A 56,593-nucleotide genomic window follows, 5' to 3' on the forward strand; every position below is an offset into this window, starting at 1 on the left:
GGCGCGGCGGGCGACGGCGGCCTGCCGGCCGAGCGGTTTGAGCTGCCGCCGCAGTTCGTCGGTGAGGTCCTGGACGCGGGCGAGGTTGGCGCGCATCGCGTCGAGCTTGCGCAGCGCCTTCTCCTTGCGCTTGCGGTGCTTCAGGACGCCGGCGGCCTCCTCGATGAACGCGCGGCGGCCCATCGGGTCGGCGTGCAGGACGGAGTCGAGCCGGCCCTGGCCGACGATCACGTGCATCTCGCGGCCGATCCCGGAATCGCTCAGCAGTTCCTGGATGTCGAGGAGCCGGCAGGTGTCGCCGTTGATCTGGTATTCGCTGCCGCCGTTGCGGAACATGATCCGCGTGATGGTGACTTCGGCGTAGTCGATGGGGAGCGCGCCGTCGGAGTTGTCGATCGTGAGGGAGACCTCGGCGCGTCCCAGGGGCGGTCGGCCGGTCGTCCCGGCGAAGATCACGTCTTCCATCTTGCCGCCGCGCAGGGTTTTCGCCCCCTGCTCGCCCATGACCCAGGAAAGGGCGTCCACGACGTTCGACTTGCCGGATCCGTTCGGGCCGACGACGCAGGTGATGCCCGGTTCGAACCGCAGGGTGGTGGCGGAGGCGAACGACTTGAATCCGCGGAGGGTCAGGGCCTTGAGGTGCACGGTCCGGGACTCTACCCGGCGCGTTTCGTTTGGCCCGGGAACGAGCAGGGCAGATCAGTCGGTAAGCGAGGGGGTACGGCTGTCGACACTCCGGTGAAGAAACCGGTGTGACGTCCGAGGACTTCTGGTGAAGTGGGGGCGGGAAAAGAAAGAAGGGACGCCGAAGCGTCCCTTGCATATCTGTTCGCGAGAGTGATTCTCACCTTCCCCGAGCTTCAGGCCTGCCTCGGGTGTCCCTGCCGGGTCAGGTGAGCGCAGGCTCGCCCTTGGGAACGTCCATGTCGATGCCGTCGAGCAACGGCTCGCGGTGAGCGGCGGCAGCGGCGAGCGCGTCCTTCTCGGACTGGATCCGTACCAGCTCGGATTCCAGGTCCTGGACGCGCTGCTGAAGCCGTCGCATCTCGGCGAGCAGTCGCGGGTCGGTACCGCCGACGTAACCGAGAAGCGCCTTTGCCATGATGGATGGTCCTCCACACTGAGTGACCGACCGAAGCGGTTGGGTCGTCGAGGGAAATCGCACCCGCGGTGCTCGGCGGTACTGGTGCCGCTGCGGTTCTCACCGCCGAACAGCCAGGGTGCGCGGGGCTTCCAGAGTCTCACCAAAAAGTTTGACGGTCAACACGATCACGCCCTGCATCGACGGGCAACCGGGGGGTCTCAGGCCGCCGAACGTACGGCGGCGCCTCGCGCGCGGTGCCCGGAGGGGCGTGGAGATCATCCTTGCGCGCCGGGACGGCCATCACAACCCCTTCTCGGCAATCACCTGCCCATTTCTCTTTCCCGGGGCCACGTGCGCGCTCCCCCGGACACCCTCCGGAAGTGATCCGCACCCCTCGGTACGGAAAGCCGCGACCCTCGTCTAGCGGATCGCGAATCCCTCGTATCCGCCGCGCGGCGTGTCCCAGATCTCAGTGACTCCGTCGACGCGGCCGGGTGTGTCGTCGGAGCGCAGCCATTCCAGGAGACGGTGGCAATTCTCACTCGGTCCTTCGGCGACGACCTGGACCCGGCCGTCCTCGAGGTTCAGGGCGAAGCCGGTCAGCCCACCGATCTCCAGGGCGTTCGCCCTGGTGAACCAGCGGAACCCCACTCCCTGCACCCGTCCGCGCACCCATGCCGTGAGCCTTGCCTCGTCGTTCATGGCTGCACGCTAACCGGCCGCCGCCGGCCGGAGCACCTCCCTGCCGCGTGCCGGTGGCGTACAGTCCCGACCCAGCGAGCCTCACCCGTTCGGCCGTGCCCCACCGGCACCTCCGGGCCTCCGGGGCCGCAGGACGACCGCAGGACCAGCAGCTGAACGCAGGAGGCAGAGCAGATGGGACGCCATCGACGCTCCGGCGCCGCGCCCGCACCCGACGGGCGGGAGGCGTACGGCCCGACCCCGTCCGGCGCCGACGGCCCGACCCCCGGACACCGGGGCGCCCGACGGCGCAAGCGCGCCCTGCCCGTGCGCGGCGGGCTGCTCGGCGCCTCGGCCGCCATGGCGGTGGGCGCCGTCGCCGTGGCGTCGGGGCTGCTGCCCGGCGGCGAGACGTTCACCCTCGGCAGCGGCACCGGCGGCACGCCCGGCGGGCACATACGCTCCAGCAGCGCCCCCGACCTGGGCACCCAGGGCAGCACCTCCCCCGCGCCCGCCGCCACCGCGGCCCCCGCCTCCCGTACGCCGGCGCCCCAGGCGGCGCCCAGCGCGCCACGCCCCTCGGCGACCCGGTCGCGGACGGCCGCGCCGAAGCCCCCCGCCCCCTCGCCGACGCCGCCCGCGAAGCCGTCCCGCACGAAGACCCCGCCGCCGGCGCCCGAGCGCACCACTCCCCCACCGGCCCCGCGCCCCACGCCGAGCGCGCCCGCCCCGCAGCGCACGAGCGCACCGCCCGCCCCGCAGTCACCGACCAGCCGGGCCATGGCCGCCGAGGCGGCGGTCCTCGCCCTGGTCAACCAGGAGCGGGCGACGTTCGGCTGCGGCCCGGTGCGCGCCTCGACCGACCTCGGCGACCTGGCGCGGGCCTACAGCCAGGACATGGCGGAGCGGGGCTTCTTCGCCCACACCGACCCCGACGGCGACGACCCGTGGGCCCGCGCGGCCCAGGCGGGCGTCGAGGGCCTGGCCGCCGAGAACATCGCCCGCGGCCAGGCGGACGCGAAGGCCGTCATGGACGCGTGGATGAACAGCGAGGGCCACCGCGCCAACATCCTCAACTGCGACCTGAAGCGCCTGGGCGTCGGAGTCCACTTCGGCCCGGGCGGGCCCTGGTGGACGCAGAACTTCGGCTTCTGAGGTCCCCGCAGGTCAAGCGACGTACGACTCTTCGCGGGCCGTCTTCGGGCCGTCATCGGTGGCGGAGGCGGCCCGGACCGCGTCCACGGCGGCGCGCGTACGGGCCTGGCCCGACGGCGTCGGGTGGATGCGTCCGCGGGGTGTAGCCCGGGTCAGGGGACCGAGGCACTCGCCCAGGGCCTTGCCCTTTCCCCCGCCTCCGGCAGCACGTGGCCCGGCCAGGGCGGAGCCGACGGGCTCGGGCAGGGGAACGTCCCTTTCCCGGCTGCACTCCCGGGTCAGTCACCGGCGGACGATCGACCCGCACGCCTCGGTGCGAGGTGGAATCACCTCCCAGCCGTGCCCCAGGCATGACGACGCCGGAGACGCGGTGAAGCCGCCAGGTCAGTAGTCGTACGGCTGTTCGTTTGGTTTGCCGTTGCAGTGTGCCCACGTGCAGACGCCGTGCCAGTACTCGGTGCGCGAGGAGGTGTAAAGGTCCGCGGTCAGGTCGGCCACCTGGGAGCGGGTCGGGCCGGGGGTTCCGTCGCGCTTCTGCCGAGGGTCGGCGACGGCCACGGCGGCCACGATGCTGTGGTCGGCCAGGACGCAGATGGGCACCCGCATCGCCGGGGCGGAGCGTGGTCTCACCGAGCCCATGCGCTTGAGATCGGCGTCCTGGCACTCGATCAGAACGCCGTGGAGGCCGGCAGGGGCGAACCGCACGCGGGAGCCGACCAGCTCGCCGCGGAAGGCCTGCTCCCCGTCGGCGATCGCCTCGAAGAACCTGTCGAGCGCGGTGGCCGGGTCGGCGATCGTCCCCCAGAGGCCGTCGACCAGCAGCGTTCTGGGCCCGTACCGGTACTGGGCCCGCGCGACGGCGGGGTCCTTGACGCCGATCGCCTCCTCCCTGACCGGACGCCCCACCTCGGTGCGTGCGATGTAGCAGTCCGCGTTCGACGGCGCCCCCTCGCACTCCCTGGTGGAAAGGTCCTTCAGGTACTCCGAGAACTTCCGGTAGTGACCGACCGAATCGGCCGGGGTCAGCATGTAGCCCTTCGTCACCGGGTCCACGCTCTGCTGCGCCGGCGCCGAGGGCGACAGAACGCAGCCGCCGCCTGCGAGCGCCATGCCGGCAACCGCCAGGGCGACAGCCGCCAGGGCCTTGAGTCTTCTGACGCGATGGCCGCGCACGACCGTGCCCCCTTGGTTCGCCGTCTTGCCGATCATGTGTTTTCGACCAGGGGAAGGGGTGAAAGGTTGCCTTGACTTCCGGAACGGACGGCACAGGTGGGCCTCTCGCCAGGCCGATCCTCATCCGTGTACGTCCCCGGACCGAGACGGCTCGGCGCAGGGACGGAGGGCAGGCCGCTCCTGCCCTCCGGGCCGTCCGGCCGGTCGGAGGGGGCCGGCGAGACGCCACACACGGCCACCGACGACTGAGTCGCCGATCGCGGCGTTCATCGATCCCACGGCCGCGGGTCAAGGCCTCGGGCCTTGGCTTCTCGGCGGCCCCCGCCGTTCCGCGGGCGGACGACCCCCGTCATCTGCGGCACGCGCCCCACCCTGGCATCGCCTGTCGTCCGGCCGGAGGCGCCGCCGTCACGCCGAGGCCGCCCAGCCATGGTGCAGCGGCGGGTGGGAGGGCCGCGTCAGGTGGTGCGGGCGGTGCGGCCGGCGGTGAAGGTGGCGGCTGTGGTGGCCACGCGGCGGCCGAGGTGTTCGGCCGTGGCGATGTCCGCCTTGTGGACCGCCTCGGGGCCCTGGTCGTTGTTGGTCTGGGCGCTCGCGCCGGCGAAGATGCCGAGGCGGTTGAGGTCGTTCTCGGAGCCGGTGCTGGAGTTCCAGCCCGGCTTGAGGCCGAGGTTGATCCAGTGCATTCCGTGCTGGGCGGCGAGAGTCTGGAAGTAGTGCAGGGTGTGCGGCTTGTCGCCGCTCTTGGAGGCGGAGTTGGTGAACCCGGCCGCCAGCTTGTCCTGCCAGGCCCCGGTGAACCAGCGTCCGGACGTGGCCTCGGCGAAGGCGTGGAAGGCGCCGGAGGCCGTGCCCATGTACGTGGGCGAGCCGAAGACGATCGCGTCCGAGGCGTCCAGCAGCGCCCAGTCGGCCTCGGTCAGCTCGTCGACCCGCAGGAGCCGGGCGGTGGCGCCGGCGTCGGCGACGCCGTCCCGGACGGCCTCGGCGAGGACGGTGGTGTGGCCGTAGCCGGAGTGGTAGGCGATGGAAACGACGGGCGTGCTCATACGGTCTCCTCGTTCGGCGTGGTGCGCGCCGCGCGCCGTGTGCCGACGGTGCTGCGGTGGCGGCTCTCCCCGTCTTCAACGAGCCACGGCGGCGTGCGGCGACGTCAGCGAGTAGGCGTTCCCGTACGTACGTGTGCCCCGGGCCGCGTCCGGTAGTGGCGCCGGGCGGGGGCGGTCAGAGGTGCGGGGCCGGGCGCGGGGCGCGCTGGCAGCGCGGGCAGAAGTAGCTGGACCGGTTCATCCACGGGCGGCGGCGGATCGGTGTGCCGCACCGCCGGCAGGGCTCGTCCTCGCGCCCGTAGGCGTCGAGCGACCGGTCGAAGTAGCCCGACTCGCCGTTGACGTTGACGTACAGGCTGTCGAAGCTGGTGCCGCCGACCGCCAGCGCGGCGTTCATGACGTCCCGGACGTGGCCGAGCAGTTCGTACGAGCGCGGCCGGGTGAGGGCGGCGGTGGGGCGGTCGTAGTGGATCCGGCTGCGCCACAGGGCCTCGTCGGCGTAGATGTTGCCGACGCCGCTGATGAGGCTCTGGTCGAGCAGGGCCCGCTTGACGGTGGTGCGGCGCAGTCGCAGGGCGGCGTGGAAGGCGGCGTCGTCGAAGGCCGGGTCCAGGGGGTCGCGGGCGATGTGCGCGATGACGTCGGGCAGCCCCTGCGGGTCGGTCTCGTGGAGGGAGAGCCCGCCGAAGGTGCGCTGGTCGACGAAGCGCAGCTCGGTGCCGAGGGCGTCGTCGAAGCGTATGCGGACGCGCAGGTGCCGCTCGTCGGGGGCGTCCTCCGGCTGGACGAGGAGCTGGCCGCTCATGCCGAGGTGGCCGAGGACCGCGGCGTCCGCGTCGTCCAGCGGCAGCCACAGGTACTTGCCGCGCCGCCGGGCCGCGCCGACGCGGTGGCCGGCGAGGCGGGCCGCGAAGTCCTCGCCGCCCCCGACGTGCCGCCGGACGGCGCGCGGGTGCAGCACCTCCACGGCGGCGACGGTACGGCCGCTCACCCACCGTTCGAGGCCCCGCCGGACGACTTCGACCTCGGGCAGCTCGGGCACGGCGCTCCTGGTGGGGGGAGGGGAAGGGCGGGAACGGGGGAAGCCCCGCCGTACCGGGGATCCGGTGCGACGGGGCGGAAGCGGGTCGGGCGGCCGCCCGGCCCCCGAGGGGACCGGGCCGCCGCCTCAGGCCGAGGCCGGGTCGGCCGCGGCCGCCGCGTCGGGCGCGCCGGCGGGGCCCGCCGGCTCGGGAACGGGCGAGGGAGAGGGGTCGGCGACCTCTCCGGCCTCGGCCGCGGCCTTCGCCGCGGCTTCCCGCTCGTCCGCGGCGGCACGGATGGCCCGCCAGGCGGACTCCGCGGCCTGCTGCTCCGCTTCCTTCTTGCTGCGGCCGGTGCCGGTGCCGTACGAGACACCACCGACGCGGGCGGCAGCAGTGAAGGTCTTCTCGTGGTCCGGACCCGTCTCGGTGACCAGGTACTCCGGAACGCCGAGGCCCTCGGCCGCGGTCAGCTCCTGGAGGCTGGTCTTCCAGTCCAGGCCGGCGCCGAGGTTCGAGGACTTCTCGATCAGCGGGTCGAAGAGCCGGTGCACCAGCTCGGACGCCGCGTCGAGGCCCTGGTCGAGGTAGACCGCGCCGATCACCGCTTCGAGGGTGTCGGCGAGGATGGACGCCTTGTCCCGGCCGCCCGTGCCCTCTTCACCGCGGCCGAGCCGGATGAAGGAGCCCAGGTCGAGGCCGCGGCCGACCTCCGCCAGCGCACGCGAGTTGACCACCGCGGCCCGCAACTTGGCCAGCTGGCCTTCGGGCAGGTCGGGGTGGGTGCGGTACAGCGTGTCCGTGACCACCAGGCCGAGCACGGAGTCCCCGAGGAACTCCAGCCGCTCGTTGGTGGGCAGACCGCCGTTCTCGTACGCGTACGAACGGTGGGTCAGCGCACGCACCAGAAGGGCGGACTCGAGCTGGTACCCGAGCCGCCCTTCCAGAAGCGTGTGGGACGAGGCCGTGTTGTCCGCCTGCTTCTTGGCGTCATCCGCCGTTGTGTGGCTAGACACGGTGCCTCTCACCAGCCCGCTCAGACCGAGAGGACCTGGCGCTTGTTGTACGTGCCGCAGCTGGGGCACGCGATGTGCTGCAGCTTCGGCTCCTGGCAACGCTCGCACGAAACCAGGGTGGGGACCGCAGCCTTCCACTGCGACCGGCGGTGGCGCGTGTTGCTGCGCGACATCTTCCGCTTCGGAACAGCCACGGCTACTTCTCCTGCTTCTCGTCGACGCCCGCTTCGGCGCCGCTCATGTCGTCCTTCTCGTCGGTTCCGAGTGAACCGGCGAGTCCCTGCAGTGCCGCCCAACGGATGTCGACGGCGTCATGGTGGTGGTCCGGGTTCTCGTTCAGGTCGACGCCGCATTCGGCGCACAGCCCGGCACAGTCCTCCCGGCACACCGGCTGCATCGGCAGTGCGAGCACCACCGCATCACGCAGCACGGGCTCGAGGTCGAACATGCCGTCCTCGAGGGGGGTGATGTCCTCGTCGTCCTCGACGTCGTCGTCCGCGGCCGCCTTGCGGTGGCCCCGGGCATCGCCGCCGTCGGGGTCGGGATACGAGAACATCTCCTGGTAGTCCGCGGCGACCTCTCGGCGCAGCGGCTCCAGACACCTTACGCACTCCCCCTGAGCCGTGGCACGGGCGGTGCCCGTGACGAGCACCCCTTCCATGACCGACTCGAGGCGGAGGTCGAGCTCGACGGGCGAGCCCTCCGGTACGCCGATGACTCCGTCGATGCCGAGGTCGGCGGGGGCCGCCACCTCGCGGGTGATCCGCTGGAGGGCACCAGGACGCCGCCCCAGCTCGTGCGTGTCGAACACGAGGGGGTTGCGGTGGTCGAGGCGCGTACTCAGGGCTCTTCCTGCTTTCGGAATCTTTCGGAATCGGGAGGGGCCGCCTCACTCGTGCGCCCGTCGTCGCGACGGGGGCCGGGTGGGCAGCCGGGACCGCGGACGTACTCGCGACCGAAGAGCCAGGATACTGGACGCTTCGCCCAGGGCCCAATCGGGGCGGTCGCGGGCGGGAGGGGCGACCGGGGTCAGCGGCCCTGGCCGTGGCCCTGCTCGTAGCGGCGCAGCTGCTCCAGGTCGATCATGCCGGTGTCGAAGAAGCTCGTCTCGTCCAGTGCGCCGCCCTGCTGCGCCGGCGGGAGCGGGGGCGCCGGGGGCTGCTGCTGGTAGGCGTACGGGTCGGGGTCGCCGCCGTAGCCCTGGGGCTGGGCGTAACCGGCCTGGTCGTAGCCCTGGGTGCCGCCGTGGTCGTAGCCCTGGGGAGCGGGGGCCTGGGCGTACCCCTGGGGGTCCTGGGCGGCGTAGCCCTGGGGCGTCTGGTCGTACCCCTGCTGCTGGTAGGCGTACGCGTCCTGCCGGTACGCGTAGGCGTCCTGCGGCTGCGGGTCCGCGTAGCCGTACGGGTCGGGCTGCCGGGCGGGCGGCGGCGGGGCCTGCGGCGGTACGGGGACGGCTGGGGGCACGGCGGGCGCCGCGGCCGGCTGGGGGTCGGCGAGCTCGGCGAGGCCTGCCAGGTAGTCGGCGTCGCTGGTGTGCGGCTGGAGCGGGCCCGCGGCGTCCTGGGCGGCCATGTGCTCGCCGAGGGCGTCGGCCTCGGACCGGCCGTGGAGCTTCTGGCGGCCGCGGCCGACCGCTTCGAGGGTCTTGCTGAGGACGGCCTCGAAGGCGCTCAGCTTGGCGTCGACGTAGGCGTCGGCCCGCTGGACGAGGGTCTGCGGGTCGGAGCTGTGCTCGGGGGCGTCCTCGTCGGCGTACCCCTGCTCGTCCAGGCCCGGGCCGCGGCCGAGGAGCTTCTCGCGCCCGCGGTCGACGGAGCCGATGGTCTTGGTGAGGACGACCTCGAAGTTGGCGAGCTTGGAGTCGACGTAGTCGTCGGCCTCGGCGCGGATCTCCTCGGCCTCGCGGCGGGCGTCGGCGAGGATGCGGTCGGCCTCCTCCTGCGACCTGCGGGCCACCTGGCTGTCGGAGACGAGGGAGCCGCGCTCGGCGTGGGCCGCCTCGATGATCCGCTCGGCCTCGCGGCGGGCCTGCTCGACCAGCTGCTCGCGGCCGCCGATGAGCTGTTCGGCCTGGGCGAGGGAGCCCGGCAGGGCCTGGCGCACCTCGTCCAGCATCGCGAGCAGTTCCGCTCGGTTCACCACGCAGGAGGCCGACATGGGCATGGAGCGGGCGTTCCCGACCGCCTCGACGATGTCGTCGAGCTTCTTCTGCACGTCCACCGTGTGCTCGCCACTCTCTACAGCCGGATGGGAAGACGGACGCCACGACTGTACGGCCAGCGGGCGTCCGCCGGAGACCATCTGACGTTTCGTCAGACGATCACCCGGGGGTCACTTCTCGCGCAGCCGGGCCACCAGCGCCTCGTGGACGGCCGGCGGCAGCAGGTGCGAGACGTCGCCGCCCCACGCCGCCACCTCCTTGACCAGGGAGGAGGAGAGGAAGCTGTAGGTGGGATTGGTCGGGACGAAGAGGGTCTCGACACCGGTGAGGCCGTTGTTCATCTGGGCCATCTGCAACTCGTAGTCGAAGTCGCTGACCGCGCGCAGCCCCTTGACGATGGCGGGGATGCCGCGGTCCTTGCAGAAGTCGACCAGCAGCCCGTGGTGGGCCTCGACCTCGACGTTGTCGTAGGCGCCGGTGACCTCGCGGATCAGGTCCATGCGCTCCTCGACGGTGAACAGGCCCTGCTTCGACTTGTTGATCATCACGGCCACGTGCACGACGTCGTACAGCTTGGAGGCGCGGGCGATGATGTCGAGATGTCCGTTGGTGATGGGGTCGAACGACCCCGGACAGACTGCTCGGCGCAACTGAAGTCCCTCGCTCTCCGGTCCGGTCATGGTGCGTCTTCGCACGTAGAGGCGGCGCGACCGTACCAAAACGTTCCCTCGCCGTAGCGACGGGCCCGTAGCGGCTCGAACCCTTCCGGCCAGCCGAATTCCCCACCCCTGGTGCTGCGCTCCACGGTGACGAGCGCGTCCTGCGCGAGCCACCCCTGGGCGCGGAGTGTGAGGAGTATCTCGCGAAGATCGTCGTCCGGGACGGCGTACGGCGGGTCCAGGAAGACCGCGTCGTACGGCTCGGCCGGCGCGGGGCCCGCGGTGGCCTGCTCGGCCCGGCCGGTGCGGACCTCGGCGCCCGGCAGGCCGAGGGCCCGGACGTTCTCCCGGACGGTGCGGGCGGCCCGGGCGTCGGCCTCGACGAGCAGGACGTGCGAGGCGCCGCGGGAGAGGGCCTCCAGCCCCACGGCGCCCGAACCGGCGTACAGGTCGGCGACGCGGATGCCGTCGAGGGTGCCGAGCAGCGACTCCCAGGTGGAGAACAGGCCCTCGCGCGCCCGGTCCGAGGTGGGTCGGGTGCCGTTGCCCGGCGGTACGGCCAGGCGGCGTCCGCCGGCCGCGCCGGCGATCACGCGGGTCATGTCGGTCCTTGTCTCGGTCGTCCCCGGGCGTCGGTCGTCCGCCGGCGGGGTCGGGGTCGGGCTCGGGCTCGGGCTGAGGCTCGGGCCCGGGCCGTCGGCGGGCGTCGGTCGTCCGCGGGCGTCGGTCGGCTCCCGCGGTCTCGGTTCCACGATATGGGCAGAGCGGTCCGGGCGTGCGTCAGCCCTTCTCCAGGTACTGCTCCCGCTCCTCGTCGAGGAGGGCGGCCAGCGCGGTGCGCAGCTCCGGGAGGTGCTCCAGCCCGGGGTCGGCGGCGACGACGGCCACCGCCTCCTCGCGGGCGGCGGCGATGACCTCCTCGTCCTCGATGACGGCCAGCACGCGCAGGGAGGAGCGGACGCCCGACTGGGCCTGGCCGAGCACGTCGCCCTCGCGGCGCTGCTCCAGGTCGATGCGGGACAGCTCGAAGCCGTCGAGGGTGGCGGCGACGGCGGCGAGGCGCCCGCGGGCCGGGCTCGCCTCGGGCATCTCGGTGACCAGGAGGCAGAGCCCCGGGGCGGAGCCGCGACCCACCCGGCCGCGCAGCTGGTGCAGCTGGGAGACGCCGAACCGGTCCGCGTCCATGATCACCATGGCGGTGGCGTTGGGGACGTTCACGCCGACCTCGATGACGGTCGTCGCGACCAGGACGTCGACGTCGCCCGCGGCGAAGCGGCGCATCACGGCGTCCTTGTCGTCGGGGGCCATCCTGCCGTGCAGGGCCTCGACGCGCAGGCCCGCCAGCGGGCCCTTCGCGAGCTGGTCGGCGACGTCCAGGACGGCGAGCGGCGGCCGCTTGTCGGCCCCGTCCTCGGCGGCCTTCCTCTTCTCGTCCTTCCTCTCGTCCTCCTCGTCGCCGATGCGGGGGCAGACCACGTACGCCTGGTGGCCGCCCTCCACCTCCTCGCGGACCCGCTCCCAGGCGCGGGCCAGGAAGTGCGGCTTGTCGGCGGCGGGCACGACGTGGCTGGCGATCGGGGAGCGGCCGGCGGGCAGCTGGTCCAGGACGGAGGTCTCCAGGTCGCCGAAGACGGTCATGGCGACCGTGCGCGGGATGGGCGTGGCCGTCATGACCAGCAGGTGCGGCGGCTGCTTGCCCTTGCCGCGCAGAGCGTCGCGCTGCTCGACGCCGAAGCGGTGCTGCTCGTCCACGACCACCAGGCCCAGGTCGTGGAACTTGACCTTGTCCTCGATCAGCGCGTGGGTGCCGATGACGATGCCCGCCTCGCCGGTGACGAGGTCGAGCAGGGCCTGGCGGCGCGCGGCGGTGCTCATGGAGCCGGTGAGCAGCACGACCTTGGTGGCGTGCTCGGCACCGCCGAGCATGCCGCCCTGGGCGAGCTCGCCCATCATCTCGGTGACGGAGCGGTGGTGCTGCTGGGCGAGGACCTCGGTCGGCGCGAGCATCGCGGCCTGCCCGCCCGCGTCGACGACGGCGAGCATCGCCCGCAGCGCGACCATCGTCTTGCCGCTGCCGACCTCGCCCTGGAGGAGGCGGTGCATGGGGTGCTCGGTGGCCAGGTCGTCGAAGATCTCCTTCGACACCTTCTGCTGGCCCTCGGTGAGGGTGAACGGCAGCCGGGCGTCGAAGGCGTCCAGCAGTCCGCCCGGGACCGGCCTGCGCGCCACCGCGGGCAGTTGGGCGTCGGCGTACCGCCGGCGGGCGAGGGCGACCTGGAGGACGAACGCCTCGTCCCACTTGAGCCGTTCGCGGGCCTCGGCGACGTCGGCCCTGGTGCGGGGGCGGTGGATCCTGCGCAGGGCGTCGGGGAGGTCGGTGAGGCCGCGGCCCTCGCGCAGCGCGGGCGGCAGCGGGTCGAGCGCGTCCGCCGCGCGGGGCAGCACCGCGTCGACCGCCTTGGCGATCTTCCAGGACTCCAGCTTGGTCGTGGCGGGGTAGATCGGGATGAGCGCCCCGGCCCAGCTGTCGACGGCGCCCTCGCCCTCCTCGCCGCGCAGCAGCTCGTACGCGGGGTGGGCGAGCTGCGTCTTGCGGTTGAAGACGGAGACCTTGCCGGAGAACATCGCGCGCGTGCCGGGCAGGAGGTCCTTGTGCGGCTTGTGGACGCCCTTGCCGAAGAAGACCAGTTGCAGCCGGCCGCTCCCGTCGGTGATGGTCACCTCCAGGCGCTGGCCGCGCCCCCTGGCGCCGTTGAACGTCAGCACGCGCGCGTCGGCGACGCGGGCCACCACCGTGACGTGCTCGTCGAGCGGCAGGTCGGCGAGCGTGGTCAGCTCGCCGCGCTCGGCGTACCGCCGCGGGTAGTGGTGCAGGAGGTCGCCGACCGTGTGCAGGTCGAGGGCCTCGGCCATCACCTTGGCCGTGGCCGGGCCGAGCACCTTCTTCAGCGGCTCACCGAGCACAGCGTCCCTCCCTCGTGGTCGCAACGCCTCCATTCCACACCACGCCGCCGACAGCGGGCGGCAGCCCCGCGGCCGGGGCCCGTCAGCGCGGGGCGGGCGCGGGGGTCACTCGACCCCGATGAGCAGCGGCGCGTGCAACCGGCCGCCGTGGTGGACGCAGGTGTCGACAGCGAGGTGCCGGCCGCGTACGTGCGCCTCCAGACGGGACGCGAGGGTCGGCGGGGCGTCCGCGGCCAGGACCAGGGTGACCAGTTCGCCGCCGCCCGACAGCATCCGGTCCAGGACGTCCTCGGCCGTCCGCGCCAGGTCGTCGCCGATCACGGCGACGTCGCCGTCGATGAGCCCGAGGACGTCGCCGGCCTGGCACACGCCGGCGGAGGTGAACGACTGGTGCTCGGCGCAGGCCACTTCGCCGTACCGGGTGGCGCCGGCCGCCGCGGTCATGGCGACGACGTCCTCGTCGAAGCGGCGCCCCGGCTCGTGGACGGCGAGCGCGGCGATGCCCTGGACGGCGGCCCGGGTGGGGATGAGGGCTACGCGGACGCCCTCGGTCCGGGCCTGCTCGGCGGCCGCGGCGGCGGTGTGGCGCAGCTCGGTCGCGTTCGGCAGGAGGACCACCTCCCGCGCGTGGGCCCGGCGGATCGCGTCGACCAGCTCGCCGCTGGCCGGGGGTTCGCCGGGGCGGGCGAGCACGGTGGTGGCGCCCGCGTGCGCGCACAGCTCGGCGAGTCCCTCACCGGGTACGACGGCGACGACGGCGCGCTGCGCCGGCTCGGCCGGTCCCGCGGCGGCCCTGGCGGCGTCGCCGGCGAAGTGGGTGACGCGGATGCGGTGCGGGCGGCCCGCCTCGATGCCGGCCTCCAGGGCGGCGCCCGCGTCGTCGACGTGGACGTGGACGTTCCACAGCCCGTCCCCGCCGACGACGACCAGGGAGTCGCCGAGGGTGTCGAGGCGGTCGCGCAGCCGGGCCACCGCGTCGTCGTCCGCCTCCAGCAGGTAGATCACCTCGTACGCGGGCCCGTCCGCCGCGCAGGGCTCCCCCGGGGCCGGCGCGGCGGGGCGCGGCGTGTCGGCGCCGCGGCGGGGGCGGCGCGTACGGGCGGGTGACTCGCCCGAGACGGCCTCCAGGAGGGCGCCCAGCACGGTGACGAGGCCGCGGCCGCCGGCGTCCACGACCCCGGCGCGGGCGAGCACGGCGAGCTGGGCCGGCGTCTCCTCCAGGGCGGCGCGGGCACCCTCGTACGCGGCGCGGGCCACGGCCTCCGGCGAGGGGCCGCCGGCCGCGGCGGCCGCCGGGTCACCGGCCGACGCGCCACCGCCCGTGGAAGCAGCGTCCGGGGAGGGAGCCTCCGGGGAAGCAGCGTCCGGGGAGGCAGCCTCCGTGGAGGCAGCGCCCACCGAGGCGTCGGCCGCGCGGGCGGCCGCCGCGGCGACGCTCAGGATCGTGCCCTCGACGGGGTGCGCCACGGCCTGACGGGCGGCGGCGGAGGCGGTGCGCAGCGCCTGTGCGAGGTGGGGTCCGTCACAGCCGCGGGACAGGACGCCGGCCATGCCGCGCAGCAGCTGCGCCAGGATGGTGCCGGAGTTGCCGCGGGCGCCGATCAGCGCGCCGTGGGCCATCGCGCGCACGGCGTCGGCGGGGCCCGGGGTGGTGCCGCCCGCGGCGTGCGCCGTGAAGACGGCCTCCACGGCCTGGGCGGCGGCCTCGACGGTCAGGTAGAGGTTGGTGCCGGTGTCCCCGTCGGCGACCGGGTAGACGTTGATCGCGTCGATCTCCTCGCGCTCCCGGCCGAGGGCGTCCAGGGCCAGTGCGCACCAGGCACGGATCGCTGCGGGGTCGAGGTCCCGCCCCAACTTGTCCGGCACCTGGTGATCCTCCTCGGGGGTCCCCCACGACCCGGGCGCCGGGTGTGGGCTGCACCGCAGGGTAGACCCCGGTCGGGGCGGGGGGCCGGGTCGGGTGCCCGCCCGTCCGTGGTAGTTTCGTTCTACCGAAGTGGCCGTTGTATGCTGCTCCGGTTGCCCGATGAAAGTCGGGACATCCCCCGGCAACGCCACTTCAGTCACCGACCTGCAAACGTCACCGACCTGATTCCGGCTCGCCGGATTTCACTGTAAGTGCATCTGAAGTCTTTGGAGTGACCCGTGGCTGCCAACTGCGACGTCTGCGGCAAGGGGCCGGGCTTCGGCAACAACATTTCGCACTCGCACCGCCGTACGTCCCGTCGCTGGAACCCGAACATCCAGCGCGTGCGTGCCGTGGTCGGTCGGACGCCGAAGCGGCTCAACGTCTGCACCTCGTGCATCAAGGCCGGCAAGGTCTCGCGCTAATCACGGTTCCCCGCGTAAGCGGGGGTGATCGCGGCGACGTTTCGTCGTAGCGCAGCCTCTGCGGTTGCCTTGGAAGCCGGTCCACCTTCGGGTGGGCCGGCTTCTTGCTGTACCCGGGCGCCGGCCGACCGCACGCCCCCTCCCACGGCGGGCGGGAGCGTGCGGTCGGAGCGGTCAGGGGGAGCGGAACCGCCAGCCGTGGTCGACCGGGCCGATCCCGCCGCCCAGGGCGAAGCCGGCCGCGATGGCCCCGGTGACGTACTCCTTCGCGCCGCGCACCGCGTCCGGCACGCTCCGGCCCCGCGCCAGGCCCGCGGCGACCGCGGAGGCGAGGGTGCAGCCCGTGCCGTGGGTGTGCCGGTTGTCGTGGCGCGGCGCCCGCAGCCAGTACTCCTCGCGGCCGTCGGTGAGCAGGTCGACCGCCTCGGCGCCGTCGGGCAGGTGCCCGCCCTTGATCAGCGCCCAGCGGGGCCCGAACTCCAGCACGGCGCCGGCGGCCCGCCGCAGGTCGCGCTCCGTCGCCACGCGCACCCCGGTGAGCTGGGTCACCTCGTCGAGGTTCGGCGTCGCCACCGTCGCCACCGGCAGCAGCCGCTCCCGTACGGAGTCGAGGGCGGACTCGGCGAGCAGGGAGTCACCGTGCTTGGAGACGCCGACCGGGTCGACGACCGCCGGGGCGTCCGTCCCGGCCAGCAGCTCGGCCACCGTCTCGACGAGCGGGGCCGACGCGAGCATGCCGGTCTTCACGGCCTGTACGCCGATGTCGTCGACGACGCTGCGGTACTGCGCCCGTACCGCCTCCTCCGGCAGCTCCCAGGCGCCCTGGACGCCCAGCGAGTTCTGCGCGGTGACGGCGGTGAGCACGCTCATGCCGTGGACGCCGAGGGCCAGCATCGTCTTCAGGTCCGCCTGGACGCCGGCGCCGCCGCCGGAGTCGGACCCGGCGACGGTCAGCACCCGCGGCGGGGCCGGGCGGCGGCTCACTCCCCGGCCCCGTACGGGCCGCCGAAGTGGTCCCAGCCGCCCGCGGTGTGCCAGGGGGCGCCGTCGACGGTGACCTGGGGCAGCGCCGAGGGGTTGAGGACGCCGCCGATGACCTTCCAGCGGGCGGGCAGCTTCACGTCCGGCGGGAAGGTCGCCACGATGGCGTGGTCCTCGCCCCCGGTGAGGACCCACTGGAGCGGGTCGACACCGACGGCCTGGCCGATGTCGTTCATCTGCGTGGGGATGTCGATGGCCGCCGAGCGCAGGTCGATGCGGACCTTGCTGGCCTCGGCGATGTGCCCGAGGTCGGCGATCAGGCCGTCGCTGACGTCGCACATCGCGGTGGCGCCCAGGGAGGCCGCCGCGGGACCCGCGTGGTACGGCGGCTCCGGGCGCCGGTGCGCCTCGACGAAGGCGCGGGGCGAGCGGAAGCCGCGGGAGAGGACCGCGTAGCCGGCGGCGGACCAGCCGAGCCAGCCGGTGTAGGCGACGACGTCGCCGGGCTGGGCGCCGCCCCGGGTGACCGGCTCGTGGTTGCGCAGGTCGCCGAGGGCGGTGATGGAGACGGTGATGGTCTCGCCGCGCACGACGTCGCCGCCGACCACGGCCGCCCCCGCGACCTGGCACTCGTCGCGCAGCCCGTCCATCAGCTCGGTGGGCCAGGTGGCGGGGAGTTCGGCGGGGACGACCAGGCCGAGGAGGAGCGCGGTGGGGACGGCGCCCATGGCGGCGATGTCGGCGAGGTTCTGCGCGGCGGCCTTCCGTCCGACGTCGTACGCGGTGGACCAGTCGCGCCGGAAGTGGCGGCCCTCCAGCAGGATGTCCGTGCTGGCGACCACGCGCCGGTCGGGTGCGGCCACGACGGCGGCGTCGTCCCCCGGCCCGATCCGTACCGCCGGGGTGGTGGTGAGCCGGGAGGTGAGCTCCCTGATGAGCCCGAACTCCCCGAGCTCGCCGACAGTGCCCTTCACCGAGGTCCACCTCTCCATGTCGTCGTGGGCTCACCGTACGACCGACTGGTCATCGTGCGGTTGCGGTCGCGAGCCGTCACTGCTGTGGTTACGGTCATTGAGACGGCCCCAGCCGTCAACTTCTGCCTGTCACGCGCCACACCGCGGGCGCGTCCGGACCCGGGGGTCTCCCCGCGGCGCGCGGCGACGCGGTACCGTGGCGTCCCTTTCTCCCCTGGGTCCTCGCAGCCCAGGATGATCCCCGCGGCCGCCCTGGAGGTTTCGTGGTACAGGCGTACATCCTGATTCAGACCGAGGTGGGGAAGGCGTCGCTGGTCGCCGACACCATCGGGAAGATCCCCGGCGTGCTCCAGGCCGAGGACGTCACCGGTCCGTACGACGTGATCGTGCGCGCCCAGGCCGACACGGTCGACGAGCTCGGCCGCATGGTCGTCGCCAAGGTCCAGCAGGTGGAAGGCATCACCCGTACGCTGACCTGCCCGGTCGTCCACCTGTAGCCCCCGTCTACGCTGAGCCGGTGAAGTCCTCCCACCGGTACCTCCGCCCGTCCGCCGCGGCCGGCGCCGCCGCCGTGCTGCTGGCGACGGCCGCGGGCTGTTCCACGGGCGCCGGGGCGCCGGTCCCGGTCCCCTCCCCGCCCGGGGAGGCGGCCGCCGCCTGCCGGGCGCTGCACGCGGAGCTTCCGGACACGGTCGCGGGCCTGGAACGGACCGGCACAAAGCCGCGTTCCGAACTGACCGCCGCCTGGGGGGACGGGGCGATCGTACTGCGCTGCGGGGTCCCCCGGCCCGCCAGGATGAGCGATCCGCAGGCCGAGGCGATCGAGGCGGACGGCGTGGCCTGGCTGGTCGAGCAGCGCGAGGGCGACGGTCCGCGCTTCACCTCCACGTACCGCAAGGCGTACGTGGAGGTGTCGCTGGACGAGCGGTTCGCGCACGACACGGGCCCGCTCGTGGCGTTCGCCGGCCCCGTGAGCAGGACCGTCCCGCCGAGCCTGTGACGCCGGGCCCGCGGCGCGGTGTCCGGCGGTGCCGGGCGCGTCGCGGACCGGGCGGGGCCGCCCGGGCAGGGCGGCGGTGGCGGCGGTGGCGCTAGCGCAGGCCGGTCGGGCGGCGCAGGGCCGCCTGGACGAGGCGGTCGACCAGCTCGGGGTAGTCCACTCCGCTCGCCTCCCACATGCGCGGGTACATCGAGATCGGGGTGAAGCCCGGCATGGTGTTGATCTCGTTGATGACGAACTCGCCCCCGTCAGTGAGGAAGAAGTCCGCGCGGACCAGCCCCTCGCAGGACGCCGCCTCGAACGCGGCGACGGCCAGCCGCTGCACCTCTGCGGTCTGCTCCGCCGTGATGGGGGCGGGTACGACGCCGGACGCCGAGTCGATGTACTTGGCGTCGAAGTCGTAGAAGTCGTGGTCGCCGACGGGCGGGATCCAGGCCGGGGCGCTGGCGCGCGGCCCGTCCTCGAACTCCAGGACGCCGCACTCGATCTCACGGCCGGTGAGCAGCGACTCGACGACGACCTTCGGGTCGTGGCGGCGGGCCTCGGCGACGGCGGCGTCCAGCCCGGACTCGTCCACGACCTTGGTGATGCCGATGGAGGAGCCGGCGCGGGCGGGCTTCACGAAGAGCGGCCAGCCGTGCTCGGCGGCGAAGTCGACGATCCGCCGGCGGGCGCCGGCCGGGTCGTTCTCCCACTCGCGGGGGCGGACCACGGTGTACGGGCCGACGGGCAGGCCGAAGGAGGTGAAGACGCGCTTCATGTACTCCTTGTCCTGGCCGACCGCCGAGGCGAGGACGCCGGCGCCGACGTAGGGCACGCCGGCGAGCTCCAGCAGGCCCTGGAGGGTGCCGTCCTCGCCGTACGGGCCGTGCAGCACGGGGAAGACCACGTCGACCTCGCCGAGGGCCTTCGGCACGGAGCTGGGCTCCGTGTAGACGATCTCCCGGCTGGTGGGGTCGGCGGAGAGCACGACGCTGCCCTCGGTGGACTCGGCCAGGTCGTCGACGCTGGGCAGCGCGCGGTCGGCGATGGCCATCCGCTCCGGGGCGTCGGCGGTCAGCGCCCAGCGGCCGTCGGTGGTGATGCCGATGGGCAGCACGTCGTACTTCGTCCGGTCGATGGCGCGCAGGACGGCGCCGGCCGTGACGACGGAGATGGCGTGCTCGGAGCTGCGTCCGCCGAAGACGACGGCCACGCGCGGCTTACGCCCGGGGCTGGTGGGGAGGTTCTCGCTGCTCATATCGCGTTGAGCGTACCCGCTCGTAGGGGCGGCGTCAGCGCCGCTCGGGCTTGGCGCTGCGCGACATCAGCTCCTTGAGGGCCACCATCGGCGGCTTTCCCTCGTGGACGATGCCGACGACGGTCTCGGTGATCGGCATGTCGACACCGTGCCGGTGCGCCAGGTCCAGGACGGACTGGCAGGACTTGACCCCTTCGGCGGTCTGGCGGGTGACCGCGATGGTCTCCTGGAGCGTCATGCCCTTGCCGAGGTTGGTGCCGAAGGTGTGGTTCCGGGAGAGCGGCGAGGAGCAGGTGGCGACGAGGTCGCCGAGGCCGGCCAGACCGGAGAAGGTGAGCGGGTCGGCGCCCATGGCGAGGCCCAGGCGGGTGGTCTCGGCGAGGCCGCGGGTGATGAGGGAGCCCTTGGCGTTGTCCCCGAGGCCCATGCCGTCCGCGATGCCGACGGCGAGGCCGATGACGTTCTTGACGGCGCCGCCCAGTTCGCAGCCGACGACGTCGGTGTTGGTGTACGGGCGGAAGTAGGGGGTGTGGCAGGCGGCCTGGAGCCGCCGGGCGACCGTCTCGTCGCGGCAGGCCACGACCGCGGCGGCCGGCATGCGGGCCACGATCTCCTTGGCGAGGTTGGGCCCGGTGACGACGGCGACGCGGTCGGCGCCGACGCCGGCGACCTCCTGCACGACCTCGCTCATCCGCTTGCAGGTGCCGAGTTCGACGCCCTTCATCAGCGACACGAGGACGGTGTCGGGGGCGAGCGCCGGCGCCCACGCGGCGAGGTTGCCGCGCAGCGTCTGGGACGGGATGGCCAGCACGGTGAAGTCGGCGCCGGCGGCCGCCTCGGCGGGGTCGCAGGTGGCGCGGAGGTTGGCGGGCAGTTCCACACCGGGGAAGTAGTCCGGGTTGGTCCGCGTGGTGTTGACGGCGTCGGCCACCTCGGGGCGGCGTCCCCACAGGGTGACGTCGCAGCCGGCGTCGGCGAGGACCACGCCGAAGGCCGTGCCCCACGAGCCGGTGCCGAAGACGGCTGCCTTGACGGGGCGTGTCACTTGGCTTCCTCCCCTGCGGCCCGGCGGCGCTGCGCCAGACGGGCCCTGCGGTGGTCGTACGGTTCGTCGGGTGCCTGTTCGCCGCGGATGTCCTCCAGGAGCGCGGTGATGGCCCGCATGATCTCCTCGGTGGCCTCGCGCAGCACCTCGTTGGTGGGCTCCACGTCGTGGAAGCGTGACAGGTCGACGGGCGGGCCCGCCACCACGGTCAGCGTCTTGCGCGGGAAGAGGCGGAGCCTGTCCCGCTTGGCGTAGGGCGGCATCGCCAGGTTGGCGCCCCACTGGGCGACGGGGATGACGGGCGCCTTGGTGAGCAGGGCGACGCGCGCGGCGCCGGTCTTGCCCGCCATGGGCCACATCTCGGGATCGCGGGTGAGGGTGCCCTCGGGGTAGAAGGCCACGCACTCGCCGCGCTCGATGGCGGCGACCGCGGCGCGGAAGGCGTCCAGGGCGTTGGTGGTCTCGCGGTACACGGGGATCTGCCCGGTGCCGCGGAGCATCATGCCGACGAAGGCGCCTTTGAACAGTCCGGCTTTCGCGAGGAACCGCGGTACGCGTCCGGTGTTGTACTGGTAGTGCGCGTACGAGAGCGGGTCGAGGTAGGAGTTGTGGTTGACGGCCGTGATGAATCCGCCGTCGGCCGGGATGTTCTCCGTTCCACGCCAGTCCCGCTTGAACAGAACCACCAACGGCGGTTTTGCGATGACCGCCGCGAGGCGGTACCAGAAGCCGATTCTGCGGCGGGACACGCGGACACCTTCCTGCGGGACTGCGGGGAACTCGCTCTGGGCGGGGGTCAAGTGTCGCCCCGGTCCCCTGCTCTGTCGAGAACACGGTACGCCCCGCCTCCCGGGCGGGCTCTCCGGGTCGTGGCCGGTCGCGCCACAATGGTCGGGATGGACACGGACGGAGAGCCGGCGGCGCGGGCCGGCGCGGAGCGGGCCGCGGGCGGGCCCTGGTCGGTGGTGGTGCCGCTGAAACCCCTCGCCCTCGCCAAGAGCAGGCTCTCGGACGCCGTCGGCCCGGTGGAGCGGCGGGGGCTCGCGCTGGCGTTCGCGCAGGACACGGTGGCGGCGGCGCTGGCCTGCCCGGCGGTAGGGGATGTGGTGGTCGTCACGGACGACCCGCGGGCCGGCCGGGCCCTGCGGGCGCTCGGCGCGCGGGTGCTGCCCGACCGGCCCGGGGCAGGGCTCAACGCGGCTCTCGCGTACGGCGCCGGAGCGGTGCGGGAGCGGCGGCCGCGGGCGGCGGTGGCGGCACTCAACGCCGACCTGCCGGCGCTGCGCCCGGTGGAGCTGGCGCGGGTGCTGGCGGTGGCGGCGGTTTTCCCGCGGGCCTTTCTGGCGGATGCCGCGGATATCGGTACGACTTTCCTGTCGGCGGCGCCGGGAATGCAATTGCGGCCGGCTTTCGGGGGCGCGTCGCGGAGTCGGCATTCGGCGTCGGGCGCGGTGGAAATCCTGCTCGCCGGAGTGCCCTCCGTGCGCCGGGACGTGGACACGGGGGCGGACCTGCGGGCGGCGCTGGGGCTGGGCGTGGGCCCGTGGACGGCCGCGCGCTGCCGGGCGGCGGCACGTTCGGCGGGGTGAGCGGGCGCGGGGCGACGGGCGGCGGCCCGGACGGCGGGCAGGCGCCCGGCGCGGGCGGTCGGCTGGGCGGCCTGCGGGGTGGTCTGCGGGGCGGTGGCCGAGCGGTCCGGCGGGGCCGGTGGTGTGGCCGCAGGAGGGCCCCGGCGGGGCGTGGAGCGGCGGCGCGGGGCGCGGGACGGCGGGATAGGCTGCGGGGCATGCAGGCGACCGCGTACACGTACGACCCCGAGACCCGCAGCGGCAGCGTGCTGCTGGACGACGGCACCCCGGTGGAGTTCGGCGCGGAGGCGTTCGACGCGGGCGGGCTGCGGCTGCTGCGACCCGGGCAGCGCGTGCGGATCGAGACGGAGGGGCCCGCCGACGCCCCGCGGATCACGCTGGTGACGCTGCAGACCTTCTGACTCCCGCCACGCCCCGCCGCGTCCCGACGGCTCGCGGGGACACGGCGGGCCGGGCTCCCCCGAGGGAAGCCCGGCCCCGCGTGCGAGTGGCCCGATGGGAGGCGCGGCCCGGTACGGCGCCGTGGGCGCCGGTGGGCGGTCCGTGGGGTGGCGGCCGCCGGCTACTTGCTCCTGGCGGCGGTCTTCTTGGCGGGCGTGGTCTTGCGCGCGGTGGTCTTCTTGGCCGGCGCCTTCTTGGCGGTGGCCTTCTTCGCGGGGGCGGTCTTCTTCGCCGTGGTCTTCTTGGCGGTGGCGTTGGCGGTGGTGGCCTTCTTCGCCGGGGTCGCCTTCTTGGCGGTGGTGGCCGAGGTGCTCTTCTTGGCGGCGGCCGTGGTGGTCTTCTTCGCCGGGGTCGCCTTCTTCGTGGCGGCGGCGGTGGTCTTCTTGGCGGGCGACGCCGTCTTCTTGGCGGCGGCCTTCTTGGTCGCGGCCTTCTTGGCGGCGGCCTTGGCGATGGTGGGCGGGGGGCCCGAAAGGCTGCCCTTGGGGGCCTTCTTGACGGCGACCTCGCCGCCCTTGGGGAGCTTCTTGGAGCCGCTGACCAGGTCCTTGAAGCCCTGACCGGCGCGGAAGCGCGGAACCGAGGTCTTCTTGACCCGCACGCGCTCGCCGGTCTGCGGATTGCGGGCGTAGCGGGCCGGACGCTCGACCTTCTCGAACGAGCCGAAGCCGGTGACCGACACCCGGTCGCCGGCGACCACGGCACGGACGATCGCGTCGAGTACCGCGTCGACGGCGTCGGCGGCCTGCTGCCGGCCGCCCATCTTGTCGGCAATCGCTTCTACGAGCTGCGCCTTGTTCACGTCTTCCCCTTCGGAGACCTCGCCGGAACGAAAGTGTTCAAGCTTTTTCGCACGTTAGGCAGATATATACCGCAAATCAAACACGAAACGGGCTAATCACCCTTGTGCCGCAACGCAGTAGCGTTCCGCGGACATCGGGTGGTCAGTCCCCTTCAGGGAATCGGCCCTCGTCGAGGTCCTTCATCAGCCGGTCCAGACGCCTTGCCGCGTCCGCGAGATCGTGCTTCGCCGCGGCCGTGACGACCAGCAGCTTCCGGGACAGCGCCATCCTTACGCCCTCCGGGACTTGCAGTGCGCGCACCCGGGAGTGCGCTTCTTTCAGCCGGGCCGCGACCGCCTCGTAGAGCTCGAGTTGACTGTCGCGGTCCATGCACCGATTGTGCCATCTGGGGCGAGTTGTCGCCTCCGTAGGGGGTAACTACCCTGCGCGGGCGGCCATTCGGGGCACGGCCCGGCTCGGTCGGCGCGACAGGGTCCCCCTGCCCAACATGCCTGGTCGCAAACGTGGTTGCCGCTCTGCGGGGCCGCTTTTCGGCGTCGTCGCGCGGCGTTGGCGGGGGCCCGCGCCCAGGCGCGCGGTGTCAGCCGGATGGCCGCGTTCACATCCTCCGGCGGGGCCGGATGGGCGGTTTCACGCCAGTGCCGGACACGACGGTGCCCCCGGCCGTGTCGGCCGGGGGCACCGTGCGGTCCGCGCGGGGCTCGACGCCCCGGGCGGGTCAGGACTGGAGGGTGCGCGGCTTGTACGCCGGGCGCCTCGCCTCGTACGCGGCGATGTCCGCCTCGTTGCGCAGCGTGATGCTGATGTCGTCGAGGCCGTTGAGCAGCCGCCAGCGGGCGTTCTCGTCGAGCTCGAAGGGGGCGGTCACACCCTCGGCGCGGACCTCGCGGGCGACCAGGTCGACGGTGACCTCGGCCTGCGGGTCGGCCTCGGTCAGCTCCCACAGCCGGTCCACGGTCTGCTGGTCCAGGACCACCGTGAGCAGGCCGTTCTTCAGCGAGTTGCCGCGGAAGATGTCGGCGAAGCGGGAGGAGACGACCGCCTTGAAGCCGTAGTTCTGCAGCGCCCACACGGCGTGTTCGCGCGAGGAGCCGGTGCCGAAGTCGGGGCCGGCGACCAGGACGGTCGCGCCCTGCCGCTCGGGTCGGTTGAGGACGAACTCGGGGTCCTTGCGCCAGGCCTCGAACAGCCCGTCCTCGAAGCCGTCGCGCGTGACCTTCTTCAGCCAGTGGGCCGGGATGATCTGGTCGGTGTCGACGTTGCTGCGGCGCAGCGGGACGGCCCGGCCGGTGTGCGTGGTGAATGCTTCCATGACTGATCAGACTCCAGCGGGCGTACGGGTCTCGGCGTCGGACAGGTCGGCCGGGGAGGCCAGGTGGCCCAGGACCGCGGTGGCGGCGGCGACCTGCGGGGACACCAGGTGCGTACGGCCGCCCTTGCCCTGCCGGCCCTCGAAGTTGCGGTTGGAGGTGGACGCGGAGCGCTCGCCGGGCGCGAGTTGGTCGGGGTTCATGCCCAGGCACATGGAGCAACCTGCGTGCCGCCATTCGGCGCCCGCCTCCTTGAAGACGCGGTCCAGGCCCTCGTCGACGGCCTGGAGGCCCACCCGGGCGGAGCCGGGGACGACCAGCATGCGGATGCCGTCGGCGATCCTGCGGCCCTCCAGGACGGCGGCGGCGGCGCGCAGGTCCTCGATGCGGCCGTTGGTGCAGGAGCCGACGAAGACGGTGTCGACCCTGATGTCGCGCAGGGGCTGCCCGGCGGTGAGGCCCATGTACTCCAGCGCCTTCTCGGCGGCGAACCGCTCCGAAGCGTCTTCGTACGAAGCGGGGTCGGGGACGGACGCCGAAAGCGGAGCGCCCTGGCCGGGGTTGGTGCCCCAGGTGACGAACGGGGACAGCTCGGCGGCGTCGATGACGACCTCGGCGTCGAAGACGGCGTCGTCGTCGGTGCGCAGGGTCCGCCAGTACGCGACGGCCTCGTCCCAGTCGGCGCCCTCGGGGGCGTGGGCGCGGCCCCGCAGGTAGGCGAAGGTCGTCTCGTCGGGGGCGATCATCCCCGCGCGGGCGCCGGCCTCGATGGACATGTTGCAGATGGTCATGCGGGCCTCCATCGAGAGCTTCTCGATGGCGGAGCCCCGGTACTCCAGGACGTACCCCTGGCCGCCGCCGGTGCCGATGCGGGCGATGATGGCCAGGATGAGGTCCTTGGCGGTGACGCCGCCGGGCAGTTCGCCCTCGACGGTGATGGCCATGGTCTTGGGGCGGGCCATGGGCAGCGTCTGCGTGGCCAGCACGTGCTCGACCTGCGAGGTGCCGATGCCGAAGGCCAGCGCGCCGAAGGCGCCGTGGGTGGAGGTGTGCGAGTCGCCGCAGACGACCGTCATGCCGGGCTGGGTCAGTCCCAGCTGGGGGCCCACGACGTGGACGACGCCCTGCTCGACGTCGCCCAGCGGGTGCAGCCGGACGCCGAACTCCGCGCAGTTCCTGCGCAGGGTCTCCAGCTGGGCGCGGGAGACGGGGTCGGCGATGGGCTTGTCGATGTCGAGGGTCGGGGTGTTGTGGTCCTCGGTGGCGATGGTCAGGTCGAGCCTGCGGACCGGGCGGCCGCTCTTGCGCAGACCGTCGAAGGCCTGGGGGCTGGTCACCTCGTGCAGCAGGTGCAGATCGATGAAGAGGAGGTCGGGCTCGCCCTCGGCGCGCCGGACGACGTGGTCGTCCCAGACCTTCTCCGCGAGTGTCCTACCCATCGCTTTCCCTCCGGCCGGCGTGGTGTGCCGGCGATCTAGAGAACGTGCGCCCGCGCCCGTCCCACCCCGTGGACGCGCGCGGAACGCGCGCGCTGGACGCCGGCAGCGGACCCGTGGATCCCGGGCCGCCCCTCCAGGTTGGCAAGATCCCGGGAAAATTGAACTTGCGTTTCACAGAGTGAGACGTGAGTATCGTTGCATGGACAACTCTAGCGGCGTCGGCGTTCTCGACAAGGCAGCTCTGGTTCTGAGCGCTCTGGAGTCCGGTCCGGCCACCCTCGCCGGGCTGGTCGCGGCGACCGGGCTCGCACGACCCACGGCCCACCGGCTGGCCGTGGCACTGGAACACCACCGGATGGTGGCGAGGGACATGCAGGGCCGGTTCATCCTGGGCCCGCGGCTGGCCGAGCTGGCCGCCGCGGCCGGTGAGGACCGCCTGCTGGCCACGGCGGGACCGGTGCTCACGCATCTGCGCGACGTGACCGGGGAGAGCGCCCAGCTCTACCGTCGCCAGGGTGACATGCGGATCTGCGTGGCGGCCGCGGAGCGGCTGTCCGGCCTGCGGGACACGGTCCCGGTGGGCTCGACCCTGACGATGAAGGCCGGCTCGTCGGCGCAGATCCTGATGGCCTGGGAGGAGCCCGAGCGGCTGCACCGGGGCCTGCAGGGCGCCCGCTTCACGGCGACGGCCCTGTCGGGCGTGCGGCGCCGCGGCTGGGCGCAGTCGATCGGCGAGCGGGAGCCGGGCGTCGCGTCGGTCTCCGCGCCCGTGCGGGGCCCGTCCAACCGCGTGGTCGCCGCCGTCTCCGTCTCCGGGCCGATCGAGCGCCTGACCCGCCACCCGGGCCGTATGCACGCCCAGGCGGTCATCGACGCCGCCGGCCGCCTCTCGGAGGCCCTGCGCCGCTCCGGCTGACCCCCGGGCGGGGCCCTGTCCGCCCCGCTCACGTCCGACCGCGCACCGGCCGGCCCCTCCGACGCCGCAGGGGCCGGCCGGTCGCGTGTACGGGGCCGGGAACCGGCCCAACCGGAACACCGGAGCCCTCCGTGCTCACACGGAGGGCTCCATCCGTCTCCGGGGTGCGTCACATGGGGCCGCGTCGCGTGACGCTCAGTGCCCACCGGTACAGGTCGGGCACCCTGAACGAACGGACGGCACCGTCCGAATCGATGACCGCGATCAGCCCGGCCTCCTGCGCCAGCCCGATGAGGTCCTCCGGCGTCTTGCCCAGCGCCTCTTCCAGGACGTCCTCCCCGACCGGGGTGCGGCCGTACTCGCGCAGCGCGTTGGCCACGTCCCGGAGCTCCTGGAACTCCTCGTCCAGCAGGGCCGAGAGTGCCGGCTCGCTCACCCGCTCCAGGCTGAGGGCGAGGCTGCGGGGACGCAGTACGGACCGGTCGTAGCCGCTGCGCTTCTCCTCCTCCCGCTCCCACTCCAGGGCCGCGGCGAAGAGCTGCAGCAGTGACCGCGGCGAGTGGTCCCCGTTACCGTCCGCGAGGCGGTTCCAGACCCAGTTGGAGGTGAAGGCCGTGCGCTCGCCACGCATGCGCTCCCCCACGAGGGCCCCCCAGGCCGCAGCGACCTGCGCGGGGCTCCAGGAGGCCACGTCCGTCTCCGGCAGCTGGTCGTTGACGGCCCCGAGGATCTCGCGGAACGCCTCGGCCCGTACGGCCCTCTTGAGGACGACCTTGAAGTACTCCTCGCGCTCCTCCCACTGCAGCCTGCGCGACAGACCGTAGAAATGGCTCTTGTTCTCGAAGCGCAGGCTGTGCCAGATGTCCTGGCGGACGAGGATCTTGAAACGGACGTTCTTCAGCCGGGGGGCCAGGTCCGCTTGCTTGGTGAGCAGCCCGGAGATGGCCGCCGAGCGCAGCCTGCGGTGATCGGGAGAGTGCCCGAACGCGGTGTCGAGGCCGTCGAACAACAGGATGAGCCGGTCTCCCTGCGCGTCCGCCCTGCGCAGCCAGTCGGCGCACTGCAGGGGGCCCATGGGGTCGGCCAGGACGTCCACGATGACCCGGGTGGCCGCGTAGTCGCCCGGTCCGATGCCCTCCATCGCCGGATGCGGCGCTCCCAGGTCGGCAGCCGGCCCGTGCGTCCGGTAGATGGCGAGGGTCGCGAGCACCTGCCAGAAGGCACCCCAGTCCAGGCGGTTCCTGTTCAGCGCCGCGTCGATGGCGGCGTAGTTCTCAGGGCCGAAGGACCAGTCGGGACGCTCACGGAACTGGTTGGGGGTGGCGACGCAGACGGGCTTCCAGCCGGCCAGCCCCCCGGCGGCGAGCCAGCGGAACAGCGCGGTCTTGCCCGTGCCCTTGCGACCCAGGATGAGCGGCACGTCGGGGTCCGCCGTCTCGTTCACCTGCCGGGTGACGACGTAGTCCTGGAGGAACTCCTCGTGGTCGAGGAGTTCCGCCGTGCCGGTCGAGAAGGACAACTGCCGCAGCGCGGCGGCCTTGCCGGCGGAGGTCCTGCGGTGCAGTGCCGGTTCCGGGGCGGGCTCGGGCACGATCTGGACGATCCAGTCGGCGATGCGCGCATACGGGGCGAGCTCGCCCCCAGCCGTGGCGACCGTGTCCGAGAAGGCGACGTCGGCGTTGTACGGGACCACGTGGGTGATCTCCTCCGCGGAGAGGGCGCGGGCTTCGCCGCGTGCCGTCCCGAAGGGCTCCAGCCACCCCTCGACCCAGGATTTCGCCCGCTCGGCCAGCCGCGCGGCACTCAGGCCCGGCGGCATCGGGGACACGACGAACCTGGGCTCGGGGGTCAGCGCCACCCGGGCGGGCCTCCGCGTGGTGGAGCGCAGCAGCGCCTTGGTCAGCAGTTCGGTGCCGGGCCGGGCCTGTCCATGCGGGTGGAAACAGACCACCGCCATGTCGGAGACGTCGAACAGCAGGGGGGCGGCCACCGGGCTCATACCGGTGCGCGAGTCGATCAGTACGACATCCGGCCGCAGGTTGGACGTGCGGACGTCGTCGACGAGCTTGTGGAGCGCGTTGACGCGTTCGCGGTACCAGATCTCCGGCTCCAGGGAACGGAGCTGCGCCGCGTACGTGCTGTCGAGCCTCCCCGCGGGCATGCAGTAGAGGCGGCCGGCGTCGTCGACCGGGACGACGTGCTGCAACACCGACGGTTCGTCGCCGAACTCGTACTGGAGCAGGGCCGAGAGCACGCCCTGGTCGCTCCCGACCTCCCCCTCGATCCCGAACAGCGTGTCGAGACCGGGGGCCTCGAGGTCCATGTCGATGCACAGGACCCGCAAGCCGTGCTCGCTGCTGAGTCGACGTGCGGCCGCCACGAGGGCGGTACTGCGGCCGACGCCGCCCTTGAGGCTGTAGAAGGTGACGACGGGCGCGGAGGCGAGGTCGTCGTCGAGGTCGCTCGCGAACGTGATGTCCTGGGGGGTGGCGCCCTCGGCGAGCTCGAAGGCGAGGGGCCAGCCGGGAGTCCGCCCGGCGTCGGCGGACAGGTCGCCGTACCACTGCGCCTCGGCCGGTGTGAGCAGCTCCCAGGAGTGCACGCGAGCGGCGGCGGTAGCGGGCAGGCCCCGGTCCACCCACTGCTTGCGCTCCGCCTCCCCCACCGACGCGAAGGCTTCCGCCACGACCCGGACGAGGAGCCCGCTGGAGTCCGGGACTGCGTGTACTTCCGCCTCCGGCACTGCGGCGGTGACGTGTCGGACGAGTTCTTCGATGGCTTCGCGGTCCGGCATGTCGTTACGCATCTCCTTCATCTCCCGACTCCCCTGCTCCTGCCCCGTGCCTTCGAGCCGGCGTCCCTGATGCGGGTCGACACCCACCCTGCCAGGTCGCGTCCGCCCTTCAGCAGGTCGTCCGCGTCGACACCCTTGGGAAGTTCGGTCGCGTAGCGGAGCTCCGTCCCCCAGTGCGCGAGGAAGAGACCTCCGTGTCCGGGGGGCTTGGGGAAGCAGGCCGTCTCCCACAGTCCGCGCAGGTTGTGGCCTTCCCTGCCGCTTCTGGGGAAGGGGATCCCACGGACGTGCAGGAAGTGTTTCAGGCGGCACTCCACCACGTAGCCGGCGAGGTACACGGCGCCCAGCGCCTGCCCCGCGTCGGCGAGGATCTGCGTCTCCTTGGCGCGCAGCCCGGCGACGTCGCAGAAATTGGTCATGTCCCGCCCCTCTCCCCCAAGAGCTCCGACCATGATCTCATCAAGGCCGGTGTCATGAGACGTGATGGGCCGGAACGCGAAGAAGTCCCCCAGTGTCACTGGGGGACTTCTCCCGCTTGTACCCCCGACCGGATTCGAACCGGCGCTACCGCCTTGAGAGGGCGGCGTGCTAGGCCGCTACACAACGGGGGCGTGGATCACTTGCGCAATCCCGCTGGCCTACCTGGACTCGAACCAAGACTAACTGAACCAGAATCAGTCGTGCTGCCAATTACACCATAGGCCACTGGTGGTATAGACCAGTTGGTACCCCCGACCGGATTCGAACCGGCGCTACCGCCTTGAGAGGGCGGCGTGCTAGGCCGCTACACAACGGGGGCCCTAGCGATCCTGCATCGAGATCATCGGGTGCGACCCTGATGATCCCGCGGGAAGGATCTGTACCCCCGACCGGATTCGAACCGGCGCTACTGCCTTGAGAGGGCAGCGTGCTAGGCCGCTACACAACGGGGGCTTTGCAGATGAGCTCTGCGAGCTGGCCTACCTGGACTCGAACCAAGACTAACTGAACCAGAATCAGTCGTGCTGCCAATTACACCATAGGCCACCGGAACACAACCCCCGAGGGAGATCTTGTTCGGCTCGCGCTCCGGGGTTCCGGCCTTTCGGCCCGCTCCCCTCGGCGCAGGAAGAACATTACCCGAAGGTCTGCGGCGCTCCAAAACGGGTATCGCCGCGGAGCAGCGCGGGGAGCTGGTCGAGGCCCGTGATGCGGGTCAGCTCGGGGCGGCCGCCGGAGCCCGCGCGGTCGAGCCAGACGCCCAGGAGGCCGGCCTCGACGGCGCCCCGGGCGTCGATGTCGGGCTGGTCGCCGACGTAGGCGACCTCCGCCGGCGGCAGGTCCAGGGCGTCGCAGGCGGCGTGGAAGGCGGCGGCGGCGGGCTTCGAGACGCCGATGTCGGCGGCGCACAGCACCGCCTCGAACCGGTCGCGCACGCCGAGGACGCGCAGCTTGCGGTCCTGGTTGAGCAGGGAGGAGTTCGACAGCACGGCGTGGCGGTAGTCGGCCGCGAGGCGGTCCAGCACCGGGACGGTGTCCGGGAAGAGCTCCCAGGCGGCCTCGTAGTGCGCGAGGTACCGCGCGAACCAGGCGTCGGCCTCGTCGTCGGCGAGGGCGGTGCCGAGGAAGGTGCGCACCCGGTCGCGCCGCTGCTGCTCCCAGGTCACCTCGCCGGCGGAGAACCGGTGCCAGTGGGCGAGGGTCGCCTCCCGCCAGTGCTCCAGCGCCTCCTCGACGCAGGAGTACGCGGCGCCCAGGCCCTCGTCGCGCAGGTGGCGCCGCATTCCGGTGCGGTCGGCGCGGGCGTAGTCGAAGATCGTGTCGTCGATGTCCCACAGGACGGCGCGGATGGCCATGCCCCGACGGTACCGCCGCGTGCGGGGGCGCGGTGCCGGGCCGCGGGCTTCGGGTCCCACGGGCCGCCGAGGGGCGGCGCGGGACCGCGGGCCCGGGCCGGGGCGTCGTGCGCGGGGTCCCGCGGGCGGGGCCTCCGCCGGGCAGGACCTCAGGCGGCGGCCAGCTTGGCCAGGGCCGCGTCGACGCGGGCGAGGGTGCGCTCCTTGCCGAGGATCTCCAGCGACTCGAAGAGCGGCAGGCCGACCGTGCGCCCGGTGACGGCGACGCGGACGGGGGCCTGGGCCTTGCCGAGCTTGAGGCCGTGCTGCTCGCCGGCGGCGAGGACGGCGTCCTTCAGCGACTCGGGGCTGGTCCAGTCCGCGGCCTCCAGCGTGGCGCGGGCGGTGCGCAGCAGGGCGTCGGAGCCCTCCTTCATCGCCTTCTGCCAGGACGCCTCGTCCTCGACGGGCTCCTTCAGGAAGAGGAAGTCGACGTTGGCCGTGATGTCGGAGAGGACCGTCAGCCGGGTCTGGGCGTGCGGGGCGATGGCCTCCCAGGCGGCCTGGTCGAAGTCCTCCGGCGCCCAGGGGGCGTGCGGGGCGCGCAGCCAGGGCTCGCAGGCGGCGGCGAACGCCTTCACGTCCAGCATGCGGATGTGGTCGGCGTTGATCGACTCGGCCTTCTTCAGGTCGAAGCGCGCCGGGTTGGCGTTGACGTCCGCGATGTCGAACCGCTCGACCATCTGCGGGACGGTGAAGACGTCCTGGTCGGCGGAGAACGACCAGCCCAGGAGGGAGAGGTAGTTGAGCAGGCCCTCGGGGAGGAAGCCGCGCTCGCGGTAGATGTTGAGGGACGCCTGCGGGTCGCGCTTGGAGAGCTTCTTGTTGCCCTCGCCCATCACGTAGGGCAGGTGGCCGAACTCCGGGACGGTCTTGGCGACGCCGAGCTCGATCAGCGCCTTGTACAGGGCGATCTGCCGCGGGGTGGAGGACAGCAGGTCCTCGCCGCGCAGCACGTGCGTGATCTCCATCAGCGCGTCGTCGACCGGGTTGACCAGGGTGTACAGCGGCGCGCCGTTGGCGCGGACGATGCCGTAGTCCGGGACGTTGTCCGGGGTGAAGGTCAGCTCGCCGCGGACCAGGTCGCGGAAGGTGATCGGCTCGTCCGGCATGCGGAAGCGGACGATGGCGCTGCGGCCCTCCGCCTCGTACGCGGAGACCTGCTCGGGGTCGAGCTCGCGGCAATGGCCGTCGTAACCGGAGGGCTTGCCGGCGGCGCGGGCGGCCTCGCGGCGCGTCTCCAGTTCCTCGGTGGTGCAGTAGCAGCGGTAGGCGTACCCGCCGTCGAGGAGCTTGCCGGCGATCTCGCGGTAGACGTCCATGCGCTGCGACTGGCGGTACGGGGCGTGGGGGCCGCCGACCTCGGGGCCCTCGTCCCAGTCGAGGCCGAGCCAGCGCAGCGAGTCCAGGAGCTGGCGGTACGACTCCTCGGAGTCGCGGGCCGCGTCGGTGTCCTCGATGCGGAAGACCATGGTGCCGCCGTGGTGCCGGGCGAAGGCCCAGTTGAACAGGGCGGTGCGGACCAGGCCCACGTGGGGGTTGCCGGTCGGCGAGGGACAGAAACGGACGCGGATGGACGCGTTAGCCACGCTTGATCACCTTGTTGGTGAGAGTGCCGATGCCTTCGATGGTGACGGCGACCTCGTCGCCGACGTTGAGGGGGCCGACCCCGGCCGGGGTGCCGGTGAGGATGACGTCGCCGGGCAGCAGCGTCATGGCCTCGGAGATGTGGACCACCAGGTCCTCGACGGAGCGGAGCATGTCGCTCGTGCGGCCGAGCTGGCGCTGGGCGCCGTTGACCGTGCACTGGATGGTGAGGTCGCCCGGGTCGAGGTCGGTCTCCACCCACGGGCCGAGCGGGCAGGCGGTGTCGAAGCCCTTGGCGCGGGCCCACTGGCTCTCGCGCCGCTGGACGTCGCGCGCGGTGACGTCGTTGGCGCAGGTGTAGCCGAGGACGACGTCCTTGACGCGCTCGCGCGGGACCTCGCGGCACATGCGGCCGATGACGACGGCGAGCTCGGCCTCGTGGTGGAGCTCGTCCGAGAAGGAGGGGTACTCGATGGCGTCGCCGGAGCCGATCACCGAGGTGGTGGGCTTGAAGAAGGCGACGGGGGCGTCCGGGACCTCGTTGCCGAGCTCCGCGGCGTGCTCCGCGTAGTTGCGGCCGATGGCCACGACCTTGTTGGGCAGCACGGGCGGCAGGAGCCGGACCTTGGCGAGCGGGATCTTGGTGCCGCTCAGCTCGAAGTCGGTGTACGGGATGCCCCGGATGACGTCGAGGACGAGGTCGCCCTCCGCGCCGGGGGCGGCGTCACCCTCGACCGCGCCGAAGGCGACGTTGCCGTCGATGGAGAACCTGGCGATGCGCACGGATGCCTGTGCCCCTCACTGAGCTGGCTGGAGTCTGACGCTCCAGGCTAACGCCCGGGGGGCGGACCGCCGGTCCGGTGTGGTGCGCGCTGCCCGCCGCGGGTCGCGCGCACCGGCCGTTCAGCGTCCGGCGGCGACCGGGGCGTCCATGAGGACGGTGCGCCGGGGGTTGGCGGTGGCGGCGGGCAGCTCGGCCGCCTGCTCCGGGACCGCGCCCCGGCCCAGCGCGGCCGCGTCGGCGAGGTGCGCGAGGGTGGTGCGGCGGGGGTTGGCGGTCGTGCGGATGGTCATGGTGGTCTTCACGGTGTCTTCGGACCTCGTTGCTCGGCTCGGGCGGTCGGCGGGGGCGGGCCACCGCAGCGCACTTGACGGCGGGCCCATCCCTGTAAAGCGTCAGGCTAAACATCGTGGTTCCCGCCAATACCGCGCGGAGCACGCGAGTGGCATGTGAGTTTCCTCACCAGGGGCCAGGCATTTCCGACATTCCCGACGACGCTATGGAGTGGCGAAAACGGACATCCACTGACTGAACGCTGCATTCCGCCGCTGATCATGTCGACTGGGGCAGCCTCCACGCGTAAGCGACTCGTTCGAAATCGTCCGATTCCTCCCTGATCGCTTTCTACGGCACGTGAGGGCGGGATCACGCCCCGTGACCCACCCCACCGGGCCGGCTGCCGCCCTTGTTGGAGATCCTGCACTGTGCTGGAATTCCACGCACCGCCGCATGGAGACCGGCGAGCTGGGGCGCAAAGGCAGCGCCGAGCGGCGGTGGGGAAGGGGGGATTCCGCGCCGGTCACCGACGACCACCGAGGGGCGCACTCGCGCTCCCACGACGCCGACACCGTCTCGTCCGTTCGCGCGGAGGGACGCCTGGTCCAGAGGTTGCGACGCTAGTGCAGGGACGTTTCAAGAGGGATGGCAGCGCTGCGGCGGAACAGGAGCCGCGCGGCGGGACCGACCGCGGCTCCTCGCCCCAGCACACCCAGAACCCGGGACCGGCGGGCGCCGGCGACGGCGACCACGCCGGCCGTTCGGCGGGCGCGGCGGGAGCGGCCCCGGCCGGGTCCGACGCGGCGGGTGCGACGGGCGGCAAGGGCGTGAAGCCCGGACGGCGCGACAGGTCGGGCCGGTCCGCCAAGGCGGGCAGGTCGGCGAAGGAGCCCCGCGAAACCAAGGACGCGAAGGAGTCGACGGAGCCGAAGGCGGCCACGCCCGGCGACACCGGCTCCCGAATAGCCCTGCGCAACTGGCGCATCAGCACGCGACTGGTCTCCCTGCTCGCCCTCCCCGTGGTCGCCGCGACCTCGCTGGGCGGACTCCGCATCCAGGAGTCGATGGAGAACATGGAGCAGCTGGACCACATGCAGCTGCTCACCAAGCTCACCCGCGAGGCGCACCACCTCGCGCAGGCGCTCCAGGAGGAGCGCGACCTCACGGCCGGGCCGATCGCCAACGAGGCGAAGCTCGACAACTTCCAGATCAAGAACCCGCGTGACAAGACCGACTCGGCGCAGCGCGCGTTCCTCAACGCCACCGACGAGATCGGCGACACGCAGGAGGACGAGGCGCTCGCGAGCATCCGCGCCAACGTCACCCAGATCGCCAACCAGGTCATCAGCCTCGGGGTCATCCGCAAGGAGGCCTACAAGGGCGACATGACCTCCGCGACGGTCGGCAAGTACAACCGGCTCATCGAGTCGCTGCTGACCCTGTCCCAGGACATGGCGCAGGCCACCAGCAACCCCGACATGATCAAGCGCACCCGCGCGCTGGCGGCGTTCTCCTCCGCGAAGGAGTACGCCTCCATGCAGCGGGCCGTCATCGCCGCCGCGCTGCCGAAGCAGACCAGCGGCAAGACCCGGCTGAACGAGAACGACCGGCAGTACGCCGAGGACGCCCGCGTCAACGAGAACGCGGCGCTCAAGTCGTTCCACTCCATCTACGAGTCGGCCGGCGGCGACGCCACCGAGCTGCTCGCCCCGCTGAACTCCGGCAACCCCTCGATCCAGGCCGCCGACCAGTACGCCGGCCGCGTGCTGCGCGAGACGAACGGCCTCGCCAACGCCCCGCGGCGCACCTACCTCGACTGGACCGACGAGGCGGAGACCAAGCTCCGCGCCATGGAGACCATCGAGGCCACGCTGCTGGGCGAGATGGAGAGCAAGGCCCGCGACCTGCGCCAGGAGGCGCAGCGCGAGGCGATCATCAACGGTGCCCTGATCATCCTGGTCCTCGGCGTCTCGCTGATCGGCGCCTTCGTGGTGGCCCGCTCCATGATCCAGTCGCTGCGCCGGCTCCAGGACACCGCCACCAAGGTCGCCCAGGAGCGGCTGCCCCAGCTGGTCGCGCAGCTCTCCGAGGCCGACCCCCAGGACGTCGACACGTCCGTGGAGTCCGTCGGCGTCCACTCGCGCGACGAGATCGGCAAGGTGGCCGCGGCCTTCGACGACGTGCACCGCGAGGCGGTCCGCCTCGCCGCCGAGCAGGCCCTCCTGCGGGGCAACGTCAACGCGATGTTCACCAACCTCTCGCGCCGCTCCCAGGGTCTGATCCAGCGTCAGCTCTCGCTCATCTCCGAGCTGGAGTCCCGCGAGGCCGACCCGGACCAGCTCTCCTCGCTCTTCAAGCTCGACCACCTCGCCACCCGTATGCGCCGGAACGGCGAGAACCTCCTCGTCCTCGCCGGCGAGGAGCCGGGACGCCGCTGGACGCGGCCGGTCCCCCTCGTCGACGTGCTCCGCGCCGCCGCCTCCGAGGTGGAGCAGTACGAGCGCATCGAGCTGGCCTCCGTGCCCGGCACCGAGGTCGCCGGCCGCGTCGTCAACGACCTCGTGCACCTCCTCGCCGAGCTGCTGGAGAACGCCACGTCGTTCTCCTCGCCGCAGACGAAGGTGCGCGTCACCGGCCACGCGCTGCCCGACGGCCGCGTGCTGGTCGAGATCCACGACACCGGCATCGGCCTCTCCCCCGAGGACCTCGCGGCCATCAACGAGCGGCTGGCGTCGCCGCCGACCGTGGACGTCTCCGTCTCCCGCCGCATGGGCCTGTTCGTGGTCGGCCGCCTGTCGCTGCGCCACGGCATCCGGATCCAGCTGCGCCCGTCCGACTCGGGCGGTACCACCGCGCTCGTCATGCTCCCCGTCGACGTCACGCAGGGCGGGCGCAAGCCCGGCCCCGGCGGCCCCGGCGGCCAGGCGGGCCAGGGCGGTCTGCCGCAGGGCGGTTCCGCCGGCGGCCGATCGGCCGGCGCTCCGGGCGGTCTGCCCGGCGGCGGGCGTCCCGGTCTGCCGGGCGGCTCCGGCGGCACCCCGCAGAACCGGCTCGCCGCGGGCCTCGGCGCCCGCGGCCAGGCGGGCGGCCGTCCCGCGCTGCCGGGCCGCGACGACCAGGGCGGGCGCCCCGGAGGCGCCCCGCAGGGCGGCGGCCTGCTCGGCGGTGCGCAGGGCGGGTCGCAGGGCGGCCGGACCGGCCGCGGCGAGGAGCAGGACGGTCGCCGCCAGGGCGGACTCGCCGGTGCGTTCGGCGGCCAGGGCGACGGGCGCGAGCGCCCGGGCGGCCCGGCGGCGCCGGGCGGCATCCCGACCCGCTCCGACGTGTGGCAGGGCGCCCAGGGCGCTCCCGCCGGCGGGCAGTCCCCGCAGGGCGGCGACCAGGCGCGGCGCCAGCAGCAGCTGCCGGCGCCCGGCGGCCCGCGCGCCGAGCTCCCCGGCGGCGGCCCGCAGCGCCCCGCGCGCCCGCAGGGCCCCGGCTGGGGCGACCAGGGCGCTCCCGGCCGTACCCCGCTGGACGCGCCGCGCGGCCACGAGGAGCCCGATACGACCGGCCAGTACGCCCGTCCGTCGGACCAGACGCAGGGCCCCGGCTCCACGGCCGAGTTCCCGCGCCCCGACTTCGACGGTCCGCGACCGGACCTCGCCGCCCCCCAGGGCGGGCCGGCCGGGCCCGACCCCGCCTCCACCACGGCGATGCCGCGGCCGGACTTCGGCGCCCCGCGCCAGCCGGCCGGCAGCCTGCCGCCGGCCGGCGGTTCCGGCGACGGCCGGACGCCGCTGTACGACACGCTGGAGAACAACTGGAACCAGGGCCGCCAGGACCAGGGGCAGCAGGGCCAGGGGCAGCAGCCGAACCAGTGGCAGCAGGCCCCGGCGCAGCAGCAGCACCCGGGCGCCCCGGGCCAGGGCCGGCCCCGGCACGACGGCCACCCGGACCAGGGCTCCTTCCAGGGCCAGGGCCAGGGCGGCCAGAACCGGAACCAGGGTCAGCCGCAGGGCGGGCAGGGGTACTTCCCCGGCCAGGCTCCGCAGCAGCCGCAGGCCCCGGCGCGGTACCAGCCGCAGGAGCAGAACCGCCAGGGCGGTGAACGCCCCCCGGCGCACGACCAGACGATGCCCACCCCGGTCGTACCGCAGCAGCAGTACCGGCCCCAGCGGCCGGCGCAGGACCGCCCGGCCCCGGCCGGGCCCCAGCGGGCCGTACCGGGCCAGGGCGGTCCGGGCCAGGGCGGTCAGGACCAGGGCCGGGGGGCCGACCCGGCCGCCGCCGGCTGGCGTCCGACGCCCAACGACGAGCTGGTGCGCCAGGCCGAGCGGGTCCGCAAGCCCGCGGCCGGCGGCGTCACCACCTCCGGCCTGCCCCGCCGGGTGCCGCGCGCCAACCTGGTGCCGGGCACGGCGCAGGAGCAGCCGCACCAGGCGGGACCGCAGGTCTCGCGGGCCCCCGACGACGTACGGGGCCGGCTCACGAACCTGCGGCGCGGCATCCAGCAGGGACGTCAGGCCGGTTCCGGCAACACCGGCAGCTTCCAGGTCGGTCCCACTCACCAGCAGGAGCGTGAGTTTTGAGCGCGATGAGCCAGGCGGCGCAGAATCTGAACTGGTTGATCACCAACTTCGTGGACAACACCCCCGGGGTGTCCCACACGGTGGTGGTCTCCGCCGACGGCCTGCTGCTGGCGATGTCCGAGGGTTTCCCCCGCGACCGCGCCGACCAGCTGGCGGCCGTCGCGTCCGGGCTGACCTCGCTGACCGCGGGCGCGTCCCGCATCTTCGAGGGGGGTCCCGTCAACCAGACGGTGGTGGAGATGGAGCGCGGCTTCCTCTTCCTCATGTCCATCTCGGACGGCTCCTCGCTGGCCGTACTCGCCCACCCCGACGCCGACATCGGGCTGGTCGGATACGAGATGGCGCTGCTGGTCGACCGGGCCGGCAGCGTCCTCACCCCGGACCTCCGCGCGGAGCTCCAGGGCAGCCTGCTCCACTGATCGGCCTGGCGGGTACGCCCCTCCGTACCCGCCTCCCGCCTTGCCAGACACCCCGTCGGCCGCCCCATCCGGCCCCCCACCGGCCCAGTCAGACGGCACGCAGACCACCTGCTGTCCCGACCGGAGGATCCATGACCCCGCCCCCCGCCTCTCACGATCCTTACGGCGCGTCGCTCGACGACGCCTCGTACGGACTTGAAGGCGATCAGCCGCTGGTCCGCCCCTACGCGATGACCGGCGGCCGGACCCGGCCCCGCTACCAGCTCGCCATCGAGGCGCTGGTGTCGACGACGGCCGACCCGGCGCACCTCGCCGGGCTGCTCCCCGAGCACCAGAGGATCTGCCACCTCTGCCGTGAGGTGAAGTCCGTGGCCGAGGTCTCGGCCCTGCTGTCGATGCCGCTCGGGGTGGCCAGGATCCTCGTCGCCGACCTGGCGGAGGCCGGCATGGTGGCGATCCACCAGCCAGGAAACGGAGAGACCGGCGGTACGCCGGATGTGACGCTGCTCGAAAGGGTGCTCAGTGGACTTCGCAAGCTCTAGCGGTGGCGCGTCCGCCGGAGGACGGTCGACCACCAGCGCGAAGATCGTGGTGGCGGGCGGCTTCGGCGTGGGCAAGACCACGTTCGTCGGCGCCGTCTCGGAGATCAACCCGCTGCGTACCGAGGCCGTCATGACATCCGCCTCCGCCGGAATCGACGACCTCACCCACACCGGAGACAAGACCACCACCACGGTGGCCATGGACTTCGGCCGCATCACCCTCGACCAGGACCTCATCCTCTACCTCTTCGGCACCCCCGGACAGGACCGCTTCTGGTTCATGTGGGACGACCTCGTACGCGGCGCCATCGGCGCCGTCGTCCTCGTCGACACCCGACGCCTCGCCGACTGCTTCCCCGCCGTCGACTACTTCGAAAACAGCGGCCTCCCCTTCGTCATCGCCCTCAACGGCTTCGACGGACACCAGCCCTACACCCCCGACGAAGTACGCGAAGCACTCCAGATCGGACCCGACACCCCCATCATCACCACCGACGCACGCCACCGCGCCGACGCCAAAAGCGCCCTCATCACCCTCGTCGAACACGCCCTCATGGCACGACTGAAGTAGGGCGGCGGGCGCCGCGGTCCGGACCGGGCGGTAGGCTGATCGCCAAGTAGGCGTAGGTATACGCCAGTTGCCGTAGCCATCCAGCGGGTGAGGCTGTGTCCTTGGACACGGCCCGCCCGCCGGTTCATAACGTTTCGACAGAGAATCACGCCGCTTCCGACACTGGACGCATCCGCGCGGTGTCGCTGCGCTCACATGAGCCCCGCCTTTTGCCGGGGCTCGTTCTTTATGCCCGTTTTATCTGTGGTCCGGACCGCCGGTAATCGCTCGAACGGGCTGTTTGGAACGCGGCCGCTTTACGTGCTGCAATGCACGAACTCCTGAGTAGTACGGCTCTGAGCAGAAGAACGGCACAGCGTAGGTGCCGACGCCGAGAGGTTGTTGGTCGAGTGAGGCGAAGCACGAAGAGCGCCGCGGAGCAGCAGACGCGGGGCAACTTCACCCCGCCGCCGCGCACAGCGGCGCCGCCCGCGGACGCACCCGCAAACCCCCCGGCCGGTCCGGCCGCCGGCGGCAGCGCCAGCCGGTTCTCCCCGCGCAACTGGCACGTGGCCACGCGCCTGAACGCGATCCTGCTCGTCCCCGCGCTCGTGGGCCTGGTCATGGGCGGCTTCCAGGTGAAGACCGCCGTCGACACCTGGCAGGAGGCCAGGGACGCCGAGAAGACCGCCCGCATCGTGCAGGCCGCCTCGGCGTACGGCCAGGCGCTCCTCGACGAGCGCGACCTGACCGCCGAGCCGCTCCTCACCGCGAAGTCCCCCTCCGACCGCGAGACGGGCGTCGTCACCGACGCGTACGCGACCACGGACGCCGCCAAGCGGAAGTTCGACGAGGTCGTCAAGGACATGCCCACCGGGCAGGGCCTGGAACGCCGCCTCCAGCTCTTCCGGGCTGAGGAGCCGATGCTGAAGGACCTGCGCGAGCGGGCCTACACGCGGGCCGTGGACCCGGTGACGACCGAAGAGGGCTACGTCAAGGTCCAGCACTCCCTGATGGAGTTCTCCAACGAGCTGGGCCTGGGCACCGGCAACGTCACCAGCTTCGGCCGGACGGTCTACGCCATCCAGCTGGCCAAGGCCGCCGAGTCGCTCCAGCGCTCCATCGGCATGCACCTGCTGGTGCGGCCGAGCACGGACGACGAGGTGTTCCGCCAGCAGTCGGAGGCCTTCACCTCGTACAAGTACCTGGAGCAGATCGCGCTGCTGGAGTACATATCCGGCGGCACCCAGGAGGACGAGGACCGCCTGCGCGAGGTCATGACCCGCAAGGCGCAGGACGGTGCCAAGGAGTTCCAGGCGGCGGGCATCCAGCCGCCGGTCGCCCAGACCTCCACCGGTGAGAAGTCGGTCTTCGAGGGCATGGCCGTCGAGATCGGCCGGGCCGAGGACGCCGGCGACATCAAGGCGCTGGTCAAGCGCAAGCAGAACGGCGTCACGCCCGAGACCTGGATGGCCACCGCCACCGGGAAGTTCGAGGGGTACTCCGAGGTCGAGACCGAGCTGCTGACCAAGGCGCTCAACGAGGCCACCCGCGTCGCCGACGAGGCCCGCACGGACGCCTTCCTCAACGGCGGCATCGTCGTCGTCGCCCTGCTCGCCGCCTTCATCCTGGCCGGCCTGATGGCGCGGCAGATGAGCCGCGCGATGCGCCGGCTGCGCCACGCCGCCCTCGGAGTGGCCGAGCAGCGCCTGCCCGCGCTGGTCGACCAGCTGTCGCGGACCGACCCGGGCAAGGTCGACACGCGCGTCGAGCCCATCCCGATCGACACCCGGGACGAGATCGGCGAGGTCGCCCGCGCCTTCGACCAGGTCCACCGCGAGGCGGTCCGGCTCGCCGCGGAGCAGGCCCTGCTGCGGGGCAACGTCAACGCGATCTTCACCAACCTCTCCCAGCGCAACCAGTCGCTGATCGAGGGCCAGCTGACCCTCATCACGGACCTCGAGAACAACGAGGCCGACCCGGACCAGCTGGAGAACCTCTTCCGGCTCGACCACCTCGCCACGCGCATGCGCCGCAACGGCGAGAACCTGCTCATCCTCGCCGGCGAGGAGCCCGGCCGCCGCTGGGACCAGCCGGTCCCCCTGGTCGACGTGCTCCGCGCGGCCACCTCCGAGGTGGAGCAGTACGAGCGCATCGAGCTGTCCGGCGTGCCGGAGGCCGAGATCCACGGCCAGGCCGTGACCGACCTCGTGCACCTCCTCGCCGAGCTGCTGGAGAACGCCACCACGTTCTCGTCGCCGCAGACGAAGGTGCGGGTCACCGCGACGCGGCTGCCCGACGGCCGGGTGATGGTCGAGATCCACGACAAGGGCATCGGCCTGACCGCCGAGGACTTCGCCGACATCAACCACAAGCTGGCCAACCCGCCGACGGTGGACGTCGCCGTCTCGCAGCGCATGGGCCTGTTCGTGGTCGGCCGGCTCGCCGACCGGCACGGCATCCGCGTCCAGCTCCGCCCCTCGGGCGAGCAGGCCGGTACGACCTCGCTGGTCATGCTGCCGGACGCGATCACCCACGGTGGCGGCGGCGAGCCGCTGGCCGAGGACTTCACCGTCTCGCAGATCATCCCGGAGCAGAACACCTTCCAGGCGCCGCAGGTCGCCCCGATGCGCACGGCCGCCGAGCTCGGCTTCGACGACTCGCGGTACGAGCAGCAGGAGGGCCCCGCGCTGGACCCGGTGGGCCGCTCCCTGCTGCGCGGGGAGCGCCGCGCGGCGCTCGGCGCCCAGCTCCAGGGCGGGCAGCCGCAGGACGGGCAGCCGCAGGACGGCCGGGAGCAGGAGCGGTACGAGGGCGGCTACGAGGCCCCGTACGAGCAGCGGCAGGAGCCGCAGCCGGCCCACGGGCAGGACGCCTACCGGCAGGACGGCGGCTACGAGCAGACGCCCGGCTACGAGGGCTACGGCGACGACGACGGCTACCGCGGCGACGACGGCTACCGGACCGGGACCGACTACCGGGCCGGGACGGGCTACCAGTCCGAGAGCGGCTACCAGGGCGACTCCGGCTACCGGGACGACTCCGCCCACGGGACCGCCCAGGGACCCGGTGACGGCTACCGCGCCCAGGACGGCTACCGCGACGGCGGGTACGCTGGCGGCGGCGACTATGCCACCGGCCAGTACCCCGGTCCCGGTACCCAACCGGAAGGCGGCTTCTCATCTGTCGACGGTGACGGCGCGCGGTACGCCGGTACGTACGACGCCCAGCCCCACCAGGGCGAGTGGCCCGGCCAGAACACGTACCAGGGCGGCTACGACGGCGGCTACGGTGCCGAATCGGAATCCGCCCAGGGCGCTCCCGAGAACGAGCCGGACCGCGTAGGCTTCGACCGTCCGGGTTCCGCGCCGAGCGCCGAGCACCAGCTGACCGGCGCGGGTCTCCCGCGCCGCGGCAGCCAGCGGCCCGCCGAGCGGCCGAGCCAGGACCGGGACCCCCAGCAGGCCACCGCGGGCCTGCCCGCCCAGCAGGCCCAGCCGGCCCAGCAGGCCCAGTCGGCCCAGCAGGCCGGGCAGGCCCCGCAGGGCGGCGGCCCGGAGGACTCCGGCAGCTGGCGTTCGTCGAACGACGAGCGCTGGCAGCGGGCCGGAAAGCTCAAGGAGCCCAAGGCGGGCGGGGTCACGGCTTCCGGTCTCCCCCGGCGGGTCCCCAAGGCGAACCTCGTCGAGGGGACCGCGGAGCAGACCCCGCAGGGCGGCCCACAGGTCTCCCGCGCCCCCGAGGACGTCCGCGGCAGGTTGAGCAACCTGCGGCGCGGTGTCCAGCAGGGACGCAACGCGGGGACGGACATGAACGGATCGGCCACTTACGATCAACACAGTGGCCCGGGTAGTACCTACAACCAGGAGCGTTAGTGTGAGCCCGATGAGCCAGGCGGCGCAGAATCTGAACTGGTTGATCACCAACTTCGTGGACAACACCCCCGGGGTGTCCCACACGGTGGTGGTCTCCGCCGACGGACTCCTGCTGGCGATGTCCGAGGGTTTCCCCCGCGACCGCGCCGACCAGCTGGCGGCCGTCGCGTCCGGGCTGACCTCGCTGACCGCGGGCGCCTCGCGCATCTTCGAAGGCGGCCTGGTCAACCAGACGGTGGTGGAGATGGAGCGCGGCTTCCTCTTCATCATGTCCATCTCGGACGGCTCCTCGCTGGCCGTACTCGCCCACCCCGACGCCGACATCGGCCTGGTCGGCTACGAGATGGCGCTGCTCGTGGACCGCGCGGGCAGCGTCCTCACCCCGGACCTCCGCGCGGAGCTCCAGGGCAGTCTTCTCAATTAGCAGACGGACCGTGCGTTTCACGCCACCGCGCCTTAAGGTGCGGTGGCGCGGTTCCACAGGGACACGGACCCGCGACCGGTAGTCGGAGGAGGAAACGTGGCAACACCCCCAGGCGGACACCAGCCATACGACGGTGCTCACCACGTACCGGGCGACGCCGGTCGCAACCGTTACAACTTCCCCTCCGCCCCCAGCGGCCAGGGCTACCAGCAGCCCTACCAGCAGCCGCAGGCGCCGCGCGGCCGGCCCGCGCAGCAGCGCCGGCGTCCCGAGGCGGGGCCCGCCCCCGCCGCCCACAACCCCCTGGTCCGCCCGTACGCCATGACCGGCGGCCGGACGAGGCCGCGGTACCAGCTCGCCATCGAGGCGCTGGTGTCGACCACGGCCGATCCCGCGCGGCTGCACGGGCAGTTGCCCGAGCACCAGCGGATCTGCCGGCTCTGCTTCGAGATCAAGTCGGTGGCCGAGATCTCGGCGCTGCTCTCCATCCCCCTGGGCGTAGCCCGGATCCTCGTCGCCGACCTGGCGGAGGCCGGACTAGTCGCCATCCACCAGCCCGGCGGTGACGAGGCCGCCGGCGGCCAGCCAGACGTGACACTGCTCGAAAGGGTGCTCAGTGGACTTCGCAAGCTCTAGCGGCGGTGCGACCCGCTCAACCACCAGCGCGAAGATCGTGGTGGCGGGCGGCTTCGGCGTGGGCAAGACCACGTTCGTCGGCGCCGTCTCGGAGATCAACCCGCTGCGTACCGAGGCCGTCATGACATCCGCCTCCGCCGGAATCGACGACCTCACCCACACCGGAGACAAGACCACCACCACGGTGGCCATGGACTTCGGCCGCATCACCCTCGACCAGGACCTCATCCTCTACCTCTTCGGCACCCCCGGACAGGACCGCTTCTGGTTCATGTGGGACGACCTCGTACGCGGCGCCATCGGCGCCGTCGTCCTCGTCGACACCCGACGCCTCGCCGACTGCTTCCCCGCCGTCGACTACTTCGAAAACAGCGGCCTCCCCTTCGTCATCGCCCTCAACGGCTTCGACGGACACCAGCCCTACACCCCCGACGAAGTACGCGAAGCACTCCAGATCGGACCCGACACCCCCATCATCACCACCGACGCACGCCACCGCGCCGACGCCAAAAGCGCCCTCATCACCCTCGTCGAACACGCCCTCATGGCACGACTGCGGTGACGAGCGCGTCGGCGGGGAGCTGAGTCGCCCCGTACGTACGGCCAGGGGCCCGCACACCGGACGGTGTGCGGGCCCCCGCGCGTTCCCCGGCCACGGCGCCCCCGGCCGCCCGGGGCGCCGCGCGGCCCCGGCGGTACGCGTACCGCGCGGAGGACGCACGGTGCCCAGGCGGCGGTCACGGCCGCGGCGGACGCCCGCACGGCCGAGGGCCCCGCACCCGTGACGGGTGCGGGGCCCTCGGCCTCGTGCTGCGGGCGGTGCTCAGCCCTGCCAGGAGTGCGGCGCCCGGAAGCCGGACTGGCGCTCCAGGCGGCGCCAGCCGGCCGCGGAGCGGGCGCGGCGCGCCGGGGCGGCGGCCGGGCGGGCGTTGGCGCGGGCGAGGAGCACCGCGGTGAGCGCGGCGAGCTCCTCGGGGGCGGCGTCTCCCTTCTCGACCCGGAGGAGGGAGGCGTCTGCCAGGGGGGTGGTCACGGGTTCTCCTCTTACTGCGGCGGGTTGCCGTGCTTGCGGGACGGCAGGTCTGCGTGCTTGGTGCGGAGCATGGCGAGCGACCTGATGAGCACCTCGCGCGTCTCGGCCGGGTCGATGACGTCGTCGACCAGGCCGCGCTCCGCGGCGTAGTAGGGGTGCATCAGCTCGGCCTTGTACTCCTTGACCATGCGGGCGCGCATGGCCTCGGGGTCCTCGGCCTCGGCGATCTGCCGGCGGAAGATGACGTTGGCCGCGCCCTCGGCGCCCATGACGGCGATCTCGTTGGTCGGCCAGGCGTAGGTGAGGTCGGCGCCGATGGACTGGGAGTCCATGACGATGTACGCGCCGCCGTACGCCTTGCGCAGGATGAGCGAGATGCGCGGGACGGTGGCGTTGCAGTACGCGTACAGCAGCTTGGCGCCGTGGCGGATGATGCCGCCGTGCTCCTGGTCGACGCCGGGCAGGAAGCCGGGCACGTCGAGGAGCGTGATGATCGGGATGTTGAAGGCGTCGCACATCTGCACGAAGCGCGCGGCCTTCTCGGACGCCTCGATGTCGAGGACGCCGGCGAGGGTCTGCGGCTGGTTGGCGACGATGCCGACGACCTGCCCGTCCAGGCGGGCGAGGGCGCAGACGATGTTGCGCGCCCAGCGCTCGTGGACCTCCAGGAAGTCGCCGTCGTCGACGAGCTCCTCGATGACCTTGTGCATGTCGTACGGGCGGTTGCCGTCGGCGGGCACGAGGTCTAGCAGGACGTCCCCGCGCCGGTCGGCGGGGTCCTCGCTGGGGTGGACCGGCGGGTTCTCGCGGTTGTTGGACGGCAGCATCGACAGGAGGTAGCGCACCTCGGCGATGCAGGTCTCCTCGTCGTCGTACGCGAAGTGCGCGACGCCGGAGGTCTCCGCGTGGACGTCGGCGCCGCCGAGGCCGTTCTGCGTGATCTCCTCACCGGTGACCGCCTTGACGACGTCCGGGCCGGTGATGAACATCTGCGAGGTCTCGCGGACCATGAAGACGAAGTCCGTGAGGGCGGGGCTGTAGGCGGCGCCGCCGGCGCAGGGGCCGAGCATCACGGAGATCTGCGGGATGACGCCCGACGCGCGGGTGTTGCGCTGGAAGATGCCGCCGTACCCGGCGAGGGCGGAGACGCCCTCCTGGATGCGGGCGCCGGCGCCGTCGTTCAGCGACACGAGCGGGGCCCCGGCCGCGATGGCCATGTCCATGATCTTGTGGATCTTGGTGGCGTGGGCCTCGCCGAGGGCGCCGCCGAAGATCCGGAAGTCGTGCGCGTAGACGAAGACCGTACGGCCGTCGACCGTGCCCCAGCCGGTGATGACACCGTCGGTGTAGGGCTTCTTGTTCTCCAGGCCGAAGCCGGTCGCCCGGTGCCGGCGCAACTGCTCGACCTCCCGGAACGACCCCTCGTCCAGCAGGAGCTCGATGCGCTCCCGGGCGGTCAGCTTGCCCTTGGCGTGCTGCGCCTCGGTGGCGCGCTCACTCGGGCCGCGCCGGGCCTCCTCGCGCAGGGCCTGCAGCTCCGCCACACGCCCACGGGCGTCGGTGGGCTCGCCCCGGGTTTCGTCCACAACGGTCATGTACCGACCCTACGGAGCCGACCAAGGAAATCCCGCCGTTGACTCCGTACAGTCTCCGGACGGTTCTGCTGTGAGCCCTGAACAGAACCGTGCCGGAAGGCAGCCGAAGTGCCAGCGTTGCCCCCCTGTCCCTTGTGGAGTTCCCACAAGGGTCCGGGCGGGCGTCGGACGCGGCCGCGCTGCCGTCAGTACGGGGCCACCTCGCAGCGGTGCGGGGCGCACGCCGTGCCGGGGGTGATGCGGAGCCGGAGGGACGGCCCGGCGGAGAGTACCTCGACGGACGGGTCGCGGCTGAGGACGCGGCGTACCGGATGGTGCCAGACGACCTCCAGGGGGCGGCCGGTGCGGGGCGGTTCGGCGACGTGCAGGGTGGCGGTGCGGCCGCGCCGCCGAAGGAGGAGGCTCGCCGGCGCGGTGGCGGTGAGCGGGCCGGCCGTGCCCGGCTGCCAGAAGGCGGCGAAGGTGAGCCCCAGCGAGGGGACGCGGGCGGCCTGGCGGGCCGCGGTGTTGTCGAGGACCTCCAGCCAGCCCGGATCGGCCGCGCGGGCGGCGACGGTCCGGCGGTCCGCGCCGGGCATCACCAGATAGGAGTACACCGCGTCGGCGGGGTCCGTGCCGTGGTCGAGCCACAGGGTCTGGTAGCGGCGGGTGCGGCGCTCGTCGGACGAGCCGGTGTTGATGTCGCGCCAGGCGCCGGTCCGGTCCTCGCGCAGGGTGCGCAGGGCCGCCGCGCCGCCGGGCAGGACCCAGCCCCCGTGCCCGTCGAGGTGGACCCAGCGCGTCCCCCTGGTGAGGCGGGCGGCGGCGCCGGGGGTGCCGGCCGGGCCGAGGTTGCGGTTGTCGACGACGGTCTCGACGGGGACGCCGTCCGCGCAGCCGATCCCGGCGCCGAGGCAGACGACGGCGTCGGCGGCGCAGAACCAGGACTTGCGCGCCTCCAGGGTGGAGCCGAGGCCGCGCAGGTGCTGGCCGACGGCGGCGAACTCCCCGTCGGTGACGCCCCCCACCCACCGCGCGTCGGGCTTGGGCTCGCCCCACTCGCCGCCCTCCCGGTCGGCGAGGCGCCGGGTCGACACGGTGGTGCCGGGCAGCCGGTAGGGGTCGACGGTGGGCCAGAACCAGTCGGTGTACTGGCCGTCGCCGGCGGTGCCGGCGCCCGGCCCCCACCAGGAGAGCATCCCGGCGCCGGTGTGCCAGCCGCGCGGGTTCTCGCCGTTGCCGCACTCGTAGTGGGCGATCCGGTCCGAGGCCATGGCGACGCACGCGGCCCACCCGGGGCGGTGGTGGACGGCGCGGTCCATGGCCGCGAAGAGGGTGTGGCCGACGGGTTCGGGGGCGGCGGGGACGGGTGAGGCGGCCACGGCGTGCAGCCGGGCGAGGTCGGCGACCTCCAGCTGGGGGGCGGTCAGGACGGGGCTGACGGTGTCGCGGGCGATCCAGCCCTTGACGAGGGCGTGCCAGCGCGCGCGCCGGTCGGCGTCCGCCCCCTCGGCGAGGAGCGCGACGGCCGCCATGACGCCCTGGCCGTGGTAGTGGTCGCCGCGCAGCGTGCCGCCCGGGTCGTCGCGCAGGACGCCGCGGCTGGTGGCGCGGCCGCTGACGGCGTCCATCATCAGGCCGTTGCGGATCAGGGGCGCGTACGCCCGCTCCACGCTGTCGAGGACGGTCACCCGCGCCGGGTCGACCACCTCCCAGGGTGAGCCGGCCAGCAGGGCGAAGAGGCGCGCGAGCCCGTCGAGCAGGACCTGCCCGTAGGTGCCGGTGTACGGGACCCACGTGTGCTGCACGAAGCTGCCGTCGGCGTACAGGCCGTCGCCGCGGGTGACGTGGGGGAAGACAGGCGACAGGGCGTCGCGCGCGAGGGCGATCCGCTCGGCGCGGCGGCCGAGTACGCCGCTGAGGGCGGCGGCGCGGCAGAGGTCGACGCGGTTGGCGCCGGTGGAGGTGCCGCCGTAGTGGAGGAGGTCGCCGTCGGGGACGAAGTGGTCGACGGCGGCGCAGGCGGCCCGGATCCGGTCCTCGGTGAGGTGGCCGTGGAGGGCCGCGACGGTGTCGAGGAGGAGGCGGGGGCTGCCGATCTGCCACTCCCACCAGTTGCCGTGGCGGGTGGTGCCCGGGTGGTAGACGCGGGCGGCGACGTGGTCGAGGCCGGTGCGGACGGCGTCGAGGAGGGCGGGGTCGCCGGTGCGGCCGGTGCCGGGGCGCACGTACGCCTGGGCCATGGTCCACAGGCGGCGGTAGGAGAGCGTGATGCCGGACGGCGGGTCGAAGGGGTGGCCGGGCCACAGGGAGGACGGGGCGGGGGCCATGGCGGCCTCGTACCGGGTGGCGAGCGCGCCGGTCTCGGCGAGGCGGCCGGCGTAGGGCTCGGCGGCGGGGTCGTGTCCGGTGCCGAGCCGCAGGGCGAGCCAGCGCAGGCGCAGCGCCTCGAAGTCCTGCGCCCTGGGTGCGCCGGGGACGTCGGACGGGGGGCCGGCGTGGCGGGCGGTGGCCGGGGCGGGGAGGGCGACGGCGTGAGCGGTGGCGGCGGCGTGAGCGGTGGCGGCGGTGGCGAGGGCCGCGGCGCCGGCCGCCGCGGCGGTGAGGACGGCACGGCGTGAGGGGTCGGGGGCGTGCTGCGGCACGGGGCGCCTCCCGGGGCGTCGGCTGCGGGTCGGACCGGTTCGGGGCGGGTCGGGGGCCGTCCGGCGGATGGGGACCGGTCGGATGGTGGCGCGCGCGGTACGGAGGGAGGCTGCCCGGCCCCGGGGGCGGTCGATCCACCGGAACGGAGGACGGTGCCCGAGGCGAGGAACGATGTGGTTGAAGTTTGAACCAGATGGGTCTACAGTCGAAGTAGTTCAACGTTCAACGAACACCCACCCCCGCGAAGGAGTACGTCATGGGCCTCTTCAGCCGCACCTCCGGCACCGCCACCACCACCCGTACCGCCACGGCCGTCGACCCGGCGCTCGCCGCGCTGACCGGCACGTACACGATCGACCCGGCGCACAGCACCCTCGGCTTCACCGCGCGCCACGCCATGGTCACCAACGTCCGCGGCGCCTTCACGGACCACGACGGCAGCCTCGTGCTGGACGGCACGGACCCGTCCGCCTCCTCGGCCTCCATCGACGTCCGGATCGCCTCCGTGGACACCGGCAGCGCCGACCGCGACGCGCACCTGCGCGGCCCGGACTTCTTCGACGCCGAGACGTTCCCCCTGATGACCTTCCGTTCGACCGCCGCCGAGGCGCTCGGCGGCGCGGACTACCGGATCACCGGCGACCTCACCATCAAGGGCGTGACCCGGCCGGTCGCCATCGACCTGGAGTTCAACGGCGCCGCGAAGGACCCGTTCGGCAACGAGCGCGTCGGCTTCGAGGGCAAGGCCGAGATCCTGCGCTCCGACTGGGGCCTGACGTGGAACGCGGCGCTGGAGACGGGTGGCGTCCTCGTCAGCGACAAGATCAAGCTGACCTTCGAGATCTCCGCGATCCGCACGGCCTGATCCCCTGGCCCCTGCCGGCCCCCCTCCCCGCAGCGCCCACCCACCGCCTCCCGGCGGCAGAGGTGGGCGCCGGGCGTCGCGGCCCCTGCCGGCGGACGATCCGGCTGTCCGGCGCGCATCGCGGGCCGCGGCACGCGGGCCGCGCGCCGCCGTCCCCCGCCGGGCGACCCGCCGGGAACGGCACCGATAATCGCCGGATGCCACGCACCACCCGTCCCGACAGCCGGCCCGGCCGCCGCCCCGCCGCGGACCCGTCCGGCAGGGACCGGCTCCCCTCACTGACGGGCCTGCGCTTCTGGGCCGCCCTCGTCGTGGTCCTCTACCACCTCTCCCGCCAGGTCGGCGAGGTCCCGTGGGTCAGCGCGGCCACCTGGTACGGCCGCAGCGGGGTGACGTTCTTCTTCGTCCTGTCCGGGTTCGTCCTGGCGTGGACCTACGACGGGCGACGCGTACCGGCCCGGGTCTTCCTGTGGCGGCGGTTCGCCCGGATCTGGCCGCTGCTCGCCGTGACGACGGCGCTGTCCGTGGCGGCGTACGCGGCGCTCGGCACGGACGTGAGCCTGCGGGCCGTCGCCGCGACGCTGCTCCTCGCCAACGCCTGGCTGCCGGACCCCGACCTGCTGCGGGGCGGCAACCCGGCGGCCTGGTCGCTCAGCGACGAGGCGTGGTTCTACCTGCTGTTCCCGCTGCTGGTGGCGCTGCCGTGGCTGCGGTCGGCGCGAGGCCGGCTCGGGGTCGCGCTCGCCGTGTGCGCGGCCCTGCCGGCCGTATGGCTCTGCGGGGCGGTGATCGCCGACCCGGCCGTGCGGTCGTGGGCGCTCGGCTACTTCCCGGTGACCCGCACCCTGCAGTTCCTCCTCGGCGTCACGGCCGGGCTCGCCGTGGCGCGCGGTTGGCGGCCGCCGCTGCGAGCGGGCACGGCCGTCGCGCTGGTCGCGGGGTGGCACCTGGCACTCGTCCCCTGGTCGCGGGCCGTGCCGGACGCGCTCTGGTACAGCCCGTACCAGGCGTCGCAGCTGCTCTCCGCCCCGCTGTTCGCCCTGCTGGTGGCCGCCGCGGCCCACGCGGACCTGCACGGCCGCGGCACGGGCCTGGGCGGCCGGTGGTCGATCCGGCTGGGGCACTGGTCGTTCGCCTGGTACCTGCTCCACGAGGTCGCGATCCGCCTGTGGGTCGGCGCGTACGGCCGCCCGGTGGGCCTCGCGGCGACGGCGCAGGTCTGGCTGCTGGTCGTCACGGCGAGCCTGGCCCTGTCGGCCGCCGCGTACCACTGGGTGGAACACCCCCTGGAACGCCGCCTGCGCGCCGCGGGGCCGCGGCCCGCCGCCCCGCGGCGCTGAGCGGACTGGAGGAGCGGTGCAGGTCTCGTTCCGTCGTCTTCGTCGTGGCGGTGCCCGTCGGCGTCGGGAAACGGCCAACGGAGGCGAACGCACGTGAAGGGGAGCCCGCTTCGGGCACTGCTTGCTCTGATGCCTCGACACGAGGGCGCGGGGGACGCGGCCGACTGGGAGGAAGGGGCCATGCGCCTCGGGTCGTATCTGCCCCGGGACTTCAGAGCCTTCGTCGCCACATACGGGGCCGGGACGGTGAGCGACGGGCCGTACATCTGCGCGCCGCCAGGGTTGGCGGACGACTGGCGCTGTCGGCGGCGTTCAGAGGCCGCCGCCGAAGTCTCCCCCGCCCCCGCCGCCGAAGCCGCCGAAGTCGCCACCGCCGCCCGCGCCGAAGTCGCCGCCGAAGTCGGACGGGTGGTAGTCGGCGCCCGAGAAGTCGCCGCCGGCGAAGGAGTCGTAGCCGCCGGCGCCGTACTCGGCCGCGTACGCCGGGGTGGCGAGGGTGGTGCCGAGCATCGTGCCGACGAGGAGGCCCGGGAGGAGGGCGCCGCCGTAGTAGCCGCCCGCCCAGGGGCCGTACGCCGGGCCCGCCTCCCAGTACGGGCGGGGGCCGCTCTCGGTGGCGACCTGGCGGGACGCCGGGTCCTGGCCCGCCTTCACGCGGGACTCGTCCGCCGCGCAGACCGGCACGTCGCGCGGGGTGCCGCCCGGTGGGGCCCAGGGGAGGTCCGTGACGGACGGGCCGTGCCGGGGGTCGAAGAAGCAGGGTGCCCGCCGCTCGGGAGGCGGGCGGCCCTCGCGGCGGGCGGCCAGGGCGGCCAGGGCGAACCGGCCGTCCTCCAGGGCCTCGGTCACGCCCCGGACGTCGTGGGGGTGGCGGGCGCGTGCCATGAGCTGCTTCGCCCGGTCGTAGGCGTCCAGCGCGCGTTCGTAGTCGGAGCGCATCGCGTCGTCGGCGGACGGTTCCGCCGGATGGAAGTCGAGCCGGTCCAGTTCCTCGCCGTACGCGGTGATGTCCTCGTCGACGACGACGCGGAGCTTCTCCAGCGCCTCCCGCTCCTCGGCCCGCCTGCGGGTGCGGGTTCGGACGGTCGTCAGCGACACGGCCGCCACCGCCGCCGCGAGCAGCACGCCGATGGTGATCAGGCCGCCGACCGGTGCGCCGGCGCCCGGCACGCCCTCCCACGAGGTGGGCGCCGAGCCGCGCAGCTGCGGCAGGGCCTGGTCGGCGAAGGCGTTCAGCTCCGTCGTCGCGTCCACGCCCGGCTGGTGGACCGCCGAGACGAGGTTCTCCACGGCCCGCGGGGCGAGGACGACCCGGTCGGCACCCGCGTCGAAGGCGTCGCCGAGGCGGACGGCGTACACGCCCGTCACCCCGGTCAGGGTGCGCAGGTCGCGCAGCAGGGTCTCCTCGGGGAACTCCGGCGTGTCCGGCAGGACCGCCACCATCAGCGGCTTGTCCGCGTCGAGGATCTTGCGCTCCAGCGCCTCGGCGGCCGGCGCGGGCAGTCGGTCGGCCGCCGCCGGGTGCACGTACACGGGGCCCTGGCGCAGCGCGGCCGCCGCCTCGCGCACCCCGTCGGACGCCTTGGCGGACGCGGCCGGGACCACGGCCAGGAGGAGCAGGAGCACCAGGCCCGCCACGGCCGACACGAGGGAGAGGGGGTTTCTCCTCATATCATCGAAGCTACCCCATAGGGAACGTTTTGTGTCACCCGTTCGGCCTACTTCTCCGTGGGCTTCACGCCCGCCTTCAGCAGCCCGTAGGTGTACGCGTCGACCAGCGCCTGCCACGACGCCTCGATCACGTTCTCGCCGACGCCGACCGTCGACCACTCCGCGTCGCCGTCGCTGGTGGTGATCAGGACGCGGGTGGTGGACTCGGTGCCGTGGCGGCCCTCCAGGATGCGGACCTTGTAGTCGACCAGCTCGAACTTGGCCATCCGCGGGTGGATCCGCTCCAGCGCGACGAGCAGCGCCCGGTCCAGGGCGTTGACCGGGCCGTTGCCCTCGGCGGTGGCGACGATGCGCTCGCCGTCCGCCCACACCTTCACCGTCGCCTCGTTGGCGTGGGTGCCGTCGGGGCGGTCCTCGACGATCGCCCGCCACGACTCGGTGCGGAAGTAGCGCAGCGGGCGGCCCTCGACCTCCTCCCGCAGGAGCAGCTCGAAGGAGGCGTCCGCCGCCTCGTAGGTGTAGCCGCGCAGCTCCCGTTCCTTGACGCGGTCGACGACGCGTCCGACCAGCTCGCGGTCGTCGCCGAGGTCGATCCCCAGCTCCTTGCCCTTGAGCTCGATCGACGCGCGGCCGGCCATGTCGGAGACGAGCATCCGCATGGTGTTGCCGACGCGCTCGGGGTCGACGTGCTGGTACAGGTCGGGGTCGACCTTGATGGCGGAGGCGTGCAGGCCCGCCTTGTGCGCGAACGCCGAGACGCCGACGTACGGCTGGTGGGTGGAGGGCGTCAGGTTGACGACCTCCGCGATGGCGTGGGAGATCCGGGTCATCTCGGCGAGGGAGCCCTCGGGCAGGACCCGGCGGTCGTACTTCAGCTCCAGCGCGGCGACGACCGGGAAGAGGTTGGCGTTGCCGACGCGCTCGCCGTAGCCGTTGGCGGTGCACTGGACGTGGGTGGCGCCGCCGTCGACGGCGGCGAGGGTGTTGGCGACGGCGCAGCCGGTGTCGTCCTGGGCGTGGATGCCGAGGCGGGCGCCGGTGTCGGCGAGGACGTCGGCGACGACGGTCCGCACCTGGGGCGGGAGCATGCCGCCGTTGGTGTCGCACAGGACGACGACGTCGGCGCCGGCCTCGTGCGCGGCGCGGACCACGGCCTTGGCGTACTGCGGGTTGGCCGTGTACCCGTCGAAGAAGTGCTCGCAGTCGACGAAGACCCGGCGGCCCTGCTCCCGCAGGTGGGCGACGGTGTCGCGGACCATGGCGAGGTTCTCGTCCAGGGTGGTGCGCAGGGCGAGCTCCACGTGGCGGTCGTGGGACTTGGCGACCAGGGTGATCACCGGTGCGCCGGACGCGAGGAGCGCCTTGACCTGCGGGTCGTCGGCCGCCCGGATGCCGGCGCGGCGGGTGGCGCCGAAGGCGACGAGCCTGGCGTGCCGGAAGTCGATCTCGGCACGCGCACGGGCGAAGAACTCGGTGTCGCGCGGGTTGGCGCCGGGCCAGCCGCCCTCGATGAAGCCCACGCCGAAGTCGTCCAGGTGCCGGGCGATGGTCAGCTTGTCGGCGACGGTGAGGTTGATGCCCTCGCGCTGGGCTCCGTCGCGCAGGGTCGTGTCGAAGACGTGGAAGCCGTCGTCGACGGGCTGATCCGTGGTCATGGCTGTCCTGCTCCTGTGGGATGTGGCTCCTGTGCGGTCCCCCGCTCCGGTGGGGGTCCGCCCGCTCCGGTGGAGCCGGGGGCGGGAGGGAGTGGGGGCGGAATGGCTGGATCCACTTGTCCCCATTCTCGCGCGCCCTCGTCGGGCCCGTGGGTGGGGCCCGGAAAACGAAAAGACCCCTCGCGGGTAGCGAGAGGTCTGCGCGCGGGTCTGGGACACGGTGTCCGCTGCCGCGACGGAGTGCTGTCGGGGTTCAGCGGTCACTGCGGACCGGCGCGCTGCTGCCGATAATCATCGGGTTCGCGAGCACGGTGGCAGTCTGCCACAGGGTGGCCGGTGGGTGGGCAGGGGTCTCACCATGCGGTCAGGAGGGGGGCGGTGCGGTCCTTCCCCGCCGACCGGACCGTGCCCCGCCGGACCGGGCCCCGCCTGGCCGGACTCCGCCGG

51 protein-coding genes and 5 tRNA genes (1 of these 56 only partly in view) are annotated in these 56,593 nt (G+C 73.2%); 17 read left to right on the forward strand and 39 right to left on the reverse strand.

The window, feature by feature from the left end; translation table 11 throughout:
- From LPA54_RS12630 to LPA54_RS12640, 3 genes are all read right to left on the reverse strand, one after another.
- Positions 1-645 carry the start of an AAA family ATPase gene (locus tag LPA54_RS12630; RefSeq protein ID WP_228976861.1) on the reverse strand. 3,075 nt of this gene lie to the left of the window's left edge, so the window shows 645 of its 3,720 coding nt (coding positions 1-645); it begins with the start codon at positions 643-645; the stop codon falls past the left edge of the window.
- 244 nt (positions 646-889) lie between these two features.
- A complete protein-coding gene (locus tag LPA54_RS12635) occupies positions 890-1,102 on the reverse strand; it encodes a hypothetical protein (protein WP_058942311.1) in 213 nt (70 codons plus the stop codon).
- 402 nt (positions 1,103-1,504) lie between these two features.
- On the reverse strand, positions 1,505-1,786 hold the full coding sequence (locus LPA54_RS12640) for an acylphosphatase (protein WP_228976864.1): 282 nt from the start codon (positions 1,784-1,786) through the stop codon (positions 1,505-1,507).
- Positions 1,787-1,960: 174 nt separating this feature from the next.
- On the opposite strand from LPA54_RS12640, the gene LPA54_RS12645 reads away from it, so the two are divergent.
- Positions 1,961-2,920 (forward strand): CAP domain-containing protein, encoded by a 960-nt coding sequence (locus tag LPA54_RS12645; RefSeq protein ID WP_228976866.1) that lies wholly within the window; start codon positions 1,961-1,963, stop codon positions 2,918-2,920.
- 384 nt (positions 2,921-3,304) lie between these two features.
- Here the strand turns inward: LPA54_RS12645 and LPA54_RS12650 are convergent, their stop codons facing one another.
- From LPA54_RS12650 to LPA54_RS12700, 11 genes are all read right to left on the reverse strand, one after another.
- A complete protein-coding gene (locus tag LPA54_RS12650; RefSeq protein WP_228976867.1) occupies positions 3,305-4,129 on the reverse strand; it encodes a hypothetical protein in 825 nt (274 codons plus the stop codon).
- 422 nt (positions 4,130-4,551) lie between these two features.
- A complete protein-coding gene (locus LPA54_RS12655) occupies positions 4,552-5,142 on the reverse strand; it encodes a flavodoxin family protein (protein WP_228976874.1) in 591 nt (196 codons plus the stop codon).
- A gap of 175 nt (positions 5,143-5,317) precedes the next feature.
- Positions 5,318-6,184 (reverse strand): bifunctional DNA-formamidopyrimidine glycosylase/DNA-(apurinic or apyrimidinic site) lyase, encoded by an 867-nt coding sequence (mutM, locus tag LPA54_RS12660; RefSeq protein WP_228976876.1) that lies wholly within the window; start codon positions 6,182-6,184, stop codon positions 5,318-5,320.
- 126 nt (positions 6,185-6,310) lie between these two features.
- Positions 6,311-7,180, reverse strand: a complete 870-nt coding sequence (gene rnc / locus LPA54_RS12665; protein WP_228976879.1) for a ribonuclease III — start codon at positions 7,178-7,180, stop codon at positions 6,311-6,313.
- A gap of 20 nt (positions 7,181-7,200) precedes the next feature.
- A complete protein-coding gene (rpmF, locus tag LPA54_RS12670; RefSeq protein WP_015036448.1) occupies positions 7,201-7,374 on the reverse strand; it encodes a 50S ribosomal protein L32 in 174 nt (57 codons plus the stop codon).
- Between the two features lie 2 nt (positions 7,375-7,376).
- Positions 7,377-7,991 (reverse strand): DUF177 domain-containing protein, encoded by a 615-nt coding sequence (locus LPA54_RS12675; RefSeq protein WP_228976881.1) that lies wholly within the window; start codon positions 7,989-7,991, stop codon positions 7,377-7,379.
- A gap of 218 nt (positions 7,992-8,209) precedes the next feature.
- Positions 8,210-9,400 (reverse strand): ATP synthase F0 subunit B, encoded by a 1,191-nt coding sequence (locus LPA54_RS12680; protein ID WP_228976883.1) that lies wholly within the window; start codon positions 9,398-9,400, stop codon positions 8,210-8,212.
- Between the two features lie 111 nt (positions 9,401-9,511).
- Positions 9,512-9,991, reverse strand: coding sequence for a pantetheine-phosphate adenylyltransferase (gene coaD / locus LPA54_RS12685; RefSeq protein WP_228977001.1), 480 nt, complete (start codon positions 9,989-9,991; stop codon positions 9,512-9,514).
- Between the two features lie 26 nt (positions 9,992-10,017).
- Complete coding sequence (rsmD, locus tag LPA54_RS12690) at positions 10,018-10,602, reverse strand: 16S rRNA (guanine(966)-N(2))-methyltransferase RsmD (RefSeq protein ID WP_228976884.1); 585 nt, start codon at positions 10,600-10,602, stop codon at positions 10,018-10,020.
- A 178-nt stretch (positions 10,603-10,780) separates the two neighbouring features.
- Positions 10,781-12,997, reverse strand: coding sequence for an ATP-dependent DNA helicase RecG (gene recG / locus LPA54_RS12695; RefSeq protein WP_228976886.1), 2,217 nt, complete (start codon positions 12,995-12,997; stop codon positions 10,781-10,783).
- Between the two features lie 72 nt (positions 12,998-13,069).
- Positions 13,070-14,830, reverse strand: coding sequence for a DAK2 domain-containing protein (locus LPA54_RS12700; RefSeq protein WP_228976888.1), 1,761 nt, complete (start codon positions 14,828-14,830; stop codon positions 13,070-13,072).
- A 279-nt stretch (positions 14,831-15,109) separates the two neighbouring features.
- On the opposite strand from LPA54_RS12700, the gene rpmB reads away from it, so the two are divergent.
- Entirely contained in the window at positions 15,110-15,295 is a 186-nt protein-coding gene (gene rpmB, locus LPA54_RS12705) for a 50S ribosomal protein L28 (protein ID WP_003957616.1), read from the forward strand.
- A gap of 174 nt (positions 15,296-15,469) precedes the next feature.
- Here the strand turns inward: rpmB and thiD are convergent, their stop codons facing one another.
- Together thiD and LPA54_RS12715 are read right to left on the reverse strand one after the other, a co-directional pair.
- Positions 15,470-16,279: a bifunctional hydroxymethylpyrimidine kinase/phosphomethylpyrimidine kinase gene (gene thiD, locus LPA54_RS12710; protein WP_228976891.1), complete on the reverse strand. Its 810-nt coding sequence runs from the start codon at positions 16,277-16,279 to the stop codon at positions 15,470-15,472.
- Positions 16,276-17,250 (reverse strand): thiamine-phosphate kinase, encoded by a 975-nt coding sequence (locus tag LPA54_RS12715; RefSeq protein WP_228976892.1) that lies wholly within the window; start codon positions 17,248-17,250, stop codon positions 16,276-16,278. The genes thiD and LPA54_RS12715 overlap by 4 nt, the downstream gene beginning before the upstream one ends.
- Before the next feature lie 263 nt (positions 17,251-17,513).
- On the opposite strand from LPA54_RS12715, the gene LPA54_RS12720 reads away from it, so the two are divergent.
- Entirely contained in the window at positions 17,514-17,747 is a 234-nt protein-coding gene (locus LPA54_RS12720; protein ID WP_228976894.1) for an Lrp/AsnC family transcriptional regulator, read from the forward strand.
- 20 nt (positions 17,748-17,767) lie between these two features.
- Positions 17,768-18,250, forward strand: a complete 483-nt coding sequence (locus LPA54_RS12725) for a DUF3515 family protein (RefSeq protein WP_228976897.1) — start codon at positions 17,768-17,770, stop codon at positions 18,248-18,250.
- 91 nt (positions 18,251-18,341) lie between these two features.
- Here the strand turns inward: LPA54_RS12725 and LPA54_RS12730 are convergent, their stop codons facing one another.
- The 3 genes from LPA54_RS12730 to LPA54_RS12740 are packed head-to-tail and all read right to left on the reverse strand — an operon-like array spanning position 18,342 to position 21,284.
- Positions 18,342-19,490 (reverse strand): D-alanine--D-alanine ligase family protein, encoded by a 1,149-nt coding sequence (locus LPA54_RS12730; RefSeq protein WP_228976899.1) that lies wholly within the window; start codon positions 19,488-19,490, stop codon positions 18,342-18,344.
- A gap of 34 nt (positions 19,491-19,524) precedes the next feature.
- Positions 19,525-20,535: an NAD(P)H-dependent glycerol-3-phosphate dehydrogenase gene (locus LPA54_RS12735; RefSeq protein ID WP_228976905.1), complete on the reverse strand. Its 1,011-nt coding sequence runs from the start codon at positions 20,533-20,535 to the stop codon at positions 19,525-19,527.
- Positions 20,532-21,284 carry a 1-acyl-sn-glycerol-3-phosphate acyltransferase gene (locus LPA54_RS12740; protein ID WP_228976908.1) on the reverse strand — a complete coding sequence of 251 codons (753 nt, stop codon included), beginning with the start codon at positions 21,282-21,284 and terminating at the stop codon, positions 20,532-20,534. The genes LPA54_RS12735 and LPA54_RS12740 overlap by 4 nt, the downstream gene beginning before the upstream one ends.
- Before the next feature lie 147 nt (positions 21,285-21,431).
- Here LPA54_RS12740 and cofC point away from each other — a divergent pair, with 147 nt between their 5' ends.
- Both cofC and LPA54_RS12750 read left to right on the forward strand, forming a co-directional pair.
- On the forward strand, positions 21,432-22,124 hold the full coding sequence (cofC, locus tag LPA54_RS12745; RefSeq protein WP_228976910.1) for a 2-phospho-L-lactate guanylyltransferase: 693 nt from the start codon (positions 21,432-21,434) through the stop codon (positions 22,122-22,124).
- A gap of 197 nt (positions 22,125-22,321) precedes the next feature.
- Complete coding sequence (locus tag LPA54_RS12750) at positions 22,322-22,525, forward strand: hypothetical protein (RefSeq protein ID WP_228976912.1); 204 nt, start codon at positions 22,322-22,324, stop codon at positions 22,523-22,525.
- Between the two features lie 161 nt (positions 22,526-22,686).
- Here the strand turns inward: LPA54_RS12750 and LPA54_RS12755 are convergent, their stop codons facing one another.
- The 4 genes from LPA54_RS12755 to leuC all read right to left on the reverse strand — a co-directional run bounded on the left by LPA54_RS12755 (position 22,687) and on the right by leuC (position 26,117).
- Positions 22,687-23,367 carry an HU family DNA-binding protein gene (locus tag LPA54_RS12755; protein WP_228976914.1) on the reverse strand — a complete coding sequence of 227 codons (681 nt, stop codon included), beginning with the start codon at positions 23,365-23,367 and terminating at the stop codon, positions 22,687-22,689.
- A 142-nt stretch (positions 23,368-23,509) separates the two neighbouring features.
- Complete coding sequence (locus LPA54_RS12760) at positions 23,510-23,737, reverse strand: hypothetical protein (protein ID WP_058942294.1); 228 nt, start codon at positions 23,735-23,737, stop codon at positions 23,510-23,512.
- A gap of 349 nt (positions 23,738-24,086) precedes the next feature.
- On the reverse strand, positions 24,087-24,680 hold the full coding sequence (leuD, locus tag LPA54_RS12765) for a 3-isopropylmalate dehydratase small subunit (protein WP_228976917.1): 594 nt from the start codon (positions 24,678-24,680) through the stop codon (positions 24,087-24,089).
- A gap of 6 nt (positions 24,681-24,686) precedes the next feature.
- Positions 24,687-26,117, reverse strand: coding sequence for a 3-isopropylmalate dehydratase large subunit (gene leuC / locus LPA54_RS12770; protein ID WP_228976919.1), 1,431 nt, complete (start codon positions 26,115-26,117; stop codon positions 24,687-24,689).
- 199 nt (positions 26,118-26,316) lie between these two features.
- Here leuC and ndgR point away from each other — a divergent pair, with 199 nt between their 5' ends.
- A complete protein-coding gene (gene ndgR, locus LPA54_RS12775) occupies positions 26,317-27,033 on the forward strand; it encodes an IclR family transcriptional regulator NdgR (protein ID WP_058942291.1) in 717 nt (238 codons plus the stop codon).
- 169 nt (positions 27,034-27,202) lie between these two features.
- On the opposite strand, the gene LPA54_RS12780 is transcribed toward ndgR, so the two are convergent.
- The 11 genes from LPA54_RS12780 to LPA54_RS12830 all read right to left on the reverse strand — a co-directional run bounded on the left by LPA54_RS12780 (position 27,203) and on the right by LPA54_RS12830 (position 34,374).
- Entirely contained in the window at positions 27,203-29,848 is a 2,646-nt protein-coding gene (locus LPA54_RS12780; RefSeq protein WP_228976922.1) for a ParA family protein, read from the reverse strand.
- Positions 29,845-30,246, reverse strand: a complete 402-nt coding sequence (locus LPA54_RS12785) for a hypothetical protein (RefSeq protein WP_228976924.1) — start codon at positions 30,244-30,246, stop codon at positions 29,845-29,847. Before LPA54_RS12785 ends, LPA54_RS12780 begins: the two co-directional genes overlap by 4 nt.
- A 119-nt stretch (positions 30,247-30,365) precedes the next feature.
- A tRNA-Glu gene (locus LPA54_RS12790) sits at positions 30,366-30,438 on the reverse strand.
- Between the two features lie 22 nt (positions 30,439-30,460).
- A tRNA-Gln gene (locus tag LPA54_RS12795) sits at positions 30,461-30,532 on the reverse strand.
- Between the two features lie 18 nt (positions 30,533-30,550).
- A tRNA-Glu gene (locus LPA54_RS12800) sits at positions 30,551-30,626 on the reverse strand.
- Between the two features lie 61 nt (positions 30,627-30,687).
- Positions 30,688-30,760, reverse strand: a tRNA-Glu gene (locus LPA54_RS12805).
- A 21-nt stretch (positions 30,761-30,781) separates the two neighbouring features.
- Positions 30,782-30,853 (reverse strand) — tRNA-Gln (locus LPA54_RS12810).
- 89 nt (positions 30,854-30,942) lie between these two features.
- Positions 30,943-31,662: an HAD family hydrolase gene (locus tag LPA54_RS12815; protein WP_228976926.1), complete on the reverse strand. Its 720-nt coding sequence runs from the start codon at positions 31,660-31,662 to the stop codon at positions 30,943-30,945.
- A gap of 149 nt (positions 31,663-31,811) precedes the next feature.
- Entirely contained in the window at positions 31,812-33,290 is a 1,479-nt protein-coding gene (gltX, locus tag LPA54_RS12820) for a glutamate--tRNA ligase (protein WP_228976928.1), read from the reverse strand.
- Complete coding sequence (locus LPA54_RS12825) at positions 33,283-34,071, reverse strand: fumarylacetoacetate hydrolase family protein (RefSeq protein ID WP_228976931.1); 789 nt, start codon at positions 34,069-34,071, stop codon at positions 33,283-33,285. Before LPA54_RS12825 ends, gltX begins: the two co-directional genes overlap by 8 nt.
- A 120-nt stretch (positions 34,072-34,191) precedes the next feature.
- The gene (locus LPA54_RS12830) at positions 34,192-34,374 is read right to left on the reverse strand and encodes a hypothetical protein (RefSeq protein ID WP_228976932.1); all 183 of its coding nucleotides are present in this window, start codon (positions 34,372-34,374) and stop codon (positions 34,192-34,194) included.
- A 594-nt stretch (positions 34,375-34,968) separates the two neighbouring features.
- Between LPA54_RS12830 and LPA54_RS12835 the strand changes: the two genes are divergently transcribed.
- The 8 genes from LPA54_RS12835 (at position 34,969) to LPA54_RS12870 (ending at position 45,924) form a co-directional block, all read left to right on the forward strand.
- Complete coding sequence (locus tag LPA54_RS12835; RefSeq protein ID WP_228976933.1) at positions 34,969-38,916, forward strand: nitrate- and nitrite sensing domain-containing protein; 3,948 nt, start codon at positions 34,969-34,971, stop codon at positions 38,914-38,916.
- 5 nt (positions 38,917-38,921) lie between these two features.
- Positions 38,922-39,335 carry a roadblock/LC7 domain-containing protein gene (locus tag LPA54_RS12840; protein WP_228977003.1) on the forward strand — a complete coding sequence of 138 codons (414 nt, stop codon included), beginning with the start codon at positions 38,922-38,924 and terminating at the stop codon, positions 39,333-39,335.
- A gap of 131 nt (positions 39,336-39,466) precedes the next feature.
- Positions 39,467-39,877 (forward strand): DUF742 domain-containing protein, encoded by a 411-nt coding sequence (locus tag LPA54_RS12845; protein WP_228976934.1) that lies wholly within the window; start codon positions 39,467-39,469, stop codon positions 39,875-39,877.
- A complete protein-coding gene (locus LPA54_RS12850) occupies positions 39,858-40,448 on the forward strand; it encodes an ATP/GTP-binding protein (protein WP_228976935.1) in 591 nt (196 codons plus the stop codon). Before LPA54_RS12845 ends, LPA54_RS12850 begins: the two co-directional genes overlap by 20 nt.
- Positions 40,449-40,837: 389 nt before the next feature.
- Positions 40,838-44,302, forward strand: coding sequence for a nitrate- and nitrite sensing domain-containing protein (locus LPA54_RS12855; RefSeq protein WP_228976937.1), 3,465 nt, complete (start codon positions 40,838-40,840; stop codon positions 44,300-44,302).
- 10 nt (positions 44,303-44,312) lie between these two features.
- Positions 44,313-44,726, forward strand: coding sequence for a roadblock/LC7 domain-containing protein (locus tag LPA54_RS12860; protein ID WP_058942316.1), 414 nt, complete (start codon positions 44,313-44,315; stop codon positions 44,724-44,726).
- A 96-nt stretch (positions 44,727-44,822) separates the two neighbouring features.
- Positions 44,823-45,362: a DUF742 domain-containing protein gene (locus LPA54_RS12865; protein WP_228976939.1), complete on the forward strand. Its 540-nt coding sequence runs from the start codon at positions 44,823-44,825 to the stop codon at positions 45,360-45,362.
- A complete protein-coding gene (locus LPA54_RS12870) occupies positions 45,343-45,924 on the forward strand; it encodes an ATP/GTP-binding protein (RefSeq protein WP_071269896.1) in 582 nt (193 codons plus the stop codon). Before LPA54_RS12865 ends, LPA54_RS12870 begins: the two co-directional genes overlap by 20 nt.
- 261 nt (positions 45,925-46,185) lie before the next feature.
- Here the strand turns inward: LPA54_RS12870 and LPA54_RS12875 are convergent, their stop codons facing one another.
- The 3 genes from LPA54_RS12875 to LPA54_RS12885 form a co-directional block, all read right to left on the reverse strand.
- Positions 46,186-46,395, reverse strand: coding sequence for an acyl-CoA carboxylase epsilon subunit (locus LPA54_RS12875; RefSeq protein ID WP_228976941.1), 210 nt, complete (start codon positions 46,393-46,395; stop codon positions 46,186-46,188).
- Positions 46,396-46,406: 11 nt separating this feature from the next.
- Positions 46,407-47,990, reverse strand: coding sequence for an acyl-CoA carboxylase subunit beta (locus tag LPA54_RS12880; RefSeq protein ID WP_228976944.1), 1,584 nt, complete (start codon positions 47,988-47,990; stop codon positions 46,407-46,409).
- A gap of 185 nt (positions 47,991-48,175) precedes the next feature.
- Positions 48,176-50,614 carry a polysaccharide lyase 8 family protein gene (locus LPA54_RS12885; protein ID WP_228976946.1) on the reverse strand — a complete coding sequence of 813 codons (2,439 nt, stop codon included), beginning with the start codon at positions 50,612-50,614 and terminating at the stop codon, positions 48,176-48,178.
- A gap of 257 nt (positions 50,615-50,871) precedes the next feature.
- Between LPA54_RS12885 and LPA54_RS12890 the strand changes: the two genes are divergently transcribed.
- Positions 50,872-51,480, forward strand: coding sequence for a YceI family protein (locus LPA54_RS12890; RefSeq protein ID WP_228976948.1), 609 nt, complete (start codon positions 50,872-50,874; stop codon positions 51,478-51,480).
- A 197-nt stretch (positions 51,481-51,677) separates the two neighbouring features.
- Entirely contained in the window at positions 51,678-52,820 is a 1,143-nt protein-coding gene (locus LPA54_RS12895; protein WP_228976950.1) for an acyltransferase, read from the forward strand.
- Positions 52,821-53,132: 312 nt separating this feature from the next.
- Here LPA54_RS12895 and LPA54_RS12900 read toward each other — a convergent pair whose 3' ends face one another.
- Positions 53,133-54,491 carry a hypothetical protein gene (locus tag LPA54_RS12900; RefSeq protein ID WP_228976952.1) on the reverse strand — a complete coding sequence of 453 codons (1,359 nt, stop codon included), beginning with the start codon at positions 54,489-54,491 and terminating at the stop codon, positions 53,133-53,135.
- A gap of 47 nt (positions 54,492-54,538) precedes the next feature.
- Entirely contained in the window at positions 54,539-56,146 is a 1,608-nt protein-coding gene (gene cimA, locus LPA54_RS12905; RefSeq protein ID WP_228976954.1) for a citramalate synthase, read from the reverse strand.
- Positions 56,147-56,593: the final 447 nt, after the last annotated feature.

The organism is Streptomyces sp. DH12, assembly GCF_020873895.1.
Taxonomy (GTDB): Bacteria; Actinomycetota; Actinomycetes; order Streptomycetales; family Streptomycetaceae; genus Streptomyces.

What these genes read in the sequence shown, in the direction of transcription:
- LPA54_RS12635 (WP_058942311.1), bottom strand. Translation starts at nt 1,102, where the DNA reads ATGGCAAAGGCGCTTCTCGGTTACGTCGGCGGTACCGACCCGCGACTG.
- LPA54_RS12640 (WP_228976864.1), bottom strand. Translation starts at nt 1,786, where the DNA reads ATGAACGACGAGGCAAGGCTCACGGCATGGGTGCGCGGACGGGTGCAG.
- LPA54_RS12645 (WP_228976866.1), top strand. Translation starts at nt 1,961, where the DNA reads ATGGGACGCCATCGACGCTCCGGCGCCGCGCCCGCACCCGACGGGCGG.
- LPA54_RS12650 (WP_228976867.1), bottom strand. Translation starts at nt 4,129, where the DNA reads ATGATCGGCAAGACGGCGAACCAAGGGGGCACGGTCGTGCGCGGCCAT.
- LPA54_RS12655 (WP_228976874.1), bottom strand. Translation starts at nt 5,142, where the DNA reads ATGAGCACGCCCGTCGTTTCCATCGCCTACCACTCCGGCTACGGCCAC.
- rsmD (WP_228976884.1), bottom strand. Translation starts at nt 10,602, where the DNA reads ATGACCCGCGTGATCGCCGGCGCGGCCGGCGGACGCCGCCTGGCCGTA.
- recG (WP_228976886.1), bottom strand. Translation starts at nt 12,997, where the DNA reads ATGGAGGCGTTGCGACCACGAGGGAGGGACGCTGTGCTCGGTGAGCCG.
- LPA54_RS12730 (WP_228976899.1), bottom strand. Translation starts at nt 19,490, where the DNA reads ATGAGCAGCGAGAACCTCCCCACCAGCCCCGGGCGTAAGCCGCGCGTG.
- cofC (WP_228976910.1), top strand. Translation starts at nt 21,432, where the DNA reads ATGGACACGGACGGAGAGCCGGCGGCGCGGGCCGGCGCGGAGCGGGCC.
- LPA54_RS12750 (WP_228976912.1), top strand. Translation starts at nt 22,322, where the DNA reads ATGCAGGCGACCGCGTACACGTACGACCCCGAGACCCGCAGCGGCAGC.
- LPA54_RS12760 (WP_058942294.1), bottom strand. Translation starts at nt 23,737, where the DNA reads ATGGACCGCGACAGTCAACTCGAGCTCTACGAGGCGGTCGCGGCCCGG.
- leuD (WP_228976917.1), bottom strand. Translation starts at nt 24,680, where the DNA reads ATGGAAGCATTCACCACGCACACCGGCCGGGCCGTCCCGCTGCGCCGC.
- leuC (WP_228976919.1), bottom strand. Translation starts at nt 26,117, where the DNA reads ATGGGTAGGACACTCGCGGAGAAGGTCTGGGACGACCACGTCGTCCGG.
- ndgR (WP_058942291.1), top strand. Translation starts at nt 26,317, where the DNA reads ATGGACAACTCTAGCGGCGTCGGCGTTCTCGACAAGGCAGCTCTGGTT.
- LPA54_RS12780 (WP_228976922.1), bottom strand. Translation starts at nt 29,848, where the DNA reads ATGAAGGAGATGCGTAACGACATGCCGGACCGCGAAGCCATCGAAGAA.
- LPA54_RS12785 (WP_228976924.1), bottom strand. Translation starts at nt 30,246, where the DNA reads ATGACCAATTTCTGCGACGTCGCCGGGCTGCGCGCCAAGGAGACGCAG.
- LPA54_RS12815 (WP_228976926.1), bottom strand. Translation starts at nt 31,662, where the DNA reads ATGGCCATCCGCGCCGTCCTGTGGGACATCGACGACACGATCTTCGAC.
- LPA54_RS12840 (WP_228977003.1), top strand. Translation starts at nt 38,922, where the DNA reads ATGAGCCAGGCGGCGCAGAATCTGAACTGGTTGATCACCAACTTCGTG.
- LPA54_RS12845 (WP_228976934.1), top strand. Translation starts at nt 39,467, where the DNA reads ATGACCCCGCCCCCCGCCTCTCACGATCCTTACGGCGCGTCGCTCGAC.
- LPA54_RS12860 (WP_058942316.1), top strand. Translation starts at nt 44,313, where the DNA reads ATGAGCCAGGCGGCGCAGAATCTGAACTGGTTGATCACCAACTTCGTG.
- LPA54_RS12880 (WP_228976944.1), bottom strand. Translation starts at nt 47,990, where the DNA reads ATGACCGTTGTGGACGAAACCCGGGGCGAGCCCACCGACGCCCGTGGG.
- LPA54_RS12890 (WP_228976948.1), top strand. Translation starts at nt 50,872, where the DNA reads ATGGGCCTCTTCAGCCGCACCTCCGGCACCGCCACCACCACCCGTACC.
- LPA54_RS12895 (WP_228976950.1), top strand. Translation starts at nt 51,678, where the DNA reads ATGCCACGCACCACCCGTCCCGACAGCCGGCCCGGCCGCCGCCCCGCC.
- LPA54_RS12900 (WP_228976952.1), bottom strand. Translation starts at nt 54,491, where the DNA reads ATGAGGAGAAACCCCCTCTCCCTCGTGTCGGCCGTGGCGGGCCTGGTG.
- cimA (WP_228976954.1), bottom strand. Translation starts at nt 56,146, where the DNA reads ATGACCACGGATCAGCCCGTCGACGACGGCTTCCACGTCTTCGACACG.